47 protein-coding genes are annotated in these 46,146 nt (G+C 38.2%); 19 read left to right on the top strand and 28 right to left on the bottom strand.

What is annotated here, in order from left to right; all coding sequences use genetic code 11:
• Nucleotides 1–258 precede the first annotated feature (258 nt).
• Nucleotides 259–1,551, bottom strand: a complete 1,293-nt coding sequence (locus QAI40_RS06190) for an ATP-binding protein (protein ID WP_299979477.1) — start codon at nucleotides 1,549–1,551, stop codon at nucleotides 259–261.
• A gap of 196 nt (nucleotides 1,552–1,747) precedes the next feature.
• Here QAI40_RS06190 and QAI40_RS17165 point away from each other — a divergent pair, with 196 nt between their 5' ends.
• From QAI40_RS17165 to QAI40_RS06175, 4 genes are all read left to right on the top strand, one after another.
• Nucleotides 1,748–1,990 (top strand): type II toxin-antitoxin system Phd/YefM family antitoxin, encoded by a 243-nt coding sequence (locus tag QAI40_RS17165; protein WP_299979474.1) that lies wholly within the window; start codon nucleotides 1,748–1,750, stop codon nucleotides 1,988–1,990.
• Nucleotides 1,977–2,429 carry a type II toxin-antitoxin system VapC family toxin gene (locus QAI40_RS06185; RefSeq protein ID WP_299979471.1) on the top strand — a complete coding sequence of 151 codons (453 nt, stop codon included), beginning with the start codon at nucleotides 1,977–1,979 and terminating at the stop codon, nucleotides 2,427–2,429. Before QAI40_RS17165 ends, QAI40_RS06185 begins: the two co-directional genes overlap by 14 nt.
• Before the next feature lie 122 nt (nucleotides 2,430–2,551).
• Nucleotides 2,552–2,800 (top strand): helix-turn-helix domain-containing protein, encoded by a 249-nt coding sequence (locus QAI40_RS06180; protein ID WP_299979468.1) that lies wholly within the window; start codon nucleotides 2,552–2,554, stop codon nucleotides 2,798–2,800.
• Nucleotides 2,790–4,025: a type II toxin-antitoxin system HipA family toxin gene (locus tag QAI40_RS06175; RefSeq protein ID WP_299979465.1), complete on the top strand. Its 1,236-nt coding sequence runs from the start codon at nucleotides 2,790–2,792 to the stop codon at nucleotides 4,023–4,025. The genes QAI40_RS06180 and QAI40_RS06175 overlap by 11 nt, the downstream gene beginning before the upstream one ends.
• Nucleotides 4,026–4,131: 106 nt before the next feature.
• Here the strand turns inward: QAI40_RS06175 and QAI40_RS06170 are convergent, their stop codons facing one another.
• Nucleotides 4,132–5,535, bottom strand: a complete 1,404-nt coding sequence (locus QAI40_RS06170) for an ATPase (RefSeq protein WP_299979462.1) — start codon at nucleotides 5,533–5,535, stop codon at nucleotides 4,132–4,134.
• A 188-nt stretch (nucleotides 5,536–5,723) separates the two neighbouring features.
• Here QAI40_RS06170 and QAI40_RS06165 point away from each other — a divergent pair, with 188 nt between their 5' ends.
• Both QAI40_RS06165 and QAI40_RS06160 read left to right on the top strand, forming a co-directional pair.
• Nucleotides 5,724–6,710: a glycosyltransferase family 2 protein gene (locus QAI40_RS06165; protein WP_299979459.1), complete on the top strand. Its 987-nt coding sequence runs from the start codon at nucleotides 5,724–5,726 to the stop codon at nucleotides 6,708–6,710.
• A gap of 14 nt (nucleotides 6,711–6,724) precedes the next feature.
• The gene (locus QAI40_RS06160) at nucleotides 6,725–7,966 is read left to right on the top strand and encodes a glycosyltransferase (RefSeq protein ID WP_299979456.1); all 1,242 of its coding nucleotides are present in this window, start codon (nucleotides 6,725–6,727) and stop codon (nucleotides 7,964–7,966) included.
• A 38-nt stretch (nucleotides 7,967–8,004) separates the two neighbouring features.
• On the opposite strand, the gene QAI40_RS06155 is transcribed toward QAI40_RS06160, so the two are convergent.
• The 19 genes from QAI40_RS06155 to rfbF all read right to left on the bottom strand — a co-directional run bounded on the left by QAI40_RS06155 (nucleotide 8,005) and on the right by rfbF (nucleotide 27,913).
• Nucleotides 8,005–8,763, bottom strand: a complete 759-nt coding sequence (locus QAI40_RS06155) for a methyltransferase domain-containing protein (RefSeq protein ID WP_299979453.1) — start codon at nucleotides 8,761–8,763, stop codon at nucleotides 8,005–8,007.
• A 17-nt stretch (nucleotides 8,764–8,780) separates the two neighbouring features.
• A complete protein-coding gene (locus tag QAI40_RS06150) occupies nucleotides 8,781–9,869 on the bottom strand; it encodes a glycosyltransferase family 4 protein (protein ID WP_299979451.1) in 1,089 nt (362 codons plus the stop codon).
• A 37-nt stretch (nucleotides 9,870–9,906) separates the two neighbouring features.
• A complete protein-coding gene (locus QAI40_RS06145; protein ID WP_299979448.1) occupies nucleotides 9,907–10,656 on the bottom strand; it encodes a class I SAM-dependent methyltransferase in 750 nt (249 codons plus the stop codon).
• Between the two features lie 72 nt (nucleotides 10,657–10,728).
• Nucleotides 10,729–11,514, bottom strand: a complete 786-nt coding sequence (locus QAI40_RS06140) for a glycosyltransferase family 2 protein (protein ID WP_299979445.1) — start codon at nucleotides 11,512–11,514, stop codon at nucleotides 10,729–10,731.
• 57 nt (nucleotides 11,515–11,571) lie between these two features.
• On the bottom strand, nucleotides 11,572–12,279 hold the full coding sequence (locus QAI40_RS06135) for an FkbM family methyltransferase (RefSeq protein WP_299979442.1): 708 nt from the start codon (nucleotides 12,277–12,279) through the stop codon (nucleotides 11,572–11,574).
• Nucleotides 12,280–12,374: 95 nt separating this feature from the next.
• The gene (locus QAI40_RS06130) at nucleotides 12,375–13,616 is read right to left on the bottom strand and encodes a glycosyltransferase family 2 protein (protein ID WP_299979439.1); all 1,242 of its coding nucleotides are present in this window, start codon (nucleotides 13,614–13,616) and stop codon (nucleotides 12,375–12,377) included.
• A gap of 96 nt (nucleotides 13,617–13,712) precedes the next feature.
• On the bottom strand, nucleotides 13,713–15,239 hold the full coding sequence (locus QAI40_RS06125) for an oligosaccharide flippase family protein (RefSeq protein ID WP_299979436.1): 1,527 nt from the start codon (nucleotides 15,237–15,239) through the stop codon (nucleotides 13,713–13,715).
• Between the two features lie 82 nt (nucleotides 15,240–15,321).
• Nucleotides 15,322–16,116: a cephalosporin hydroxylase family protein gene (locus QAI40_RS06120; RefSeq protein ID WP_299979433.1), complete on the bottom strand. Its 795-nt coding sequence runs from the start codon at nucleotides 16,114–16,116 to the stop codon at nucleotides 15,322–15,324.
• 202 nt (nucleotides 16,117–16,318) lie between these two features.
• Complete coding sequence (locus QAI40_RS06115) at nucleotides 16,319–17,422, bottom strand: FkbM family methyltransferase (RefSeq protein ID WP_299979431.1); 1,104 nt, start codon at nucleotides 17,420–17,422, stop codon at nucleotides 16,319–16,321.
• A 26-nt stretch (nucleotides 17,423–17,448) separates the two neighbouring features.
• Complete coding sequence (locus QAI40_RS06110) at nucleotides 17,449–18,627, bottom strand: class I SAM-dependent methyltransferase (RefSeq protein WP_299979428.1); 1,179 nt, start codon at nucleotides 18,625–18,627, stop codon at nucleotides 17,449–17,451.
• Nucleotides 18,624–19,658 carry a radical SAM/SPASM domain-containing protein gene (locus QAI40_RS06105; RefSeq protein WP_299979425.1) on the bottom strand — a complete coding sequence of 345 codons (1,035 nt, stop codon included), beginning with the start codon at nucleotides 19,656–19,658 and terminating at the stop codon, nucleotides 18,624–18,626. The genes QAI40_RS06110 and QAI40_RS06105 overlap by 4 nt, the downstream gene beginning before the upstream one ends.
• An 18-nt stretch (nucleotides 19,659–19,676) precedes the next feature.
• The gene (locus QAI40_RS06100; protein ID WP_299979422.1) at nucleotides 19,677–20,876 is read right to left on the bottom strand and encodes an FkbM family methyltransferase; all 1,200 of its coding nucleotides are present in this window, start codon (nucleotides 20,874–20,876) and stop codon (nucleotides 19,677–19,679) included.
• Between the two features lie 101 nt (nucleotides 20,877–20,977).
• Nucleotides 20,978–22,279 (bottom strand): glycosyltransferase family 4 protein, encoded by a 1,302-nt coding sequence (locus QAI40_RS06095; protein WP_304511517.1) that lies wholly within the window; start codon nucleotides 22,277–22,279, stop codon nucleotides 20,978–20,980.
• Between the two features lie 2 nt (nucleotides 22,280–22,281).
• Nucleotides 22,282–23,298: a radical SAM/SPASM domain-containing protein gene (locus tag QAI40_RS06090; RefSeq protein ID WP_299979417.1), complete on the bottom strand. Its 1,017-nt coding sequence runs from the start codon at nucleotides 23,296–23,298 to the stop codon at nucleotides 22,282–22,284.
• 132 nt (nucleotides 23,299–23,430) lie between these two features.
• Nucleotides 23,431–24,294: an NAD-dependent epimerase/dehydratase family protein gene (locus QAI40_RS06085; protein WP_299979415.1), complete on the bottom strand. Its 864-nt coding sequence runs from the start codon at nucleotides 24,292–24,294 to the stop codon at nucleotides 23,431–23,433.
• A complete protein-coding gene (locus QAI40_RS06080) occupies nucleotides 24,295–25,521 on the bottom strand; it encodes a class I SAM-dependent methyltransferase (RefSeq protein WP_299979412.1) in 1,227 nt (408 codons plus the stop codon).
• Nucleotides 25,518–26,081, bottom strand: coding sequence for a dTDP-4-dehydrorhamnose 3,5-epimerase (gene rfbC, locus QAI40_RS06075; protein WP_299979409.1), 564 nt, complete (start codon nucleotides 26,079–26,081; stop codon nucleotides 25,518–25,520). Before rfbC ends, QAI40_RS06080 begins: the two co-directional genes overlap by 4 nt.
• Complete coding sequence (gene rfbG / locus QAI40_RS06070) at nucleotides 26,066–27,133, bottom strand: CDP-glucose 4,6-dehydratase (protein ID WP_299979406.1); 1,068 nt, start codon at nucleotides 27,131–27,133, stop codon at nucleotides 26,066–26,068. Before rfbG ends, rfbC begins: the two co-directional genes overlap by 16 nt.
• Before the next feature lie 3 nt (nucleotides 27,134–27,136).
• Nucleotides 27,137–27,913, bottom strand: coding sequence for a glucose-1-phosphate cytidylyltransferase (rfbF, locus tag QAI40_RS06065; protein ID WP_299979403.1), 777 nt, complete (start codon nucleotides 27,911–27,913; stop codon nucleotides 27,137–27,139).
• Between the two features lie 188 nt (nucleotides 27,914–28,101).
• Here rfbF and QAI40_RS06060 point away from each other — a divergent pair, with 188 nt between their 5' ends.
• Nucleotides 28,102–29,184 (top strand): IS5 family transposase, encoded by a 1,083-nt coding sequence (locus QAI40_RS06060; protein ID WP_299979400.1) that lies wholly within the window; start codon nucleotides 28,102–28,104, stop codon nucleotides 29,182–29,184.
• Between the two features lie 192 nt (nucleotides 29,185–29,376).
• Here QAI40_RS06060 and QAI40_RS06055 read toward each other — a convergent pair whose 3' ends face one another.
• Nucleotides 29,377–29,457 (bottom strand): GDP-mannose 4,6-dehydratase, encoded by an 81-nt coding sequence (locus tag QAI40_RS06055; protein WP_299979480.1) that lies wholly within the window; start codon nucleotides 29,455–29,457, stop codon nucleotides 29,377–29,379.
• Between the two features lie 83 nt (nucleotides 29,458–29,540).
• Nucleotides 29,541–30,083: a winged helix-turn-helix domain-containing protein gene (locus QAI40_RS06050; RefSeq protein ID WP_299979397.1), complete on the bottom strand. Its 543-nt coding sequence runs from the start codon at nucleotides 30,081–30,083 to the stop codon at nucleotides 29,541–29,543.
• A 193-nt stretch (nucleotides 30,084–30,276) separates the two neighbouring features.
• On the opposite strand from QAI40_RS06050, the gene QAI40_RS06045 reads away from it, so the two are divergent.
• From QAI40_RS06045 to QAI40_RS06035, 3 genes are all read left to right on the top strand, one after another.
• Nucleotides 30,277–32,244, top strand: coding sequence for an ArnT family glycosyltransferase (locus tag QAI40_RS06045; protein ID WP_299979394.1), 1,968 nt, complete (start codon nucleotides 30,277–30,279; stop codon nucleotides 32,242–32,244).
• Nucleotides 32,245–32,480: 236 nt separating this feature from the next.
• Entirely contained in the window at nucleotides 32,481–33,416 is a 936-nt protein-coding gene (locus QAI40_RS06040) for a UDP-glucuronic acid decarboxylase family protein (RefSeq protein ID WP_299979393.1), read from the top strand.
• A gap of 16 nt (nucleotides 33,417–33,432) precedes the next feature.
• Complete coding sequence (locus QAI40_RS06035) at nucleotides 33,433–34,551, top strand: bifunctional glycosyltransferase family 2/GtrA family protein (protein WP_299979390.1); 1,119 nt, start codon at nucleotides 33,433–33,435, stop codon at nucleotides 34,549–34,551.
• A 91-nt stretch (nucleotides 34,552–34,642) separates the two neighbouring features.
• Here the strand turns inward: QAI40_RS06035 and QAI40_RS06030 are convergent, their stop codons facing one another.
• The 4 genes from QAI40_RS06030 to QAI40_RS06015 all read right to left on the bottom strand — a co-directional run bounded on the left by QAI40_RS06030 (nucleotide 34,643) and on the right by QAI40_RS06015 (nucleotide 38,722).
• A complete protein-coding gene (locus tag QAI40_RS06030; RefSeq protein WP_304511516.1) occupies nucleotides 34,643–35,881 on the bottom strand; it encodes a glycosyltransferase family 87 protein in 1,239 nt (412 codons plus the stop codon).
• 3 nt (nucleotides 35,882–35,884) lie between these two features.
• The gene (locus QAI40_RS06025; RefSeq protein WP_299979385.1) at nucleotides 35,885–37,300 is read right to left on the bottom strand and encodes a glycosyltransferase family 87 protein; all 1,416 of its coding nucleotides are present in this window, start codon (nucleotides 37,298–37,300) and stop codon (nucleotides 35,885–35,887) included.
• Between the two features lie 120 nt (nucleotides 37,301–37,420).
• On the bottom strand, nucleotides 37,421–37,789 hold the full coding sequence (locus QAI40_RS06020) for a GtrA family protein (protein WP_299979383.1): 369 nt from the start codon (nucleotides 37,787–37,789) through the stop codon (nucleotides 37,421–37,423).
• On the bottom strand, nucleotides 37,790–38,722 hold the full coding sequence (locus QAI40_RS06015) for a glycosyltransferase family 2 protein (RefSeq protein WP_299979380.1): 933 nt from the start codon (nucleotides 38,720–38,722) through the stop codon (nucleotides 37,790–37,792).
• Nucleotides 38,723–38,946: 224 nt separating this feature from the next.
• Here QAI40_RS06015 and QAI40_RS06010 point away from each other — a divergent pair, with 224 nt between their 5' ends.
• On the top strand, nucleotides 38,947–39,114 hold the full coding sequence (locus QAI40_RS06010) for a Flp family type IVb pilin (RefSeq protein WP_299979378.1): 168 nt from the start codon (nucleotides 38,947–38,949) through the stop codon (nucleotides 39,112–39,114).
• Nucleotides 39,115–39,117: 3 nt separating this feature from the next.
• On the opposite strand, the gene QAI40_RS06005 is transcribed toward QAI40_RS06010, so the two are convergent.
• Nucleotides 39,118–40,683: a hypothetical protein gene (locus QAI40_RS06005; protein ID WP_299979376.1), complete on the bottom strand. Its 1,566-nt coding sequence runs from the start codon at nucleotides 40,681–40,683 to the stop codon at nucleotides 39,118–39,120.
• Nucleotides 40,684–40,886: 203 nt separating this feature from the next.
• Here QAI40_RS06005 and QAI40_RS06000 point away from each other — a divergent pair, with 203 nt between their 5' ends.
• The 8 genes from QAI40_RS06000 to QAI40_RS05965 all read left to right on the top strand — a co-directional run.
• Nucleotides 40,887–41,057, top strand: a complete 171-nt coding sequence (locus QAI40_RS06000) for a Flp family type IVb pilin (RefSeq protein ID WP_299979373.1) — start codon at nucleotides 40,887–40,889, stop codon at nucleotides 41,055–41,057.
• Between the two features lie 24 nt (nucleotides 41,058–41,081).
• On the top strand, nucleotides 41,082–41,636 hold the full coding sequence (locus QAI40_RS05995) for an A24 family peptidase (RefSeq protein WP_299979371.1): 555 nt from the start codon (nucleotides 41,082–41,084) through the stop codon (nucleotides 41,634–41,636).
• 16 nt (nucleotides 41,637–41,652) lie between these two features.
• On the top strand, nucleotides 41,653–42,552 hold the full coding sequence (cpaB, locus tag QAI40_RS05990) for a Flp pilus assembly protein CpaB (protein ID WP_299979368.1): 900 nt from the start codon (nucleotides 41,653–41,655) through the stop codon (nucleotides 42,550–42,552).
• Nucleotides 42,553–42,584: 32 nt separating this feature from the next.
• Nucleotides 42,585–43,943 carry a type II and III secretion system protein family protein gene (locus QAI40_RS05985; protein ID WP_299979365.1) on the top strand — a complete coding sequence of 453 codons (1,359 nt, stop codon included), beginning with the start codon at nucleotides 42,585–42,587 and terminating at the stop codon, nucleotides 43,941–43,943.
• Nucleotides 43,944–43,977: 34 nt separating this feature from the next.
• Nucleotides 43,978–44,256, top strand: a complete 279-nt coding sequence (locus QAI40_RS05980; protein ID WP_299979363.1) for a hypothetical protein — start codon at nucleotides 43,978–43,980, stop codon at nucleotides 44,254–44,256.
• Nucleotides 44,257–44,287: 31 nt separating this feature from the next.
• On the top strand, nucleotides 44,288–44,722 hold the full coding sequence (locus QAI40_RS05975; RefSeq protein ID WP_299979360.1) for a TadE/TadG family type IV pilus assembly protein: 435 nt from the start codon (nucleotides 44,288–44,290) through the stop codon (nucleotides 44,720–44,722).
• Nucleotides 44,722–45,186, top strand: a complete 465-nt coding sequence (locus QAI40_RS05970; protein ID WP_299979358.1) for a TadE family protein — start codon at nucleotides 44,722–44,724, stop codon at nucleotides 45,184–45,186. Before QAI40_RS05975 ends, QAI40_RS05970 begins: the two co-directional genes overlap by 1 nt.
• Nucleotides 45,187–45,189: 3 nt before the next feature.
• On the top strand, nucleotides 45,190–46,146 hold a 957-nt coding region (locus tag QAI40_RS05965), incomplete at its 3' end, for a pilus assembly protein TadG-related protein (RefSeq protein ID WP_304511515.1).

Raw genomic sequence — 46,146 nt, 5'->3', positions numbered from 1 at the left:
TCCTGTTTGCCGTGGTCCGGTCAGCAGGATTATTTTTTTATCCAGATCTTCCTGAATATATTTTTCCAAGTATCGTTTCATGGCGTCTATTCTGACATTAATTCCGAAATAGTCAAGACTTTTTCGGAATTAAGTTCGATGTGAAAATCAGATTGCGCCACAATATTTATTTCATATGGCGCAATTATGAAAAACGTGCCAAATTGTTATAATGATCTGTTTTGGGTAACATTATTCGTGAGGCAATAGTACCAGTCCTTATTCTAAAAGCCATTTCCAGATAGGGATTGCGTGTATGTTGTTGTTCAATTGAACCTCATCATCCCAGGTGACAACAGTACCTGAAGAGATTGAAAATTCTTTCATTGCGTTTTGCAGCCCACGATATTCCCTGTCAAAGGTTTTTTGATCTGACAGCTTCCAACAGACCTGGATCAATTTAATTTTATTTGTTATTGGGTGGCGGGCAAAGAAATCGGTTTCAAATCCCTTTTTTGTGTTGAAATATTCTATTTGGTAATTATTTCTTCGCAAATGCATAAAAACCATGTTTTCGAGAATTTGACCATAGTCGGAGCTGTTTTGAAACCGCATGGCATTTAAAAGGCCCGTGTCAATGGTATATATTTTTACAGGGTTAATCATTCTGGCTTTTTCAGATCTGGTGTGAATGGGCACCCGGTAAAAGACAAAGGCATCCGTCAGGTGGTCAAGGTATGCGTAAAGGTTATTTTTTGTACATTTTATAGACATACTTTTCAAGGTGTTGTAAAATTTGTTTATGCTGAACTTTCTGCCGGATGAATGCATAAGCGTTTTTACCAGGTGTTTTATTGCTGTGATATTATTCACCCGATACCGTTCGATCACATCTTTGAGAAGGACAGTATCTATATAACTTTGTAATATTTCGATTCTTATATTGGGATCAATGTTTTGGACTTCAGGAAATCCGCCGATTTGGAAATATTCTTTTACAGCTTTTCTTAAGATAGCAGCTGTCTTTGATCCAAAATTTTCTGGTTTGTCAGCAAACAGATTATGATATCTTAAAAACTCCTGAAAACTGAAGGGGAATATTTCCGTTGTAAGTGAACGTCCTCTAAGACTGGTAGCAATTTCCGTGCTTAATAATTTTGATGATGACCCGGTGATAAATATTTGAATGTTTTCTGAGTCCAGCAGCCGCCGGATGAATAGTTCCCATTGATCAATTCGCTGCAATTCATCAAGGAAGAAATAACAGGTTCTGTTTTTGTTCTCGGGAAACTTACCATAATAAACATCAAGGATTTCTTGGAAATTGCTCACCTTGAATTCAAGCAGTCTCTCATCTTCAAAATTTAAATACAGGATCTGATGCCTGAGGATGTTTTTTTCAAGCAGCTCATTTATTTTTTGAAAACAGAACCAGGTTTTTCCTGAACGCCGCATGCCAATGACAACATCGGCCTTACCTTTTATTTCAGAAAAGGATTGTGTCCGCGGAACGGGACTTGGCAGATTTCGTTCCTGGAAATCATCAATAAATTGTGAAATAATGGTTTTCATATATAGTATTTATCTCTTTTTTAGAGATAAATCAATAGATTTTTATCTTTTGTTCCAGTCTTGTTTGTTTCGTGGTTGTGTAACCATCACGGAGAAAATGAAAAATGATCTGGTGTTGACATGTACACATGAAATGTGTATACATTGAATATCGGACAGTGCCATATCTGTAAAATATAAATAGAGAGGTTATGTCATGAGAACTATCAATGTGAGAGAAACTCGACAGCATATCAGTCGTATACTTGATGCTGTCGTAACGGGTAAGGAATTTATCATTACCAGACGTAATACACCGATTGCCAAGTTGTCAGGAATTCGTCAAGAAGATATAAAGCTCCTTTGTTTTCCTTGTCGGGATAAATTTAGAGCTAAGTTACCCAAAAGTGTGGCAGGCAGTTCAAAACTGATTCGTGAGATGCGTGATGAACGAGGTTGAAATTTATTATATTGATACAAGTGCTTTACTTCCTTATTATCGGGAAGAAGCCATGAGCCGGCCTATTCAGGATTTGTTGATATCCCTGGACCCGCCCATCCTAATAAGTGATCTTACAAAGATTGAATTTGTTTCTGCAATTGCCCGTTGGATAAGAACTGGAGAATTCAATGAAGTTCAAGCCGTTTTGGTAGAAAATACTTTTAACAAGGATGTTAATTCAGGGCTCTTTGAGACTCGCCGGGTAATGCCTGAATGTTTTAGACAAGCTGAGAAATGGCTGTCTGCAAGGAAAACTGCCCTTAGAACTCTAGATGCTTTACACATTGCCTGTAGTTGGGGATATAACGCAAAATTAATTACTTGTGATGCAATTATGCATCGATCAGCAAACAGATTGGGGATTGATAATATATTTTTTAGAGTTGAGGAAGACTGAGTTAGCTGTCGTCCCATGCGAGAAGCATTAATTTCCTGCCCGTTCGGGAATATTTTTATTGCATTTCATAAATAAATATTATATATTCCTGATCGGGAATAAATAATAACAAGCTGAAAAGTATGAACACAAAAACAATTGGCAAACTTGTCAGAAAGTCACGGAAGGAACAGGGCTTAACCCAGGCAGAAGTGGCTGGATATCTAAATATTGGTATCCGTTTCCTGTCAGATCTTGAAAACGGAAAACCGACTGTTCAGATGGAAAAAGCCCTGAATGTATTGAAAGGTCTCGGGTATGAGGTATTTGCTATACCAAAAGCAAACCACAGGCTAATCCGTTATATTGAGGATCATCAAAGTGAAAAGTAAGCTCAACGTTTTTGTTAATCAACTCAAGGCTGGTGAGTTGTGGCTGGATCAACAGCGCCGCTTTTGTTTTCAGTATGATAAAAGCTGGATCAATTCACCGGATAGCTGTCGGTTGTCTATTTCACTGCCCTTGCGGGAAGATCCGTATTTAAATGATGATTCATATTCATATTTTACCAATCTGCTGCCTGAAGGCGAAATTCTGAATGTCCTTTCCAGAAAACTTCAAATTCCTGTCAGCAATCAGTTTGAATTGTTAAAGGCCGTAGGAGGAGATTGTGCCGGTGCTGTGTCGTTATTTGAAGATGGCGCCTTGCCGCCAAAACCCACAGCGTATTCATACAAGATCCTCACTGACGATCATTTGACAAGAATAATAAAAGAGCTGCCTGAAAATCCATTTATGGCAAATGATCCGGGTATCAGACTTTCTCTCGCCGGAGCCCAGGAAAAACTTCCTGTTTCACTTAAAGATAATAAGATCGGAATCTCGATGAACGGCGCACCTTCTTCCCATATTTTAAAGACTCCGATAAAAGATCTTCATGGGACAGTTGAAAACGAAACTTTCTGCATGATGCTGGCCAGGAAAATGGGTCTGCTCGTACCTGATGTTAAAATTATAACAATTAATGAAATCCCTTTATACATAATTGACCGATACGACAGAAAAATAGAAAACGGACAGATTATCAGACTGATACAGGAGGACTTCTGCCAGGCATTGAATGTAAATGCTCAATTAAAATATACCCCAACACTTGACGTGTGTTTTTCACTCATCAGAAATGAAAGTGCTGTTCAAGTCAAAGATACTAAACGATTTTTACAACTTATAATTTTTAACGGTTTAATCGGCAATTCCGATGCTCACGCAAAAAACGTTTCCTTCATCCACGGAGAAAAGGGGACAATCCTGGCACCTTTCTATGATTTATTGTCCACATATGTGTATCCCTATGCAAAAAAAATGGCCATGAAAGTAGGTGGAGGTAGGCATTTCCAGTTTTTAGAGCCCAGACACTTTGAACGGTTTTCCAAGGATACACTAATAAAATACAAAGTTGTGAAAGAAACCCTCGTAACGATGGCTGATAAAATTGCAGGTGAGGCAAAAAACACAACCGAAGAGTTTTTTGACCTGTATGGGAAAAGTCCTGTTTTAAACGAAATTAATGATGTAATTAAAAATTCTTCGAAAGAAAAATTAAAGTTTTTTTCTTAGAAATAATTCAAATCTTGATGATTGACTTATAAATTTTAACAACAAAAATGCACCGGATTTCACCGGTGATCAACGACAAATATTTTTTTACATCAGTAAAACAGAACTACATCTCAACAAAATAACTTTCCCATGAAGCCAGAATCGTCTCTTTTGTCAGTTTTGGTTTTTCATCCCTGTAGTGGGCATTGTTTACCATCCAGTCCAAAATATCCCTGCAGTGGCATGAACACATATTGACCCGCTTTTCTTTATACAGATCAATCAGAAATTTGAAGACATTTTCATCAAAAATCATTCCATTGGACTCACAAACTTTTTGAAAAATCTGCTTATATTCATCCAGGCTTGGGTAGCCAACCTTGATCTTATAGCGGATTCTTCTTAGAAAAGCCTCATCGACCAGTTTTTTAGGTTCAAGGTTTGTGGAAAAGATTACCAGCTGATCAAATGGAATTTCTATTTTCATCCCGGTATGCAGGGTTAAAAAGTCTGTCCTGCGTTCCAAAGGAACAATCCATCGGTTTAAAAGTGTTTGGGAATCTACCTGCTGGCGTCCAAAATCATCAACAATGAAAAGCCCGTTATTTGCTTTCATCTGCAAGGGTGCTTCATAGAATTTTGCAATGTGATTAAAATCCAGATCAAGTCCTTTTAATGTCATTTCCCCGCCCGTCATTATCACGGGCCGTTTTATTTTTACCCATCGCTGATCTGTGGAGTCATCTGGTTCATCAGAGTCAACTCTTACGTGACTTGCCCTGTCAAAGACCGTAATAATTTCACCTTCAACCTGGACGGCATATGGAACACGAATTGTGCCAGGCAGGACTTCTCCAATGATTTCAGCAATGGTTGTCTTTCCGTTGCCCGGAGGCCCATAAAGAAATATTGATTTGCCCGAACTGATTGCAGGGCCAAATTTCTGAACCATGTCGTCAGAAATGACGATTTCGGAAAACGCCTTTTTGATATTTTTTTCATCAACATAAACGCTTTTAACGGTCTGTGCCTCCACCTGATTTCGATAAGCGCGCAATGATACCGGTGCAGGCCCGGTATACCTTGAAACGCTTAACAATTCCTTTGCCTTTTTGATACCGGCTTCTGTAAGATTAAACGTGTATGAGAGTTTGGAAAACTGTCCCGCGCTTTTGACCTGGAGGAAATAATTTTGACGTAAAATATCTATTGCTTCAGTCACGATAAACATGGGGAGTTTTGTACTGTTACACATATCGGTAAAATTGAATACTCTTAAATTCAACGCATGTTTAACAACCAGACTTTCTATAAAGGAATAAGTCAGATCCAGCTTTGCCAGGCTATCCGGTATTTCCGGAACCGCCCTGAAAAATTCTGCGACCTCATCTTCTGTGAGAAATCCAAGCGTAACAATACTGTTTCCTATTCGTCCGCCATGAAGTCTTTGATAATCCAAAGCTTTCTGCAATTGATCATGAGAAATTTTTTGTTTCTGAATTAATTTTTCTCCCATTAAACTGGACATGAGAAATCTCCTGAAAACAAGGGTTAAAAATTAAGAATAAAGGTGATATACATAAAAATGAATATCAGACGGGTAGTCAAAAAGCAACTGAAATATAACTATCAATTTTAACTTGTATATCAAAGCAAACCTGTGGTAAAGATTTTTCAATGACTTCCACTAAAACTAACAATGTAGTAGGGCCATCTATGAAATTAATTGTTCAAATTCCTTGTTTTAATGAAGAAAAAACACTTCCACAGACTATTCAAGATATTCCCAGACAAATTGCCGGTATCAGCGAAGTTGAGATACTTGTCATAGATGATGGTTCAACTGACAACACAATAGATGTGGCAAGAAAAAATGGAGTAGATCACATTGTAAAACATACAAGTAACAAGGGGCTTGCAAAGGCTTTTTCCACAGGTATGGATGCCTGTTTAAGACTTGGTGCAGATATTATTGTCAATACAGATGGAGACAATCAGTATAAAGGAGAAGATATCCCAAAATTGATCAAACCTATTCTTAAACAGAAAGCAGATATGGTTATTGGAGATCGCCAGACCGATAAAATACCACATTTTAGTTTTTCAAAGAAAAAAATGCAGAAAATAGGAAGCTTTGTTGTAAGAAAACTTTCCGGTACAAAAGCTCAGGACACAGTAAGCGGTTTCAGGGCCTTTTCCCGGGAAACAGCTTTGCAGTTGAACATTGTCTCTCCTTTTTCATATACCATAGAGACCCTTATCCAGGCAGGTAAAAAACATCTGACAGTTGCCAGTGTCCCGGTTGGTACAAATCCAAAAAATAGAGAATCCAGATTATTTAAGAGCATTCCAAATTTTATCGAACGGTCAATTTCAACAATGATCCGTATGTACACCATGTATCAGCCATTAAGAATCTTTTTTTACATAGGTTCTTTCTTTATTGCCATGGGGATGATTCCTTCCATCAGGTTCCTTTATTTCTATTTAACCGGAGCAAGCACCGGCCATATCCAGTCCCTTATACTGGCTTCAATCCTTTTTATCATCGGTTTTCAGGTTTATATGATAGGGTTGCTTGCAGATGTAATTGGATTTAACAGAAAATTAATCGAAGAAACTCTGTTAAGAGTTAAAAGGGTTGAGATGGATCATTATTCTAAAAACGAAGACCATCGAACAGTTCCGAATAAAACCGAGTAACTCAGGTATAGCAAATGCCGATTTTATTCAAAAATAGTTATGGAACTAAGCCAAAAGGTCGAATCCTCTGCGTCACCTCAAATTTTCCCCGCTGGCTTTCTGACAGTACAACTCCATTTGTTTTAAATTTAGCAGAAGATTTGCAAAGGATAGGGTGGAAAGTGGATGTTCTGGCTCCCCACGCCCCAGGGGCATATCGAACAGAGGTTCTAAAGAATGTTAATGTTGAACGGTTCAGGTATTTCTGGCCCGAGACACAGCAGACTGTTTGTTATCAGGGTGGGGCACTGATCAATCTTAGAACAGACAAAGTTAATTATTTAAAACTGCCGTCACTAATTGCCTTTGAGTGGTTAAATATTTTTTCTAAACTTATTAAAGGCCGATATGACTTGCTTCATTCTCACTGGATTTTGCCCCAGGGTTTTACCGGAGTGCTTGCTTCCAGACTGCTTAAGATTCCCCATGTAACAACTGTTCATGGCGGTGACGTTTTTGGTTTACAGGGCAAAGCATTAAAAAAGTTTAAACAATTTACGCTGAGTAATGTTGATGCTGTGACGGTGAACAGTTCAGTTACGGAAGAAGCAGTGTTAAAATTAAACCAGAATTTAGATGAATTACACAGAATACCAATGGGAGTCACCGATAAGAACTGGAGCTCTGAGATTGAATCTGAAAAAATAAAAAAAAAATATCAAAAGGGCGTAGGGCCTCTTTTGATATTCATAGGCAGGCTGGTTGAGGAAAAGGGGGTGGGAGATCTAATTCAGGCAGTGAAATTATTAAAAAAGCAAATACCTGATGTTTCCTGTCTGATTGTTGGGGAAGGCCAGGATCGCAAATTATTTGAAAATCTCGTCAAAAAACTCAGACTTTCAAATAGGATTTTTTTCCCTGGATGGATTGAACCTGAGAAGATTCCAGTATATCTTGCTGCGGTTGATATTTTTGTTGGCCCTTCGAGACATGAAGCCCAGGGACTTACATTTATCGAAGCCATGATGGCAAAAGTGCCGGTTATTGCCACTCGGATTGGCGGGATCGTAGATTCTGTTAAGCACGAGGAAACAGGTTTGCTTGTAAACGAGAAGGCACCGGAAGAAATTGCTTTTTCGGTTCAGCGATTGATAAATGAATCGGGTTTGTCTGACAAACTCAAAAAAAATGGATATAAAATAGCAACATCTAAATTTTCTCGAAAAGCGTCGGCAATGAAATTTTCACATTTATTTGAAAGATTAATATTTCCATAAGATATTTTTTTGTTTAAAAGCTCTTCAAATAATTTTCCCTATTTTTTCCTGTTGGAATTCTCAATACAGCCGGGCCGTGTAGCAAGGAATACCAGATGGCCGGAAAATTGAATCTTCAGAAAATTTCGTTCCCGGTGTCCCAGGTCAAATATACGTCCAATAATGTTTATTATTCCATATAGAAAGCTGCGCTTCCATATTGGGTGCAGTAATCTGGACCGGTTGAGCAACTGGCGGTTAATCAACACCGATGCATCGGTTCCCGGGCGTATCTCTTTTAGTTCAAAATTGGCATCAATAAATACTCGAACGATCCCATAGGGAGTGAAGTTAAAAATGCTGTATGAGTGATATGGTTCCAGGTAGGATACCGCACCCACGAACAAACCATTGGGTTTTAATACGCGAAAGGCATCAGCAATCAATGCGTCAGGATGTCGTACATGTTCGAGTACCTGATGACAGTATAGTAAGTCAAAAGAATTGTCGGAGTATGGCAGGTTAACTCCATTAAAATTAGAAAATTGAGCGCTTTTCCGGACACGTTGTTTCACTTCTGGCGAATTATCAATATCAACACCATACCATTCAATGTTTTTGGCCATTTTTTGGAATAGTTTTATGGAATTTCCATCACCGCAGCCTATGTCCAGAACCTTAATATTTTCAGGTGACTGTGCAAAGAATTGTTTCAAATAGGGATACAGTGACTGATGATTAGAGTGATCTTGTGGTAAATAGGCGCGGATCGCCTTATAAATTTCTTGAGATGTAATTTTATGTTTAAGGCCTTTCATTGTGACCATCACCTGTTTTATTTGTTTGATACATTATTAAGCAGTTTTTCTAATTGCATTGAAATATCAGACCAGGATTTAATGTTTTTATAATTTGTTGTCTGGTAATTAAGTCTGTTTTCAAGCACTTTAGTTAAATCTTCCACGTTATCCGGCTTAAAAAGCCATTCGGGATTGTCCATTAAAAGGTCACACGCTCCCCCAATATCAGCTGCTATAATTGGCACGCCACAAGCCATAATTTCCCTTGCTTTTTGCGGGAAACAATATTGTCCGAATTTGTTGTTTTTATTGCAAACAACAGCCACATCCATAGCATTGAAAAGAAGGGGGACTGTTTCGTGGGGTATCACTCCCAAATCATGAATTTTTTTCCCAACCGGAATATCAATATCCCGCGGTCCTGCAACAACAAGGTGAAGTTCCGGATATTTATCTTTCAATAGATCAAATGCCTTGAAAAGCGATGAGATGCCGCGATTGCTACACAAGGCACCAGCAGTACCAACAAGAATTGCATTGACAGGAAGGTTCAGGCTTTGTCTGCAATATTTCTTGTCCAATGGTTTGAATAAATTATCCTGAGCAGCATTTTCGATAACTGCCATGGCTTTCTCCCGGCCATATGATTTCACTAATTTTGCAAGTGGACTGCTGACACAAGTTACACCATCACATTTTCTCACTACCCGGCGATAGATCTGTTTGACAACAGGCAGTCTCCCAATTTTGAAATATTCAAAATTATCATAAAGATCAAATACTAAAGGGATGTCATATTTTTTTGCAAGCAGATAGCCTATAATTCCATATATTGAATCTGAAAATGCCAGGATAATATCAGATTTTCGGGCATATACATCTGCTTTTCGGTAAAACCGAAGCAGCCCTGGAATCTTTAATGTCCCGATATTCATGCTCTCCCATTCTACAGATCCGTCATGAATTGTTAACTCAGCCTTTTTTTGGTAGCTAAGACACAATCCATATACTTTATTATTTCGTTTTGCCAGTTCATATGGGATATTTCTCACACGTCCGAATCGATCATCAATAAGATCTCTATTGGTATACTGGCGTTTGGAGATAACAAAGATATTAAGCATCAAAAGCTAACCTTTCCGGCAATGATTATCAATCAGACTATTTACGCGCTACAATTACCATTTGATGGCAATGATATGGATCTATTTTTTGTAGGATAGGCTGAAGAAAATTTGGGAACGGGTATAAACCAAACCCATACCCTTTTATTTCTCGGAAACCGATGATTTTAAAATAAGAAAGCAGGACCCTATAACTAAAAACGACTATGTGACGGTGAATTGGTGTAACTGCTTCTGGGTCCGGCTTTATGCTTTCATGACCCACTTTCAATAGGCTATCTTGACTTAAGATTTGATTTGAATCCGGGTGTGGCCCACTAGATGGCATTCTCCCAAATAGTATTAATATTGCAGTAAAATAGGTACTTATATTTGGTGTTAATATTATTAGAGTTCCGTCTCTATCCAAAATCCGATAACATTCTTTTAAAAAGCTGCAAGGATTTAATAAATGCTCCAAAACTGATAAGCCGAAAACGCATTTGAATTCATCGTCTTGAAAATTAATCTTTTCGTTTAGATCACCCTGTACGACATTTAAATTTTTTTTCATAGCCTCCATCACAAGACTTTTATTCCATTCTATTCCATAATATGAGTCAGGGTCCAGATGTATAAGTTTTTTTAAAGTGTCATATTTATATCCATTGTTTGCGCCACAGTCTAAGCATTTACCACCCTTTTGTAATGGTTGAGCAATCTCCTTGTGGGCAAGAGAGTAAGCTTCATGCATTGTTCTTAAAGATAGCTGTTTAAAATATTTTTTTAGCATCTCAATTCCCCCCATGATCCCCATCAAATGTAGAATCTTCTGATTTCAGGCATCCCAGTTCTTTGAAAAATAATACTGTAACCGGATTTAATTTTTTAAATATAAGAATATATATTCATTCAATAAAAATTTTACTTTTCGATAGGGCAAATATAAAAACCAATACACTCTATAAATAATTTTCATCCATAAATTGGGACAGTTTTTAATGTGAACTTTTCTTTCTTCTGAAAATCGCATTTTAAGACTATTCCAGTCAAGGCGAGAACTGATGCCCACAAGACGCATTACAGAAAGAGGGAATTTAATATAAGTAAACCTCACACCAACCCTGTATGCTCTTAAGAAAAAATCAAAATCCATTGTAATTTGGAATTTCTTGTCAAACACACCAATTTTTTCAAATAATTTCTTAGAACAAAAGCAGGCTTGATGGAACACAGTGGTTTTAAAATTAGTCCACCAGATAAAACCTTTAGGGGCGCATAATGTTTTTATCCCATTTTTTTCTTGGATAATATCAAAAAGAAAAATATCAAAAGGTATAGTGATCTTTGAAACAGCTTTTTCAATCACCATTGAATCTGCAAGATAGTCATCAGAGTGGATAAACAAAATATAATCGCCGGTGGCCAATTTAATCCCCTTATTCATTGCATCGGCGATTCCGTTGTCAGGTTCAGATATCCATTTATCTATTTCATAATCATATTTTTTTATAATATCTTTTGTGCCGTCATCTGAACCACCATCAATTATAATATATTCAATATGATCATATGTTTGAGAGAGAATACTTTTAATACAACAATCAATATAATTCAAGCTATTGAAACAAACCGTTATAATAGATATTTTAACAACATTTTCCATAATTTTCTTTATAAATTATTATGTTATCAATATCATCTTTATTATTCTTTTGGATAATTATTCCCTGTAAAAGATTCCGTCAACTTGTAATAATTGTCCTGAAGAGGGATCATAGAAGCCCGGCTTTAAGGACATTAATTTGAAACCCTGATCCAAAATAAAGGGAAGCATTTCATAAAATAGTTTTTCAGATTGATATAGAGGCTGTAGTGACATTTCCAGTTGGAGGCCCTTAATTTTAGGCAATGATTTTTCGGCACCTTTCAGGACATATTTTTCAAATCCTTGAACATCTAATTTGAGCATTGCCCGGCTGGAATTTGAATAGTCTTCAAAAATTGAATCCAGACAACGAATTGTAATTTCTTCCTGTCCAATAAATTTTATTGAAGGAACTGCCTGAACATGTTTTGGCAGCATTGATAATATTGAACTGCTATCAGAATTTGTGGCAATGTTTATAATTTTTTTGCCATCCTCATCTCCTAATCCAAACTTCTCGACATCCCAGTTTTTATCAGGCAGGGCTCTTTTTGCCAGGGCTGCAAAAGGTGTGGACATCGGCTCAAAAGAAACTATCCGTCCCCGGTATCCACGTTTTCTTAAATTTTCCCCATATAAGCCGATGGATGCACCGACATCAAGAACCAGATTTATCCTATGATATTCCATCAATTTCATGATTGACCTGAAATCGTCAACATCAATTCCTATCCGGTATAAAAATTGTTTAATTTTATCCTTAATTTCAATTTTTTTAAGCATGGCATTCCTTTAATATGACAAAAAAGATGTCTTATAATGAAAGCGTATATCGAATTTATTATTTGGGCGCGTATGGCTGAATAATTTAAGAAATATCAGGGAGTGATTTTTTTTTCATGCCATTTGCGTCGAAAATGTTCAATAATTTTCCAGGGCAAATGTCGGATATTTTCTATTTGACTGGGCATAGTGTCCCTGATTTTTGCTCCTGCAATACTTGCTTCGTACACGTTATTTAAAGGGAGTTCATTAGCATCCATAACATACATATCGAGAATAAGTGATAGCTTTTTTGGCAAGCAAGCCAATTTTAAGAATATCCTTTTTCGACGTGCCTCTGATTCAATTTTGAAGTAATCCAAACCATGAATTGAAGCAAATTTCTGACCCCATTGTTTCACATAAAATTCATGCCTTTCGGGAATTGCCAGGATAGTTCCAAGTTGTTGCCTATGATGATTTTTTGAAAACCGGTCCCGAAGATTGCTTGTTTTAAGATATGATTCATAGACTGCCACCTGTAATGGTAAAGGGTATTTTTTTTCAGTACAAATCGGAATGTCGGGATGAAACGGTATATTCTCCTCTGAAAAAAATTTTTTGATAGGAGAATTCTTTGTATCGTAACCGCTATTTATCCCTGACGTTCCGGTGCTGTGCCTTGAAGCACCATTAATAGCAAATGGTTCATGGGAATAAATATAATTTTTAATAATACTGGCAAGAGCAATAGAAGAAAAAATATCTGGAGCACTTGATTGATAAAAAGTACCATTATAGATGTGTTTAATTTTTTTTATTAATGAACTGCAGATAAATCCGCCATTATATAACATTGGTAACTCAGGATAACTGGCATTACCTTTTAAGACTTTTGACAACCAGACCCCGGAGTTACGAACTTCAAAGCCGGACTTGATAGGAACTGAGAACCGCCATTTTTTATATTGATTAACGTCTGGCCATAAATATGAGCATACATTTGATCTTATTGCCAGGGCCTTGGTTTTTTTAATGAGTTCTGCGACTTTATACAAACAGCCTGGAAGAAGACCGTCGTCATCCCCTATAATTGAAACCCATCCATCATTAACTTTTGATAAAGCGAATTCCCAATTATGAGACATGCTGAGGCGTTTCCCGGTATTATAGTAAATAATCCTGGGATCATTGAATGAATCGACAACCTCCCTGGTGTTGTCCTGACTGAAATTGTCGCTGACGATGATATTTAAATTTTCATAATCCTGATTGACGACTGTACGCAAGCTATGTATCAGGGTATCAGACCGTTCACGGGTTGGAATAATGATGTTGAATTTTATGCTTTCACTCATACTTGAGATAGTTCCAATAATAAAGGGTCAATTCAGATTATAAGCCGCCAAAAAAATAATTTTATTTTTAAAAATTTCATATTTTCCTACGGGTTACTATTTCCAATGTTCTTTTTTTTTTGCTGGTTTGATTCTAGACACGTTTTTTATTAGCCATGCCCGTGTTGTTGGTGTCGACAATGCAGTAACCGCAAGGGTGATGAATGAAACGGCTGATAAATATACTATTGTTGCTAATTGAGACATTTGGTCCCCCATAAATAGTCGCCCCAACCCGGACGTAGATAAACATGCCGCAAGCGGTAAAAATACATCCTGCCAATACCAGCGGCAATTTTCACGCGGCAGCAGGCGATGATGAATTATTGGAATAGCTATCAGGAAACAACCGCAATTGAGAATTACCCACGCGCTGGCACCGCCTATAGCTCCATAGCGCCCAGTCAAAAAAATAATCAGCGGCACTATCAGAATTGTGGAAATTAGATTTATATATAAACCGGGCCTGGTCCATCCATGGGCAAGTTGCAAGGCATAAGGGATATTCATTAGTCCGCTAAAAGCTGTGCCACAGATGAGAAAACTAACCAAAACATGTGTTTCCCCAGCCGTCACCGGGTCCTGCGTCCAAATATACAAGATTTCATATGAAAATAGTGCAATCACTACAGTTACTGGCAGGATCAGGACGGACATAAATTGACAGCTTTTATGATATAGTTGTTTTAATCCTTCCCGGTCTGAGAGTGAGACTAATTGAGTAAGGATAGGGTATATGGCGGTAAATACAGGCCCTATTAGTCGATAAAGAGACATCGCGATTACTCCTGCCAGAGTGTAGTATCCGAACATTTCCAGGGTTAACATTTTACTTAGGATTATTTTGTCCAGTTGAGTAAGTATGGTGGCTAAAATCCCAATTCCACTCATCTCAGCAGCAAATCTCCAAACGCCAGTAAGGAGTTGTTTTTTAAAAACTGCTTTTTTTCCAGTCCGCGAGAGCCTGCGCCAAAGGAAGAAAGCTAATACAAAGGTGTTTATTATGCTGATTATGATCTGCCATGAAAAGAAAGCCTGTATTGTTGGTGCGATTAACCATAACACCAGGACTGCGCCAACGCCCCGAAAAGTGCTTATGCAGGCATTGATAATATTTAACAGAACTTGTTTTTGGAGTCCGATGAGACCACCGGTATAAAAAGAAGCCGGCCATTGGAGTGCCATGGCAAGTCCCATTATTCGCAACGCCTGTTCAATAGTATGGGGAGCCAGTTGACCGGCTTTTACCCAGTGATGTGCAATGAAAGGAGAGATGATTATTATGACAATTCCAATCAAAACGGCCATGCCCCAGTAGATTAGCTCCAGGGAACGGACCAGATTCCGCATTTCCTGTTCACTACCTGGATGGGCAGAGAGACGCGCCATTTCACGTGTCAGGGTAGCATTTATCCCGATGTCAAAAATGACAATAACACCTTGGATGGTAGCGAAAATACCAATCAGACCATAGGATTCAACCCCCATAAATCCAATGTAAAGAGGGATAAACGCCAATCCCATAAGAACCTGCCAGATGTTCCCGATGAGATTAGCACGGATATTATTTTTTATGATAGACATTGAAAAGCTATGAGTTTAAATATCGATTTCTTATTAAGAATCAAAGTTATTACTATAAAATATTATGTGTGCTATGGGAGATTTAAACTCTTTTGAGAAATCCATCAGGTGAACCTGTTACCAAAATTTTGTGTTCCAATTCTTTATTGATTTCAAAATTTAGATTTAATCCATCAGCAGCTTTTCGTCCTTCTTCCTTTATACGGCGGATAAATTCCCACACTGCGGTTTTGGGATTATTACCTTTACACCAGGGCCGTTCTGAAACCATTCCATCCGGTGCGTCTTCGATAATTGTATCACCAACCATGCAATAGCTTCCCTTACTAACAAGTGGCGCGTAAGCCTCTAATTCAAAAAGAACATGGTCATGAGTATGATCACTATCCAGAAAGACCATTATTCTTTTGTGACTCTTTGAAAATAATCGAACTTTATCAATTATTTTTTCATCGATACTTGAGCCTTCAAACATAGTAATCTTATTGCTTAAGGGGTGGGCAATGATGGCTTCTTTGTTGTGAGGGCGAATGTCAATATCAACGCCTAGAACATGACCGTTTTCAATAAGTCCGCAGCTTTCCAGAATCGCCAGCATGGAAGCACTGTGAATCAGAGTCCCCCCCCAGGCAATCCCGGTTTCAATAATAAGGTCGGGTTTAGCCTCCCAGATCATTTCCTGCATAGCCTGCAGATCCTGAGGTATTTGAATTATCGGGACTCCCAGCCAGAAAAAATTATATACATAATTTGCTTTGCCAATACCGATCTCTTTAAAGAAATTTTGGGACGCTGTTTGAAGTGATGCATTCGTTTTATATGACCTGACCCTTTCTGACATTTCCTGTTTATATTGTTCCAGGGGGATTTTCATCATACTTCTCTCCTATAAGTTTATTATTACCAACGCGCACGCAGAAAAAATCATGAAATATTTAGACTAAATATAATTCTACCGAAGCGCCGGATGATTTTTAAGTGTTTACGGAATTATTTTTATTTATTATTAGCGGCAAGAAATATCGGCTTTTATGAATAGTATCTGCGCCAAAATTTTTTGATTTCGTATAAGTCGATTTTTATTCACAATGGCAATATAAAACGAAATCACCGAATATCGGCGCGTGTTGTCTTATGTGAAATTTATATTCCGGTACCAGGTTTTTTACAAATTCGGCGACCTCAATCAGGTCGCTGGGATAATGATAAACACACAGGGCCATTTTGGGTTTATTGCGGCGTATTGTAGCCTGTGCCCCTCTCAAAAGGTCCATCTCCATGCCTTCAACATCAGCTTTAATAAATGTAACAGGTTTACCTTTTAAAAATGAATCTAAAGAATATACTTCGATACTGTTTATATCACTGCTGGTGGTACCATGGTCTCCAGTTGTTAAACCATGACGAAGAGGTGAATCATATAAAAAGGAAAAAGTCATGCGGCCATCCTCAGCTGCCAGGCCTGCGTTAACCGCGGTAACCGAGTTGTCATCTAAAGCCCACTCTTTAGAAAGCCTAAGCATCCTCTGCTGTAGAGATAAAAATTGTCTGTGGCCCGGTTCAAAAGCATATATATGTTTGAATGTTCCAAGATTTTCCCAGATAAAGCGCTCTATTGAGTCTCCTACGAAGGCTCCGGCATCCACAAATATTTCATTAAAGGTTCCGCTAAATTCCGGAATCCCGAAATACATATCTTTTTCCATTATGGTCCGGCAGCTTTTAGTGGAACTGGTTAGCATTGCCAGTAAAAGCGCGTTATAAGTTTCTATTGACTTATCATCACTAAAATAATTGTCTCTGATATCGGCAAATTTCTGATAATTTTTAATTACGTAATATCCGTCAAAGGATAATAAATTATAATTATTATTCGCCATGGCTTTTTGAACATCCTTAACAGCATGCCGGGCGGCAATATATATAGTCGGATATGAGGCTACTAAGGGGTCGGAGGGTAAAATTACCGGAATCCCATTTATTGTAGTCCCGTTTTTTTGTGGATCCCTGTCAATAAAATGCTTGACGGCGGCTCCTGATGACCTTAGATATTGGGCTGCCCAGGTTCCAACAAAGCCAGCACCGTAAATCGCAACTCCCCGGTTGTGGTCATTCTCTGTTTTTGATGCTAAAGGCATCATTTGTTTTACGAGGGAATCAATATCCTCTGTCTTGTATTTCATAGGCATCTTCCTACAGGGTAAATTGTTTATCTTAAACGGAAAATAGTTTCTTTGGACCAGCCTAGTTCAATCGCGGTCTTTTCAATGGCGCTGCCATGTAGATAAGGGGCAACGATCAAAGCTCCGGCATTTTTGACAGCCGCGGGGTCATTGACAGGCAGGCCTTTATATACGCATTGCTGCTTAATTTTGCTTGAATCACATAAAGTAAAGTCCTGTAAGTTCATTATTGGCAATAAACTGAATAATTCAGCCGAGCATCCCCAGAATGTCATCCTTGAAAATTTTGAACAAAATTTTGAGACTTTTTGCGCCTGAGTTTTTATATCTTTATTTGATTGAATAAAAAATGACGCGATAGAATTTTTTTTAGAAATATTAGGTTTTCTTTTAACATTACCCTTTCGGGCTAAGACTATTAATGAAGGATAAGAAAATTCAGGGGTTGGCAATAATCCCCGGTTGATACTAATTACCTCGAAGCCGTTTCTTTGTAGTGCCTTGCATAGAGCGTCAGGAGAAAAATGATTAACATGTTCTCTAATACTCAGCCAAAAGGCTGTTCCAACAGGAAAATCTTTGTATCTTTCCGCATCAGGGACTTCAATTATAATGTGACCGGATTCATTTAAGACACGAAATGCTTCCCTAAACACCTTATCGATATTACATATATGCTCCAGTACATGAAAATATGTTAACAAAGACTGGGTTCCATCTTCAAAAGGCATGGCAACCGCTCTCCCCTCCTGAAAAGTAACTTTTATACTTTGTTCATTTGTATGTACACCAGTATCGGGAATACTTTTCAGGTCAATATCAATTCCCTGACAGTCTCCATTCCAGTCATTATTTTTCAGCCAGAGCAGGAAACCGCCACGGCCACAACCAATATCGGTAACAGGTGTGTCAGTCAGTCCCGCGTTGACAATAATTTCTTTATAAAATTTATATTTTATAATATTTTCCGGAGCGGATATATTGAAATGCGGTTTTTCAAAATAAGAACATTCTTTGTTGTAGAAAACTGATAATCTCTCAGCAGAGATATTTGCAATATAAACTAATCCGCAGTTCAAGCATTCATAAATTTTGGCCATGTAGTTAAATATCGAATCATTCAGGCCGCTGTACTCCCAGTTAATAAGAAATTGAGTTTTTTCTTCACACGCCGGACAACAATAATTTGATTTAATAGTATTCAAGCCAAACACTCTTTTTCATAAGTTATAAATTTGTTTAAGAGTAATTCTCTAAAAGGATCAATGTTATCTACCTGGCAGTAACTCAAGTGTCCGCAAACGCTGCAAGTATTATTAGCATGCCTTTTCCCCTCAAGATGTTGGCGTCTTAAATTGTTCATTTTTGAAGAATGCCAGATATTTTTTAACGATTCTGTTTTAACGTTACCGACAATTAGTTTCTGGGCCCAGTCGGGGCAGCAGGCACTAACTGAACCATCTGAATTAATTACGGCTGAATAGAAAATATATGAGCAAATGCCTTTTGGGTGTACTGATTGTTCATATTGTCCTTTTAATTTTCCAATTGTGATATCGGAATGTGCTTCAATGTCAAAAGATGGCCATATCGGGGCTATATCTTCAATAAAGATTCGATCACAATAATTTCCAAAAGTATTTAAAAACTCTTCTTTTTGATCATCATTAATATAATTACCTGGGATTTTTATTGTTACTTCGCAATTACCTTTGTTGCTATATAACCATTTTACATTTTTGACGAATTTATCGAAATCAAAATCAACTTTTGCATATTGCCGGTATTGTTCACGGTTCATGCCTTCCAAAGATATATTTAGCCTATCTAATCCTGCCTCCAGCAGCCGGCTTAATCGTTCGGGTGAAAATAGAGAACCGTTTGTTGTCAAATCAATGAATTCTACAGAACCGCTCCTTTTTGCTAAAGCAACCATTTGAGAGAGATTTTTATTGAGAAAAGGCTCCCCCACCTTGTTCATACGAAGAACTTTTAGAGGTTGGTTAAATTCACTAAGGTCCTGGATTGTTTTTTCGAACAGGTCAAGGCTCATCGGGCCTCTGCGGTATCCTGATTTGTCAATCAGATCTTTATGCCCTGTCGGGCAGAATTGGCAACGAAAATTGCAGGCACTGGAAGGATCAAGGTAAAGAAGAAAAGGGGTTTGCAAAGGGATAACATCCTGCAGAGGAGTCCGTTTCTCTAAATTTAATTTTGATTTTAGACGCGCTTTCATCTATTTGATACTCCTTTATTAAATCTTCAGATTCTGCCAGCGTTCGTTGGGTATACAATAAATAACCGAGCCGGTGCCGCACCAGCTGTGCAGCCGTAGCAGAAAATGATAATCCGGTATTTTTTGCATTAACCATAGCGGTAATTCCCAAAGGCCGAGGTCGTTATGATAAGTCGTAGCTGTAATAATGGGACGATGGCGTAGAATTGTTTTTTGCGCACCCTTGAGGGCATCAAGCTCAGCCCCCTCAAGATGCAGTTTAATATAACTCGGATCAAGTTTTAGTTCATCAATAGTGTTTACTTTGATTTTATGCTGCCCAAGACGAGACAACTGGGAGGCATATCCCAATCCATAGTAAAAGGTGCTTGCACCTGGGTGGCTCCCAACCGATGTCTGTTTTAACTGGATGCGTTTTCTGGTTTCGGGTGTCATTCGGGAAATCTTCTTTCGCAAGTTTTCCATATTGGCCTGATCCGGTTCAATAGCCCAGATCCTGGAAAAATTGCCTTTCTTGATTTTCAAAAAACGTTCGGCAACACTTCCGGTATGGGCTCCGAAGTCAGCAAAGGTTTCATGATCATTGAGGATAGATAGAATTTCCGGAATAAAAAAACGATCATCCGCTGTTACCGGTGCGTCGGTAAAAGACCATTCCTCCCTTAGTCGTCGCCAGGATAGAAACTGGAGATGGTGGGCCCGGGAAAGATTGTCACTCCAACCTGAGAGAACGGTGCTGATATTCTGTATTTCAACAGCAGTAAAAGGAGCCGCAATCCAGCCGTTGGACAGAGGGTGCTGATCCCGATAAGCCTCGGCAATATCGTAAAAGGGAACGCAATCGGACCATCCCTGTGTTTGAAGATTTTTAATCAAGGGTATGCAGGGGCTTGTAACCACGCAAATGGCAAGCAGGCAGGAATTCCTCTGTTCAGGAGCAACCTCATCGGGATGCAGAACTGAGACTCCTTGCCAGGCTGGATCCTGTTGGTACTGCTCGGCTTTTAGGTCAAGGGCAAAAGATAGCTTAAAGCCAAAATGAGCCAGGTAGTTCCGGGCCATTCTGCCGAGATTGCCACAACCGTAAAGAGCCAGCAACGGTCGGTCAACCGATCTTGACACAGGTGAAGCCTTGGTCTCGCTGATCACGGATAGCAGCTGGCGGGCTTCAGAGTTGTCAGGGGCAAAGTTAAATTGGCGATGTTTAGTATATATCATAGAAGGCTACCTGAATGAATATCCAAGAAAAATCTTTTTCAAATGCTTGAAAACATGAAAAGTTATACCATGAGAGTGTTTTTGACATCTGAAATTATATATTATGTGTTTTCACAGGCAAGAATATAGTCAGAAATTTTTGCTCCCCAAGCCTGCAGAAGGGAGTTTTCGGGAAAATGCTGTAGAAAATGAAAAACACTTCCTTTTGTTTGTTCCATTAATGAATAATCAGGAAGAGTGCCTGGCGACAGGAATATTTTTGAATTTTCCGTAAATTTTGTTGCATTACCCTGACATGAAAGAAACCATTCAGCCGGAGTATTGCCGAATATACTGGTAAATGAAATAGCTTGCTTTTCCATTGAGAGCAGAGCTGTGTAATGTGAATTGAGAGACTCGACCATTTTTTCAGCAGTGAACCGCTCTCGTATAGATCTGGAGGCTTGTCTTCCAATTTTTTGTCTTTTTTCAGGGTATTCAAACAGCCAGTTGATGGCCCCGGCAAACTCTTCAGGTGTATTAATGATAAGTCCGGTTATGTGATCATCAACGATAAGACGTTCGGCCGGGTTGTTCATTACTATGGGTATGATACCCATGGCCATGGCTTCGAGGAGCGCATTTTCGGTTGTCCCGTAGTGCTCTGGATTTAATAAGTAGGCAAGGACATTTATTGAAGCCAGTTCAGAAGCGATATCATTTGTGTAACCCCGGAATTCAAGCAAATTTGGTCTGTCAGACTTCTCGCATTGTTTTGCAAGAACAGTTTCATCAGTGACATCGCCGATCAATTTTACTTTGAATTCCGGAATTGTTACCGCGGATAAAAAATCAATATATCGGGGATGCAGTTTTGAAAAATTAAAGCTTCCAATATAACCTACTGAAAAATAGTCATATTTCCCCTCTTCTGGGCTCGGCAATTCATCAAATCCGCCACTGCTGGAGACAACCCCCATCCGGTCATAGGCATTTGACGGCAATTCAAGGACTTCTCTGGATTGAAAAGAGCATGGTGATGTGAATAAGAGTCGATGTGCAGCTTTAATCAAGCCACTCGGGATTTTGGGATTGAATAACCCGGAAACATGGGACCATACCAGGAGTCTCATCGGCGGGAGAGTGCATCTGCATAAAGTTTTTATGGTAGCAGGATGGTTCCACCATTCTAACTGAACAATATCTGAAGATTCAATCAGTTCGACGAGGTGTTCATTGACCGGACAGATAATAATCCTGCACCCACAATTTTTTATTAGATCAATAAATTGAAGGTTTTTCTGCTCCTCCAGGATTACAAAAGTGTGTTCTACCTCTTTTGAAGCTGGTTGTTGTACGAGGCCGCTTAAAGCCTTGCCAACGCCGCCTCCAAGATGGGCGGTTATATGAAGAATTTTTATCACAATTATTCCCTGCGGGTATTATTGAGTTTCTTGAGAAGCATCTCCGCAAAAGGATCAATGTCATCCGGAAGGCAATGGGACAATTGCCCACAAACGGCACAAATTTTATGTTCCTTACGCTTTTTAAGTAGATGCATTTTTCGATAGTTGAACATAATTTCGTTATTCCAGATGTCTTTAATGCTTTCCGCCCTGGCATCACCCACAATTAATTCTCTTGCCCAATCCAGAAAACACAGGCTGACTTTTCCGTCAGCATTGATACTTATTGAATAAAATATATAGGGGCAGACTTCTACCTCCTTTATCTCCTGGCCATAAATACCAACATTGCTATTTGGAATAACTTCATGCATTTCAAACTGTGGCCAACAAGGCGCAATATGTTCGACGAATATTCTATCGGAAATATTACCGAAGATATCAAAAAAATGCCCTTTGGCTTCTTTTGAAAGATTATCACCGACTATTTTTATACAGACGAGGCATTCTTTTTTGTGCTCATAATAGTGGCGGATATTGTCAACAAATTTTTCGAAATTAATTCTATAACCGGCAAATTCTTTGTAGGATTCTTGCGAAAGTCCTTCCAGAGAAATATGAATTCTATCTAACCCAGCCTCAATTATTTTTAAATTCAATCTGGGATTTAAAAGAGAGCCATTTGTGGTCGTATCAATTTGTAAGGCACATCCGCTTTTTTTCGCGTATCTAACCATATCCGGGAATCTGGGATTTAAAAGCGGTTCACCATCTTTATAAAGACGTAATACTTTTATTGGTTTTTTGAATTCACATAAATCATCAATAACTTTTTTAAATAAATCAAAATCCATCAGGCAGGAATTCCGTTTTATTTTTTTTATCAAAGCCCTGTCCCCAGTTGGACAGAATTTACATTGAAAGTTGCAAACATCAGATGGATCAAGGAAAACAAGAAAAGGGACCTCGATCGGGATGACTTCTTCTAATTTTGTTCTATTCTCAAGTTCGATCCGTGGTTTTATTTTGGCCTTCATATATCGATCCTTTGTGTTTTCATTAAAGCAGTAATTTTATGAAAATTTATCTCAATTGTTTTGATAATTCTTTGCTGGAGAAGTAAAGGCAAATTATTATGTCACCGTTTCAGGAACTGGAGATTAAAATAATTAATAGTTATTTTTCTTTAGATTTAGTAAATTTTGTAAACGGGTATTATCTCCCCAAAATGACATTGGCTCAAAGTCAGGATAAGGATAATAGCCTAAGTTCAGTTTGATCTCTGACTGTAGTTCAATAATTCTTTGTTCCACAAACTCTTTGACAGAGATGGGTTTTCCGGAACAGATGTTAATGATTCCATTAATAGTGTCTTGGATTGCTGCTTTTATAGTATATTCAGCAATTGTTTCAACGGGTAGAAAATCCCGGAGCTGTTCCCCACCAGACATATTGAATATTTTATCTTGTCTTTTAATCGAGGCTTTGAGTTGTGGGAAAAGCGCTGTGGGGCTTTGTCTTTGCCCATACATATAGAAGTAGCGGAGCCATTTTAAACTGAAACTATATTCATTACCTAAAACTTCTAAAAATTTTCTCAGAGTGTCTTTACCTACTCCGTAAGAATTGTTCGGTAAGGTAGGCATGTCTTCTGAAAGACAGCCTTCCTGCATGCCATATTCAGAACAAGTCCCGGCCACTGTCAAACTTTTCAGGCCACCTTGAAGCATACTTTTTAAGAATTGGTAATGGGTGAATGGTTGGGTTTCAATATGAATAAGATCTTTATAATCTGTCAATCCTTCCCATGCAAGGTGAATCAAAATATCTGGATGGCCAGTATATTTAGACCAATTATTATGGCTTTTTTTAATATCGAAAGCAATTGCTTTGACACCAAATTCTTTTTCCATTTCATGTAACTTTATTTCATTGAGACCGCATATAGTAATATCAAAATCATACTGAAGACATTGCTCAACTACTTTACGACCAACAAATCCAGTTGCACCGGTGATTAGTATTTTTTTCATTTACAATACCGTTAAGTGAGGGATCGCAATAATAAACTGAACATCCCACTTTTTTATATAGGCCAATTGATGTAAAATTTCATCTTTAATATTCCACGGCAGGATAAGCATAAAAGAGGGTTTTGATAGTTTAATATGCTCTTCGCTCAGAATTGGAATATGGCTTCCAGGTAAAAATTTACCCTGTTTATGCTCTGACGCGTCGACAACGAAAGAGATAAGGTCTTTTGTTATGCCGCAATAGTTAAGAAGCGTATTGCCTTTTGCAGCGGCACCATAGGCCGCAATCATATGCCCCGATTTTTTTTGATTTTTCAAGAATTCAAGGAGATCATATTTAACACGTTCAGCTTTTGGTTGAAAGTTTTCATAATAGGAAAGTTTATTTATGCCAGCGGTTTTTTCCTGTTCTATAAGTGCCGTAACAGAGGCGCATGGACTGCGACTGCCATTTTGCATATGTCTTGCATAAATGCGTAAAGAGCCACCATGGGTCGGGATTTCATCGACATCAAAAATTTCCAGTCCATGATCTGAAAAAATATTTTGTACAGTATGAAATGAAAAATAGGAAAAATGCTCATGATAAATTGTATCAAATTGGTTGTTTTCAACGAGCTGTAGAAGGTGAGGGAATTCCATAGTAATAACACCGTTATTCTTCAGGACCAGTTTTAATCCTTGCGTGAAACTATTAACATCAGGTACATGGGCAAGGACATTATTCCCAATAATCAGATCTGCTTTTCGATTTTTATTTTTTAATTCAGTAGCCAGACTGGTGCAAAAAAAATCGGTGATGGTTTCAATCCCTCTTTTTCTTGCAGTTTCAGCAATATTCCCGGCTGGTTCAACTCCCAGGCATGGGATATCTTTTTCTTTAAAATATTGAAGCAAATATCCGTCATTTGAAGCAATTTCAATAACCAAAGAGTTTGAATTGAGTTTTAAGCGGGGAATAATCGTATCTGTATATTGTTTGGCATGCTCCAGCCACGTCCTGGAATAAGAAGAAAAATATAAATATTCATTATTGAATATTTCTGATGACTTTTTATATTCATCCACCTGAACCAGCCAGCACTCTTCACAGACCATTACTTTAAGGGGATAGTCCTTTTCCGGTTCGTTCAGTTGATTATATGATAAATATGAATTTGAAAGAGGTGCCTTATCTAAATCTATAAAAACGTGGCTTATTTCATTTTTACAGAATCTGCATTTCATACTTGTAAACCTTTAAAAGAGTTATCTATAAGAGGATGTTTTGAGTCACGGTCTGAAATATTTGAAACTGGTAATGGCCAGTCAATCGACAGTCGCGGGTCGTTATAGCGCAAGGTTCCTTCATGGGCGACTGAATAATATTCGGAGTGTAAATATAATAATTGACTGTCTGGTTTTAATACCTGAAATCCATGTGCAAATCCTTTGGGGATGTATATAATTTTTTGGTTATCTTCAGACAATTCAACCCCGTACCATTTTAAAAATGTCGATGAGTTTTTTCTAATATCAACAATAACATCATAAACAGATCCTTTTATGCATTTCACCATTTTAATCTCGGCTTTTGGTTGGTATTGAAAATGCATTCCTCGAAGTGCACCAACATTTTTATTAAAGGAATGATTAATTTGTACTATTTCAAATCCTGTTGATATTTGTTTCAACTCTTCTTTGCAAAATAGTCTGCCAAATGCTCCACGATTATCAAAATTTATTTCAGGGGTTATGATAAAAGCATCATTCAATGGCAGTAGGTCAAAAATCATTTTATTGCCCATTCCAAATTTTTTTCTTTTGCTTTTGATGTGAAATCTTCAAGTTGAGAGGTTGAAAGAACAGACTTTTTTTCATAATATTGTTTGTACCATAATGCAGTGTGAGATATCATCTCCTCATTGTTCCATACAGGTTTCCAATTGAGTTTTGAATGTGCTTTTGAGCAGTCAAGCTTTAAATGATTGGCTTCATGTAAATCAGGATTAATTTTTGTAAATTTGACTTTGATATCCAAATGTTTTTTTAAAGAATTCAATATATATTCTACCGACAAATTCCCTGTGTCTGCAGGGCCAAAATTCCAGGCTTCAGCAAAGTCTTTGTTTTTTTCAAGAAGTTTTTGGCCAAGTTGCAAATAGCCGCTTAATGGTTCCAGAACATGTTGCCAAGGTCTTGTTGCCTGAGGATTACGAATTTCAACATGCTTATTATTAGATCTTGCTTTTACAATATCTGGTATCAGTCTGTCTTCAGCCCAGTCACCACCTCCAATAACATTTCCACTTCGTGCTGTGGCAATGAGGGTTTTGTTATCATAAAATGAATTCCGATATGCTGTGGTGACAATTTCGGAACAAGCTTTTGATGCGCTATATGGATCATGTCCGCCAACGGGATCACTCTCTCTGTATCCCCAAATCCATTCTTTGTTTTCATAACATTTATCACTTGTGATGTTTATAATAGCTTGTACTGATTCGCAACTTCTGCATGTTTCTAGAATATTAACTGTTCCCATAATATTAGTCATGAAAGTATCAACAGGTTCAAGATATGAACGTCTGACGAGGGGCTGAGCAGCAAGATGAAAAACTATTTCCGGTTGAAATTTTAAAAAAGTTTTTTTAAGTTTTTCTTTATTGAGAATATCTGCAGTAACAGATTTTATATTAAGTTTTAGCAATTCATAATGATTTGGTCGGGTCGGAAGACCAAGACTGTAGCCACAAATCTCAGCTCCAATAGATTTTAACCACAAAGATAACCATGAGCCTTTAAATCCAGTATGCCCAGTTACTAAAACTTTTTTATTTAAATAAATATCATTAAACATAAATTATTCCCATGTTTTCCAGGGAGCGTTGGACTCATTCCACATTTTATTCAAATTATTTTTATCTCGAAGAGTATCCATGCATTTCCAGAAACCAGAATGTTGATATGAATATAGCTGTTTGTCTTCAACCAGCCTTTCAATTGGTTCTCTTTCAAATATGGTGTTTTCTCCATGCCGTAGATACTCGAATATTTCAGGATTTAAAACAAAAAAACCGGCATTAATCCAATTCCTATTACCAATGGGTTTTTCATGAAAACTTGTTATTTCTCCCGAATTATCAGACGCAATTGTCCCAAAGCGACCTTCTGGTTTTATTGAAGTTACTGTTGCTATTTTCCCATGTGATTTGTGAAATTTAACCAATTTAGTAATGTTAATATCAGAAACTCCATCACCATAGGTTAACATAAATGGCTTTGTGCCAATAATTTTTTTAGCCTTAAGTATTCTGCCGCCAGTCATGGTTTCTTGACCAGTATCAAGAAGAGTTACTTTCCAAGGTTCACTGTTAGTATTATGAGTTTCGATTTTGTTATTTACAAGATCTATTGTTACATCACTTTGGTGCAGGAAATAGTTGGCAAAATACTCTTTAATCATATAACCCTTGTAGCCGAGTAGAATTATAAATTCATTATAACCATATTTTGAGTAAATTTTCATAATATGCCATAGAATTGGTTTACCACCGATTTCGAGCATTGGCTTTGGATACATATCGGTTTCTTCGCTGAGTCTGGTTCCGTAACCACCGGCTAATATCATAACTTTCATAATTATAAGACCTTTGCACGACTACCCAAATTTTGATTTTAGGTATTGTCTCGCCCTTTAGGTTATTGATAATCTTTATCAATTTATTGGCAAAAAACCAATTAAACAATTGAATTTATTATATATTTACGTGTGACCTTCAGGTTATGTCATAATGAGCCTATTAAAATCAACCCACTGGAGGCTTCATGGCTTATAAAAAAATCGAACAAGGTTTTTCCTTTGCAGACATCGCTATCAACAAAAATGCAGACCGGAATCGGTCCATGCAATTCTTACGTAAAGTGAACAATACCATTGACTGGAAACCTGTTGAACATCTTCTTATTAAATATTATCAAATTGGTAAATCCAAGGAGGGAGAAAGAGCCTATTCTCCTTTGCTTTTGTTTAAATGTATTCTGTTGCAAAACTGGTTCCAAATTAAATCTGACCCGGAACTTGAAAACTTGATCTGTGATCGACTTTCTTTCAGGGACTTCCTTAACCTTCCCATGGATTATCCGTCTCCTGATCATAGTACTTTTTCCCGTTTTAGAAAAAATCTTTCCAAAGAGGTTATGATCAAGGTTAATAGCGAAATTCTCAAACAATTTCATCAGCATGGAATCACTGTTAATAAGGGGGTTGCAGTGGATGCCAGGTTGGTTAAATCTGCAAGCAAACCAATTTCTAAAAAACAGATAAAAACACTTAAGGCTCATCTTGATACTCCGGAAAGCCGATTGGATAAAAATGGCAATCTTAAGAAGTTTTCCCGTGACTTTGAATCTGACTGGACAATTAAAAATGACAAACCTCATTATGGTTTTAAAGAACATACATCTGTTGATACTGAAAACGGTTTCATTCTTTCGACAACCTTGAGCCCTTCCTCTCATAATGATTCCAAGTATCTTCCCTATGCTGTGATTTATAGTATGCATGCTGGTAAAATCAAAATAGCCTACGCCGATAAAGGATATGCAGGTGCTCCAAATCGAGAATTTCTTGCATTAAATAATATCCAGGATGGTATAATGCGAAAGGATAATGTCAATGCAAAGTTAACTGACTTTGAAATTAAAAGAAATAAAGCCATTTCAAAATACCGATATATAGTTGAACAATATTTTGGTATCAGCCACTTGCATGACAAAGGGAATAAAGCACGATTCCCAACGATGATTAAAAATACCATTGATATCATGTTCCGGCAATTTGCGTTTAACTTGCCTGTGACCTTTAGGTTAAAAAAGGGGGCCAAAATATTAGAAATTCTCCCGGTGTAGATGAATAATTGCGCCCGGTGATTAAAAACCGGGCAAAGAGCCTCAATTGGGGGCAATATTTGGCTTAATATAAGCCGAATATGCTTTAAAATGGGTTTAATTTGCTTAAAAACGGCTCTTTTTGAGTCCTGAATCTGAAAATTTTTATTCATAATGCTAAAATTGGAGGTATCCGGTCTTCTCGCAAAGGTCTCAGCTTTTGTGTAGAAGGAATTCGGCAAGATATGCACCATCCTGCCCTGTGATTCCGGTTATCAGTGCTTTTTTAGTCATCAAATAGCTCCGCCCCTTCGGTTACATTGCCAATTGGCGTACAACAGATTAAAATAATCAATTTAAATTTATATAAAAAAACCTTACTTCATTTCCCAAATCAATATATGCTTTCGCTTTTCAAGCTTGGGAAGAAACGCTTCAAATTCTTTTCTGGTTAAAACAAGTGAACGAATTTTTCTTTTGATGTATCGTTCAGTTTTTATACTCAAATCATTTAGATGATACTGATCAATATTGCCTACCAATAACAGGTCAACCACACCCGTGTCCTTACCTTCTGCATAATCGTCTATCAGGTATGCCAGTTCAATATCACCAAGTCTGTTCACTATGCCGTCAATGACTTTATCCACACCCATTGTCTTCCGGGCAATGGAAATAAGCTCTGAAAACAAGGGATGGTTTTTATTGGCAGAATAAAAAACCTGGCGACCATTTTTTTCCGATTGCAAAAGCTTGGATTTGGTCAACTGATTAAGTTCTTGCCGCACTGAATTGGTCGAAACATTGAATTCGCTGGAAAGTTCTCTTAAATATGAGCGTACGCCTGGGTTGAAGAAAAACTTGATTAAAAGTTTAATTCTGGTTTTTGAAGTGACAATTCCTGCAAACAGATCTTCCATTATCGAATCCTTTACGAGTATAATTAATACTCATAAAGGATATTTCCAGGCTTGTCAATTTTTTTTTAGCTTTGATTTTGTTCTTCTATCAGGCTAATATCCATTTTGATTTTAACTTTAGGGGGTTTTAAATCAGAAAGTTGAATCATAAAAAAATAATTTTATATTTAAAAAGTAGAGAAATAGGATACCCATGACATCGGCAGAAAAGTTTAAAATCAAATTGCTTTTTCTGATTGGCGTTGCTCATATCCTGATTTCCGTTTTTACTATTATTCCGGGTTACATATCCATCGATGAGGTTACATACCACAGGATGACGAAAAGCTTTTCAGAATCTGGTGGACTTGAGATATGGAATGGCTATCGGGAATGTCCATCTCCGGAACTGGAGACGCGTTTCATCTTCGCCCGTAACGGGAGACTTGTTTCCCAGTATCCTTACCTTTTCCCTGTACTCAGTACACCCTTTTACCGTATCTGGGGATATCGCGGTCTGTTTTTTATCAATGTTATCGCATTTGCGGGCATTATTTTTTTCTGTTACACTATTGCAAAAAAAATCTTTCAGGATCGAAACTTGGCCTTAAATTCATGTTTTATCCTTATTTTTGCAACGTTCTCGTGGGAATATTCGCAAGCAGCATGGCCTCATGCTAGCGTAACTTTTTTTCTTATGGCGGCATTCTACTTTTTTGTCTGCTCATTCTACGCCAAAACAGGGCGAGCGGCATTTTTGCTTGCTCTGGCGTCTGGTTTTATCACAGGATTTTCCATGGGAATCCGTCTTGATTCCATCTTTGTGCTTCCATGTTTCATTATCCCTTTTCTTTTTCTGAAACCATACCGTCCGCTGCCTGCCCTTGCAACCTGCATCGGAGCACTTCCTGGTTTGGTCATTCTCACCGCCACGAACTACGCAAAATTCGGTGTCCTTTCACCTTTTTCCTATGGTCACTATGTGGATGCATTGGAACTAAAACGATATTTGCCTTTTGCCGCGCTGAGCATACTTATAATCATACTTTCATGGGTATTAACGCGACGCCCAGTGATCTCCACGCTGCGCCGTTACAAACGTACAGCTGTAATTACGATAATTTTGTTGATAACTGTTCTTGCAATCATTCCTCAAGTGCGGAGCACGGTCGGGAACTCTTTGAACGGAGCTTATCAACTGATTGTTGATCTTCGTGTGCGAGATCTTGACATCAGAGAAGGAGGCTTGTCACGCAGCGAGGGAGGCGGGATGATCTATATAAATGGGCTGAAAAAATCGTTGCTGCAAAGTTGTCCTTATCTTGTAGTGTTGCTGCTCCCTTTTCTGAGAATTATACGTAATGACAAAGAGTCTGTACAGCTCACAATATTATTTTTTGTGCCTGTAGTTTTTATCGGTTTTTATGCGTATCATAATGGCTGGCACGGTGGAATGTCCATGAATCTCAGGTACTTTATTCCAATTTTACCTTTTACCTCTATGCTTTCCGCTTATGCCTGGCGCGAGATGTCCGACACCGGCACCATAAATTTAAACTGGCGTAAAATGTGTTCGTTGACCCCTTTTCGCTTTGGTCTCCTATTTCTCACGACATTAAATCTCTTTGCTGTCCTATTTCTCACGACATTAGATGGAGTAGACGCTCAGGAATTTCCTTTTCTTACTCTGCCGTTGCTATTGGCATTGCTGCTTACTATTTTCTTATTGGTACGCGAAAACTTTGCAAAGCTTAATCGCTATATTTTTCCATGTGTTACTGTAACGATATTCTTTGTAGCAATGGTCTGGTCAAGTCTTGTAGCATTTTTGTACGACTATCCTCGCAGTCGAATTGCGAGGCATTATTATTATAGTGTTGCCAAAGATGTTGCCAAAGATGTTTCCCAGAATTCAATTTTTTTTACCGCTAATTATAATGCGTTTTCTGGTTTGATTGAACGAGGACGAATACGTATTGCAAGTCCAACTAGAGACAACTTCCATGATTTTCCCACATTAATCAAATATCATTTACAAAATGGGCATTCGGTTTATACTGCTTTTACTCCTTCGGAGTGGGAAGCTATCAAAAAAAGAGGCCTGGTTGATAGCTTTGAAGTTATTCCAATTAAATTTGATCATGATTTTGCTTTGTCTGAATTGATCGTAAAAGGAAATTAATTTTGAACAAAAAATTAAACAGAAATTGGACAAATTGCAGAAAGAGTGGAAAACCGATTGAACGGTAAAACCACACAGCACAGTACGAGCAATGTCAAATCATGTGAATTTACACGTAGTGCCACTAACAGTGTCTAACCGACTTGACAAACGTCTCCCTGCTAAATATGCTGTCCCTTATTTCGAACCTTTTTTAGGAATAATTATTAATTTACAAGATTATAGAGGGAGGCCTTTTGAAAAGAATACTTGTAACAGGAGGTGCTGGATTTCTTGGGTCGCATCTTTGTGACAGGCTTATAGAGAAAGGGCATGAGGTCATTTGTGTGGATAACTGCTATACTGGCAGGAAAAAAAACATCTATCATTTGATTCAAAATCCACGGTTTGAGTTCATAAGACATGATATTACTTTCCCGCTGTATATTGAAATTGATGAGATTTATAATTTAGCTTGTCCGGCATCGCCTGTACATTACCAGCATGACCCTGTCCAAACCTTAAAGACGTGCGTGCATGGGGCAATAAACATGCTAGGGCTTGCAAAACGGACCGGCGCAAAAATATTTCAGGCTTCTACGTCTGAAGTATATGGTGATCCTGCGATACATCCACAGGTAGAAGAATATTGGGGGAATGTTAATCCTGTTGGAATACGTTCATGTTATGATGAAGGCAAACGGTGTGCAGAGACTCTTTTTTTTGATTATTACAGACAACACAGGATCAATATCAGAGTTGCTAGAATCTTCAATACTTACGGCCCGAAAATGCTTCCATTCGATGGCAGGGTTATATCAAGTTTTATTGTACAAGCCCTATCAAATAAGCCCGTTACTGTTTTTGGCGATGGAAGTCAGTCGCGCTCATTCTGTTATGTGGATGATACTGTTGATGCCTTTATCCGGTTTATGGGTTCAGAGAATAATGACCTCACAGGCCCATTGAATATAGGCAATCCAAATAATTTTACCATTAAAGAGATTGCTGAGAAAATTATCGAAATGACGGGTTCCAAATCTGTAATTGAATATAAGGCCATACCGGAGGATGATCCCAGAAGAAGACAACCTGATATATCCCTTGCCCAAAAAAATCTTGGGTGGGAACCGGTAACTGATTTTGAAACCGGAGTAAAAGCAACCATTTCTTACTTTAAATCAATCAAATAGTTGGAAATTTTTTAATATGAACAGACTTAGTATCGTTATACCTTGTTTTAATGAAGAAACAACTCTACGCGACTGTGTTGAAAGGGTTTTGGATATTCAAGATGATGAACTGTCCATAGAACTGATAATTGTTGATGATGCATCAGAGGATGACAGCTTTTCTATCGCAAAAGCCATAGAAAAGGAACACACAGAGGTCGTTGTGCTTCATCATGAAATAAATCTGGGGAAAGGGGCTGCTTTGAGAACCGGTTTTAAAATGGCAACCGGAGATTTTGTTGCTGTGCAGGATGCAGATCTTGAATATGATCCTGTTGACCTTAAGAAACTTATTCAACCGCTTATTGATGATGAAGCGGATGTAATACTGGGATCGAGATTTCTTTCAACAGGAATTCATAGGGTTCTTTATTTCTGGCATTATATGGGCAACCGGTTTTTGACCCTTCTTTCCAATATGTTCACGGACCTTAACCTGACTGATATGGAAACATGTTATAAAGTATTCAAACGTGAGGTAATTCAGGGAATTGATATTGAAGAGAACCGGTTTGGCTTTGAGCCTGAAATAGTAGCAAAAATTGCCCATAAAAGGCTTCGTATCTTTGAGGCAGGGATATCATACCGTGGGCGAACCTATGAAGAAGGAAAAAAAATAGGGATAAAAGACGGGATTAGAGCACTATATTGCATTATAAGGTATAATGCTTCTCATGCCCCCCTCTTTTTACAATTTCTGGTGTATGTTTTTATTGGCGGGACGGCTGCCATAGCAAACCTTGGTGTGTTTTTATCCCTTCATTCTGCTGGTATATCGCCTGTTTTTTCAATACCATCAGCTTTTATTATTGCAGCAATTTTAAACTATTTTCTTTGCATCTCAATTTTGTTCAAGCATAAAGTTAAATGGAATTTCAGCACAGAAATCTTTCTGTTTTTAATTCTTGTTTCGTCTTTATGTGTTTTTGATTATATTATTACCACTTCGCTTTTAAGCGTTTCTGTTAAACCTCTTAATGCAAAGCTTACAGCTACGGGTTTAGGGTTGTTACTCAATTTTGTCGGACGGCGATTTTTAATTTTTCCTGAACCAGAAAGTGGTTCCTGGAAACCTCAAATTGGAAAAAAGGATTAGTTCGGAGTATAGGTTGATTATGAATGTTATGGGAAAGTCTGATAGCAAAGAAGATTTAAGGCTGGTTAACTATCTTGATTAAATACTAAAATTACGACTTCCGGCTTCTTTCCAACAAGAGATTATAGGTTACACCCCATAGTAGTAATAATCCTAAGACACCGAATCGACTCAGAATAAATATCCAAGGGGAAATGGTAGAACCCTCAGAAAAAGAATAAGCCCATTTGAAAAAGAGAACATCTGGGAAAGAAAACAGAAGAAGGCATACCGATAACAACTTGCCTGAGAGAGAAGGAAGTTCGTCACGCATTTTTAAAAGATAAAAAATTACAAGGAGATTAATTAAAAACATATGAGCCCAGGAGATAGGGGAAAGCAACTGCATTAAAGGAACAAATAGAAGGAATGATTCTTCTTTCCTTCTATTGCTAAGCCTACATACAACCCAACAAGAAGGGATTAATAAGGAAAGAAATAATATTCCAATAATAATTTTCAATATTTCAGGTGAGTTAAAAAGAGGATCGACAAAAAAATTATCTCTTAGCAAGGGGGAGAAGGTTCCTGTAATAGACACATTCAAAGGCAAAGCACAAAAGATATCAGACTGTTCGGGGATAATTTTACTGATATAATAAACGACTGTTTCTATTCCCATAGTATGAAGAACAGAGGCTATTCCAATTATAAAAACAACACTAAACGACAAAAGATTACGCCACTGCTTAGTCAAAACAAAATAAATACAAAAAATCATTGGAAAAAGTTTAAAGAATGAAGCAAATGCCAGACAAGCACCTGCCACCCAAGTCTTTTCAGAATGCCTAACAGCTTTCCAGGCTATAAAGATGAGATAAACTATGATCAAAGAAGCTTGAGTAGTTCCAACATTGAACAGAAATGGGTACCACAAAAACAGCAAAGGGGCCACTAACATATTCCATCTACTGGACAAATTTAAAGTCTTTTTCAATCCAAGAAGAAAGCAAACATACAGCAATACTATAAGTGCAGACCAAAGCCAGCTAGCAACTTGATAGGGAAGATAGCTAAAGGGAAGATAAATTAATGCCGTAAAAGGAGGATGATAGTTGGGGATACCTCCAATTCCTATTTGCTCAAGCGTAATAATAGGCATTGTTGGGTCATAGATACTAAGACCTCTACGAAAAAAAAAGGCTGCCATATAGTCCGGAGTAAAATCGGAACCCAATAATCCATAGACATAGATAAATTTTCCAATTACTCCTAAAGCTAAACACCAGAGCGCAATCGACAATGTAATTACAATTTTTTTGTGTATGTTAGAGCCTGTAAATAATTTCATACGTCAGCCGTGGGCTTTGCTGGAGGTTATCAACTTTTTTGTTTTTTTATGATCATCGTCTATGTTTGTATCCTCTTTATAAAAATGATCCATATGTGAAACAAGCCATAGCAATAAGATTACTGAAACTGCCGGAATAAGAGTTAACAGGGTAGCAACAAATGGAACTTGAACTCTACCGGTTGTCATTTCAAGGCCTGTAAGCTTAAGAATAAAAAGACGAATTTCAAGATTTGTAATGAGCAGCGATGCACATAATAATAGGAAGTACCAGGTCTCTGTCTTGGGCATATCATGGATCAACAGGTCACGACCAACTATAACAATAGGAATCAAGATTAATATAAGATAATGGGTCCATGCTACAGGATTAACAAGGGTGCTGACGCATACCAGGATACCGAATGAGGTATCAAAACTGCGAGTACGAAGGGCTAATTTCAACCCTACAGCCAGTAAAAGTATTGGCATGGCAAAAGAGAGAAAAAGAGCCAAGAATGGTGCTGCCACTATAGGAGGAGCTTCTAACCCTTTAAGTATTGGAGAACCTGTGCCGTCAAACAATCGCCATCCAATTGTCCACATGGAAAAATTAAATTCATAGGCGCGATACAGCGGGGAAACAATTGCACTGACTTTAAAGTAATAATATACTATCTTATCAAAACCCATTATCAAACCAGCTATCACATTACTTGTTATTACAGTTATCCCTGCAGCAATCACAGCAGACCAATTTTTACGCACAGCAAAAAAAATAATGAATGGCCATGCCATTAATTTTATGGCAATTAGCAAACCAATAAAAATGCCGCCTGTAATGTTTTTTCCTGAGCCTAAACTCAGCCAGGCGCAGACCAGCAAAAGAAGCAGTAACGTCATTAACTGTCCGAAGACTAACTCAAGAAAAAGAGGTGGCCATGCCATTAGCAATAAAAAAATAAATATTGTCAATTTCAAGTCAGATTTATTGTGCAACTTACAAAGAATCAGATAGGTTGCAAAAAAGATACAGATAATTTCGAACAGAAACCATGCCACAGCAGCATGTTCATAATTAAAAATGCAAAAAGGCAGGCATAAAACAGCTACGGGAGGAGGGTGTGGAGATGGATGTGGCAACACATTGTTAGGCAACTCTCCTATGAATTGCTGCGCTAACTGAGATATTGGAAGGTAGGGATCAAAACCGTGTAATAGCGCCTGTGCAAGTAAATAATCCTGCATAAAATCTTTTTCATAGACATATGGAATTACTAAAGATTTTGTTGCAGAGTAAATACTAAAAACACCTATAGAAGCCATTGCAATTAAAAAAAGTATTTTTACAAAGATTACAAAAGTATTATGGGAGTCAAGAATATCTTTGATCGGATGAGAAGAAGCGGAAATGTTTTTTATTGGATTTGGTGTTTCCATGGGAATTGGCTTTCCCTTTCGTTAAAATTTATATTTTTGGTCTAAATATTAGCAAATAATTGTATTGTCAAGCCTGATTTATCAGACGCTGATCATATCACCGAGATATTGCAGGATTTTTCAGTGGTCATCCACAAAAGTCCATAATTTATGAATGACAAATGCGCAGATAGGCAGCATAAGGGCAACGATAAAGATTTTCAAATAAATGCTTATGGTCTCGGTAAGGTTGGCAAGATATATAGCCAAAACAAGAGATATGGCCTGCACAATAAAGAATCGAGATCCTTTTTTTGTAGACAGGCTGCTTTTAAAAACAAACTTTGACTGGGCATAGTAAGACCAGACAAAAGCAATTATGAATCCGGTCACATTTGAAAATATCAAGGATTCATAAATCAACAGGACAAACAGGGATGCTGCACAAAAATGAATGGCGGTGGATATCACACCCACAATCCCATATTTTATAAGCTGGTATGGTAACATTTAAAAGATTCTGTCAATAATATAGGGAGGTCTTCTTTTGGATTCCATGTACATTCTGCCGATATATTCTCCAATAACACCGATGCCGATCATTTGTACCCCGCCCAGGAAGAGAATGGTTGTTAGCAAAGATGCATAACCCGGAACATCAATTCCAAAAATTAATGTTCTGATGATAATAAAACTGCCGTAACAAAAGGCGGAAAGGGATATAAATAATCCTAAATAAAGCCATACCCTGAGCGGCACTGTGCTGAAGCTTGTAAATCCTTCCAGAGCAAAGTTCCACAGCTTCCATCCGTTAAAACTTGTTTTACCTAATTTTCTTTTGTTCCGTTTATATTCCACAACAGCAGTCTTAAAACCGACCCAGGCGAAAATACCTTTCATAAACCGCTGGTTTTCTGGTAATTCCTGAATGGCGCTTATCACCTTTCTGGTTACCAGCCTGAAATCACCTGCATTTTCAGGTATTTGGGTGGATGAAATCTTGTTGTGTACTTTATAAAACAATTGTGCTGTCATCCGTTTTCCGAAACTATCCGTGGATCGATCTGTTCTTTTTGCAAGAACAACATCATATCCTTTGTCCCAGTATGCGATAAATTCCTTAATCAGGGCAGGGGGGTCCTGCAGATCTGCATCAATGGGGATTATGGCTTCACCCCGGGCAAAATCAAGCCCGGCTGTCAAAGCCGCTTCTTTTCCAAAATTCCTGGAAAGGTTGATGATTTTGATATTTTCTCTTGTTTCCTGCTCTTTGAGCAATTTTTCAAGCGTATTATCTGAGCTGCCGTCATTTACACAAACAATTTCAAAAGGCCTGCTGATGCTTTCCAATACGACAAAAATTTCTTTCATGAAAGCGTTAACCATGTCCTCTTCGTTGTAAAATGGGCAGACAATTGAAATGGAAATCTGCTGTTTATTCATATTGTAAATTTCCTTTGTTGTTATACTGGTAACCAAAAATTGTTAAATCAAAATAGCTGAAGTTTACCCGGAATGCAATATTGGTATGGGTATTTTTTAAATTTTTGTGTTAAAAAAGACTTGACTACTATCAAAAGTTATTCTATGAACGAAAGTACGAATGGCGATAAAAGATAATAAAATCCTGAAAAAAGTCCAGTTAACACAAAACAAAGGAGAATTAAATGCAGAAGATTATTAAGTTTTTAATGGATGAAGAAGGTGCCACAGCGGTTGAATATGCTCTCATGGTTGCATTAATTGCTATTGTGATTATTGTTGCGGTTCGATTCTTAGGGACGAGCGTAAGTACAGTATTCAGTGAGGTTGGTAGCACAATCGATGACACTTGATCGCTAAAATAGTCTTTGTTGCCCGATTATTATTATTTTCGTAATATGATCGGGCAATCCCTCTCTAATAAAAAAAATTGTGTTTTTCTTATCTTTGTAGGCTATCCGCCAATTCGGCGAGGCTTTCATCAAGGTGGCCAGCCGCTGGTTTGAAATAATAGCTGATGTAATATTATATTTTTTTAGTGTCGCCTCCCATTCAGGCTTTATGAGCAAAGTTTCTATATACTCATCAATATAAAAATCGTCTCCATAAAAATCACTTCTATCGTCTCCGAAAATTTTCATGTCAGGCCAGAAATGATAGATCAGCGCTCCGCCAATGTTTTCAGTGTTAAATGGAGTTTTAAATTTTTCAATATTGTTTTTTATATAAGCGCCGGCCTCGGAAGTAAGATGTCGGCCATAAAGATCTTTTTTAAATAAATCAGTTGCAGTCAAACTCAAAACGATCAGTGTGATGCAAATTAATGGGATCCATAATCGATCACTTTTCAGTTTCTGTTGTTCAGATACAATTTTTCGAGAACGCTTTGTAAACCAGTTATCATATTTGTTTGTAACCTGAGTTAATTCTTTTGCCAGGATAGGGACTGCTAACAGACAAAACAGGAAAATATGACGAACAGCATGGAGCGATTGATAAATGAAAAAGACAAGCAATACCAGTTCAAGTAAGCTTGTTTTATGTCTTTTACGACTTATCAGCAGGAATAAAGAAAGAACCAATAATTCAAAAACTCTTGCACTCGAATATGGACTGTTAAAGTTAGGGCTGGCATATTCAGCCATCAGGTGAAGGGAATCAAGGTTCAGGTAGTGAAGAATTGATAAATGAAGATTCCATCCAAACGGGTTTACCAGACTTGCCAGAGACAATGCAAATCCAAAGAAAAAATATGTTTTTGCACGATCTTTGTCAGAAGGGTTTTTTGAGTAAAAAAAACGTCCCAGATAAACCAGGAACGCTATTCCTGCAATAGCAAGTCCTGCCATAAAACCCCCATGCAAATTTACCCATAAAATCATTACCGGGACAAATAAAAAAAGAGAGCGGGCTGAGATTCTTTGTTGTTCGTATGAAAAGATTCTTTCTAAAAGCAGGGTAAAAAAGAAATAGGTGAAGATATGAGGTCTTGCATGGCAATGGCCAAAGAGTCCGAAAAAAGCAAGGAACAGCAATAACACGGCGATGTAAATATTTGCGCCTTCTTTGAGCATTCTTTTATATATTAATATTGGAAGGCTTCCATAGATCAGAGCGCTTACAGCAGTTAATAAAGGCAGGCCACCGATTTTTTCAAGCCCGGCAGCAAAACATTGAAACAGCCATTCATAAGTTGTCCATTCCTGTCCCGGGCGGGTAAATGAAAAAATATCATGCCTGAGTAATTCTTTGTGGTCTATCATATAATGTCCGCTGATCAGATGCCATCCAATTCCCGGGTCTTTGAGCATGACATCCGGGTAAAACATAACTATGATCGGATAAATGGCAAAGCTCATTGCAGCAAAACTTGGAAGAAGCCAGTAATAAAGACGGGATTTTTCAGCTTGTATGTTGTCCATAATCTTTCATTTTCCTGTTCATATTTCAGCAGAATTGTTCTTCTAAATATGAATAAACAAATATGTTGTCAAGAAAGTATTGTTACAATGTGTAAAAATTATTGACTAATCAAACCTGGCGGCGCTATACTAACTATTAATCATTGCTTATATGGTATATAATTTTGGCCCCATATAAGATCTCTTAATACAGGAGAGTCAAAATGAACCAGATTATAAAGTTCGTTAAAAGCGAAAAAGGTGCCACAGCAGTAGAATATGGGCTTATGGTTGCTTTAATCGCAGTAGTTATTATTGCTGCTGTTTCTTTTATTGGGACCAGCACAAGCGAACAATATTCTGTGGTAGCCAGCACAATAAACCCAACAAACTAAACAATGATAGAGACAAGGAGTAATTTGCCAAACAGTATTGGTTTTCCAGAAATTTATTTGAGTGTGATTCTCCTTTCTGCCGGGATTATTGATTATAAGAAACAAAAAATACCCAACTATCTTACCTTTCCCACCGTTATTACCGCACTGATTTATCATTTTTTTTTAAACGGAATGAGTGGCGTATGGTTCAGCCTGGGCGGCACATTTACAGGGATTGCGCTGCTGATTATCCCCTACGCCATGGGCGGCATGGGCGCAGGAGATGTTAAGCTCCTGGGTGCGATTGGTTCGTTTGTCGGATATATAAGTGTTGTTTATGTTTTTTTATTTACAGCTTTGTTTGGCGGGATATATGCGGTATTGGTACTTGTATGGCATGAGAAGTCATTAAAAAATTTTTTAAAAAAAGCTTGTCATACAGTGTTATCAGTAGTACTAACAAAAGGATACAAGATGGAATCTGTGGAATCTGACAATAAAAGTAACATTAAACCCAGGCTTTGTTATGGTATCGCAATTGCCCTGGGAGGATTTTCATACATGGGATTGACCCTGTATGGCTACAAACTATCCTGAAACAAGGAGATAAATTATGACCAATTTTAAGGCTTTTATTCCCATTTTGCTTTCAATCCTGATCGCTCTGGGCGGAAGTTATTTTTTGTATAAATGGGTAAAAGGGAAAACAGCGACTCAAGATAAGGTCATTGTCAAGGAAAGCAAAGTAGTCCAGGTTGTGGTTGCCAAGATTCCTATCAATATAGGATCACGAATAGAGCAGGAGGAAATGGTAACAACAGTTCCTTATCTGGAAAACAGCCTGCCTAAAGGATATTATTCAAAAGTATCTGATGTTGTAAATCGAATAGTCATTTCTCCGCTGAGGGAAGGAGATGCAGTAGTAGAACACAGGCTGGCCCCGACAACCATTCAAACCGGCGGTGTTTCAGCCGTATTAAAACCCGGGAAAAGGGCGGTTTCCGTCAGGGGTAACAATGTAATGGGCATTGCAGGATTCATCAATCCGGGCAATCGCATTGATGTGTTGATTACCATTGCTGATCCGAGAAAAGGAAAAGAAGGAAAAACCATTACAAAAATTGTAATGGAAGACCTGTATGTCATGGCTGCAGGCCGCCAGATTGTGGAAAACAGGAAGGGAGAGGCTGCTCCTGTCGATATATATACGGTAGAGGTTACGCCTGAACAGGCCGAAAGACTGACACTGGCTTCAAACCAAGGCAAGCTCCAGTTTGCCTTAAGAGGAGCGCTGGATTCAGATATTGTTCTGACAAAAGGAATTACCGTGCCGGAGCTGTTGGATTCTTATGTTCTGACAGGATCAAAACCGGTTAAGGTTCAGCCGGCATCCGGCACAGGCTCTGGGAAATCGAAAACCACAGGAAGAAGATACACTTCTCCAAAGAAAAAGAAGATAACTGTTGAGATAATCAAGGGGATAACACCCACTAAAAGAGTGTTTAACATTTAGAATAATAACCTTTTTTCAGGAGAAATCTATAGATGACCACGCTACTGAGATTTAATAAAATAACACTGATCGTTTTGTTTTTTCTGATATTTATCGGTGTCAGTTCCCATGCTCAGAATAATCTTGTTCCTGAGACGGTGGAACCGTTTAAAATTGATATCATATCCGGAAAATCAATTGTGATGAAAAGTGAGGTTAATGTAAAGCGAATTTCAATTGGTTCACCTGAAATAGCTGATTTTATACTCCTTTCACCCAAAGAAATATATCTCAAGGGAAAAGTGGCCGGACTGACCAATATGATCCTCTGGCAGAACGGCAACGTTACCGCCATATATGATATAGAAGTAAAATATGACCTGTCCAGATTAAAAGAAAAACTATACCAGATTCTTCCGGATGAAAAAGAAATTCGGATAATGTCAACAAATGATTCTCTGATGTTATCCGGCAGAATATCCAGCGCTGAAAATTTGTCACAGGCAATAACCCTTGCACAGTCCTATGCCCCGGCGGGAAAAGTAATTAACCTGCTGACTGTGGGGGGCACCCACCAGGTGATGCTGGAGGTCAAAATAGCAGAAATGTCCCGCTCTGTGGGTCGTAATTTAGGAATTGATCTTGAAAGTGCTTTCAATATCGGTAATGTGGCAATACAATTACTCTCTAATTTCGGTGTAGATGCGACGACAACGGGGGGTCCGACACTTGGTATTGGTGGTAGCGATTGGGATACAATGATTAATGCATTAAAATCAAACGGGCAGGTTAAAATTCTGGCCGAACCCAACCTGATTACCTTAAGCGGTCAGACTGCAAGCTTCCTGGCCGGTGGTGAATATGCCATCCCTGTTTCAGATGAGGATGGAATCACGATCGAGTATAAGGATTATGGTGTCGGCCTTTCATTTACTCCCAATGTGCTGAGTCAGGATAAAATTAATATTAAAGTGGAAACCAGTGTTTCAGAACTCCTGCCTACAGCCAATGTCACAAACCAGAATTTTGTCGCCCCCGGACTCAGTACCCGAAGGACGTCAACAACCGTTGAACTGGCAGACGGGCAAAGTTTTGCAATCGCAGGATTGTTATCTGAATCTATCACCGAGACTGTAAAAAAATTCCCTTTTCTGGGCGACATCCCTTTTCTGGGGGTTCTTTTCAGGAGTTCTTCATTTCTAAAAAATGAAACAGAGCTGGTTATTATTGTTACGCCGCGGCTGGTTAAACCCATCAATAAAGAGACACTGCCGGTTCCGACGGATTACTATGAAGAACCAAGTGATACCGAGTTTTACTTTGACATGAAAAGATCATCAAAAGAATCATCAGAACAAGGGTCTGCTGACGGAAGCATGGATGGACAGTTTGGTCATTCATTTGAGGATTAATAAAGGCTAACCAGATGCCATGGAGGAAAATATTGTGAGAAAAATAATGATCATTATCGGAATAGCCATTGCGTTACCCGTTTTGTCCGGCTGCAACACTCTGCAAAAACAAACACTGGTTGACAAGAACTGGGGAAGATCTTATGAAACAGCCCGGTTCAGCCAGATTATCAATCCGGAAGCAGGTGAAATGATGGTGGAAGATCAGGGCATGGATGGAGTTGCTGTCAAAGACAACTATGACAAATATCAAAAAGGGTTTAAAACAGAAACCCCTGTTCAGGTGTTTAATGTAAATGTGGGCGGAAATTAGACAACAACAGTCTTAACAAGAGGGTATAAGCATGTTTAAAAACCAGAGAGGGGGGGCAGCTGTTGAGTTTGCCATTGTTTTACCTGTGCTGGCGCTTATACTGTTTGGAACCATTGATTTTGCCCTCCTGTTTTATAATAAACAGGTGCTTACCAATGCCAGCCGGGAAGGAGCAAGGGCTGCGATTATTGCGAGTAACTGGGTTGACGAAGATGAAGATGGTATCCCAGATGATATTAATGACATAGCGGATTTTCAAAAAATTGTTGGTGATTATTGTGTCGGCCTGATTAATCTTGGCGGAGCCAATGAGCTGGACCCTACTCAAATCACTGTAGTTAGTGATTCCGTAAATTTTTTTATTACGGTAACAGTTCCCTATAATTACGAGCATCTATTTAGTGGTATTACTGGATTCGATGACACAACGATAACAGGCAAGACCGTTATGAGGCAGGAATGGTGATGAACCCTAACCATAAAACAATCAACAACCAGGAAGGTGCAACAGCGGTTGAATTTGCTATTGTTTTATCAGTGTTGCTGCTGTTTATATTCGGCATTATAGAATTCAGTCTTGCTTTATTTAACCAGCAGGTGATTACAAATGCAGCCCGGGAAGGCGCCAGAAGAGGCGTTATAATGAGAGCACCTACAAGAATCGTTGATGATGAAAATGCTGAAATAAAGGCAAGGGTTATGGAGTTTGCTGAGTCATATCTTGTTACTTTTGGAGATGATATTTTAACTATTGATGATGTGAAAATAAATTTTGATGATGATATTGACGCGGATGACCCGGTTAGAGGACTTTCCCCTGGCAATGATCTTATTGTTCAGGTAACTTATGAGTATCAATTTTTGTTTCTTTCAACCATTGGAATCGGGCCCATTGATTTAACATCAACAGCAACAATGAAGATGGAGTAAATCATGAAATTAAAAATACTCATCAAATATAAGGCTCGGTTCAAAAAGATGCCTTTGAGCATATTAAGAAACCAGAACGGTGTAACAGCAGTTTTAGTGGCCATAGTTGCAGCCATGCTGCTGGGATTTACCGCCCTTGCCGTTGATGTCGGATACATGTACTCCACCCGGAACGAACTCCAGAACATGGCTGATGCGGCTGCTCTTGCGGGCGCCGGGGAACTGGGAAGGATTTATTTGGCTCTTGATTCTGCTATTCCAGAGGGCTTTGATGTTGGTGTTGATGATCCTGATACCGAAGGAACCTACAGAGATCGAATCGAAGCCGTAGCAGAGAATACTGCAGCTCAAAATAAGGCAGCTGGAATCACAATCAACATTAACGAAGGGGATATTGATATTGGTGACTGGATTTGGGCAACGTCGGAGCTAATTATAAGCAATATAAAGCCGGATGCTGTAAGGGTCACTGTTGTGCGGACTTCTGTAGCAACATTTTTTGGAAAAATTTTCAGTTTTTTTGGCGGCAGTGCTGATACTTTTCAAGTATCTGCTGTTGCTACGGCGGCCCTTTCTAGCCCGGCTACAGTAGGCCCAGGGGAGTTATATGTTCCATTTGGAATATCAACAAATTTTTTTGACAAGCCTCCCGACCCTCCTGAGCCTTGCGTGACAAGTATTGAATTTTCACCTACTATGAGTAGCTGTGCAGCATGGCATAATTTTTTTGATCCAATAAACGCAAATGACCTTGAAGAAAAGCTCATAGGCTTGATTGAAAGTTACGAACCACCAGAGGGCCCTCCTCTATATGGGACTTTAGAAAATATAGACGGTAGCGCATGGTTAGATAAATATTTTACCATAATTAATACTCCAGAAGGTGTACCAACTCCTGCAACACAAGCAATCACTGCATTTGATTTCCAAAATGGACAGATTCAATCTATGTTTAAGACG

It is taken from the genome of Desulfobacula sp., assembly GCF_030611305.1.
GTDB lineage: Bacteria > Desulfobacterota > Desulfobacteria > Desulfobacterales > Desulfobacteraceae > Desulfobacula.
The sequence above is the reverse complement of the archived record's forward strand: the minus strand, read 5'-3'. Positions and strand labels throughout refer to the sequence as shown.

Coding starts and splice junctions, on each gene's coding strand:
- QAI40_RS06190 (WP_299979477.1), bottom strand. CDS start 1,551: ATGAAAACCATTATTTCACAATTTATTGATGATTTCCAGGAACGAAAT.
- QAI40_RS17165 (WP_299979474.1), top strand. CDS start 1,748: ATGAGAACTATCAATGTGAGAGAAACTCGACAGCATATCAGTCGTATA.
- QAI40_RS06185 (WP_299979471.1), top strand. CDS start 1,977: ATGAACGAGGTTGAAATTTATTATATTGATACAAGTGCTTTACTTCCT.
- QAI40_RS06180 (WP_299979468.1), top strand. CDS start 2,552: ATGAACACAAAAACAATTGGCAAACTTGTCAGAAAGTCACGGAAGGAA.
- QAI40_RS06170 (WP_299979462.1), bottom strand. CDS start 5,535: ATGTCCAGTTTAATGGGAGAAAAATTAATTCAGAAACAAAAAATTTCT.
- QAI40_RS06165 (WP_299979459.1), top strand. CDS start 5,724: ATGAAATTAATTGTTCAAATTCCTTGTTTTAATGAAGAAAAAACACTT.
- QAI40_RS06160 (WP_299979456.1), top strand. CDS start 6,725: ATGCCGATTTTATTCAAAAATAGTTATGGAACTAAGCCAAAAGGTCGA.
- QAI40_RS06155 (WP_299979453.1), bottom strand. CDS start 8,763: ATGAAAGGCCTTAAACATAAAATTACATCTCAAGAAATTTATAAGGCG.
- QAI40_RS06150 (WP_299979451.1), bottom strand. CDS start 9,869: ATGCTTAATATCTTTGTTATCTCCAAACGCCAGTATACCAATAGAGAT.
- QAI40_RS06145 (WP_299979448.1), bottom strand. CDS start 10,656: ATGGGGGGAATTGAGATGCTAAAAAAATATTTTAAACAGCTATCTTTA.
- QAI40_RS06140 (WP_299979445.1), bottom strand. CDS start 11,514: ATGGAAAATGTTGTTAAAATATCTATTATAACGGTTTGTTTCAATAGC.
- QAI40_RS06135 (WP_299979442.1), bottom strand. CDS start 12,279: ATGCTTAAAAAAATTGAAATTAAGGATAAAATTAAACAATTTTTATAC.
- QAI40_RS06130 (WP_299979439.1), bottom strand. CDS start 13,616: ATGAGTGAAAGCATAAAATTCAACATCATTATTCCAACCCGTGAACGG.
- QAI40_RS06125 (WP_299979436.1), bottom strand. CDS start 15,239: ATGTCTATCATAAAAAATAATATCCGTGCTAATCTCATCGGGAACATC.
- QAI40_RS06120 (WP_299979433.1), bottom strand. CDS start 16,116: ATGATGAAAATCCCCCTGGAACAATATAAACAGGAAATGTCAGAAAGG.
- QAI40_RS06115 (WP_299979431.1), bottom strand. CDS start 17,422: ATGAAATACAAGACAGAGGATATTGATTCCCTCGTAAAACAAATGATG.
- QAI40_RS06105 (WP_299979425.1), bottom strand. CDS start 19,658: ATGAAAGCGCGTCTAAAATCAAAATTAAATTTAGAGAAACGGACTCCT.
- QAI40_RS06100 (WP_299979422.1), bottom strand. CDS start 20,876: ATGATATATACTAAACATCGCCAATTTAACTTTGCCCCTGACAACTCT.
- QAI40_RS06090 (WP_299979417.1), bottom strand. CDS start 23,298: ATGAAGGCCAAAATAAAACCACGGATCGAACTTGAGAATAGAACAAAA.
- QAI40_RS06085 (WP_299979415.1), bottom strand. CDS start 24,294: ATGAAAAAAATACTAATCACCGGTGCAACTGGATTTGTTGGTCGTAAA.
- QAI40_RS06080 (WP_299979412.1), bottom strand. CDS start 25,521: ATGAAATGCAGATTCTGTAAAAATGAAATAAGCCACGTTTTTATAGAT.
- rfbC (WP_299979409.1), bottom strand. CDS start 26,081: ATGGGCAATAAAATGATTTTTGACCTACTGCCATTGAATGATGCTTTT.
- rfbG (WP_299979406.1), bottom strand. CDS start 27,133: ATGTTTAATGATATTTATTTAAATAAAAAAGTTTTAGTAACTGGGCAT.
- rfbF (WP_299979403.1), bottom strand. CDS start 27,913: ATGAAAGTTATGATATTAGCCGGTGGTTACGGAACCAGACTCAGCGAA.
- QAI40_RS06060 (WP_299979400.1), top strand. CDS start 28,102: ATGGCTTATAAAAAAATCGAACAAGGTTTTTCCTTTGCAGACATCGCT.
- QAI40_RS06055 (WP_299979480.1), bottom strand. CDS start 29,457: ATGACTAAAAAAGCACTGATAACCGGAATCACAGGGCAGGATGGTGCA.
- QAI40_RS06050 (WP_299979397.1), bottom strand. CDS start 30,083: ATGGAAGATCTGTTTGCAGGAATTGTCACTTCAAAAACCAGAATTAAA.
- QAI40_RS06045 (WP_299979394.1), top strand. CDS start 30,277: ATGACATCGGCAGAAAAGTTTAAAATCAAATTGCTTTTTCTGATTGGC.
- QAI40_RS06035 (WP_299979390.1), top strand. CDS start 33,433: ATGAACAGACTTAGTATCGTTATACCTTGTTTTAATGAAGAAACAACT.
- QAI40_RS06030 (WP_304511516.1), bottom strand. CDS start 35,881: ATGAAATTATTTACAGGCTCTAACATACACAAAAAAATTGTAATTACA.
- QAI40_RS06025 (WP_299979385.1), bottom strand. CDS start 37,300: ATGGAAACACCAAATCCAATAAAAAACATTTCCGCTTCTTCTCATCCG.
- QAI40_RS06020 (WP_299979383.1), bottom strand. CDS start 37,789: ATGTTACCATACCAGCTTATAAAATATGGGATTGTGGGTGTGATATCC.
- QAI40_RS06015 (WP_299979380.1), bottom strand. CDS start 38,722: ATGAATAAACAGCAGATTTCCATTTCAATTGTCTGCCCATTTTACAAC.
- QAI40_RS06010 (WP_299979378.1), top strand. CDS start 38,947: ATGCAGAAGATTATTAAGTTTTTAATGGATGAAGAAGGTGCCACAGCG.
- QAI40_RS06005 (WP_299979376.1), bottom strand. CDS start 40,683: ATGGACAACATACAAGCTGAAAAATCCCGTCTTTATTACTGGCTTCTT.
- QAI40_RS06000 (WP_299979373.1), top strand. CDS start 40,887: ATGAACCAGATTATAAAGTTCGTTAAAAGCGAAAAAGGTGCCACAGCA.
- cpaB (WP_299979368.1), top strand. CDS start 41,653: ATGACCAATTTTAAGGCTTTTATTCCCATTTTGCTTTCAATCCTGATC.
- QAI40_RS05985 (WP_299979365.1), top strand. CDS start 42,585: ATGACCACGCTACTGAGATTTAATAAAATAACACTGATCGTTTTGTTT.
- QAI40_RS05975 (WP_299979360.1), top strand. CDS start 44,288: ATGTTTAAAAACCAGAGAGGGGGGGCAGCTGTTGAGTTTGCCATTGTT.
- QAI40_RS05970 (WP_299979358.1), top strand. CDS start 44,722: ATGAACCCTAACCATAAAACAATCAACAACCAGGAAGGTGCAACAGCG.